Origin of the sequence: Halomonas sp. A29, from assembly GCF_046723295.1 — a bacterium.
GTDB lineage: Bacteria > Pseudomonadota > Gammaproteobacteria > Pseudomonadales > Halomonadaceae > Halomonas.
Genome location: NZ_JAXQPR010000003.1, coordinates 458,527 through 510,958, shown reverse-complemented (window position 1 = coordinate 510,958; position 52,432 = coordinate 458,527). Strand labels below are relative to the sequence as shown.

The 52,432-nt window shown below is 63.1% G+C and carries 48 protein-coding genes and 1 pseudogene (1 of these 49 cut by a window edge); 33 read left to right on the top strand and 16 right to left on the bottom strand.

Annotated elements, in window-relative coordinates; translation table 11 throughout:
- The 12 genes and pseudogenes from SPH52_RS08335 to SPH52_RS08280 form a co-directional block, all read left to right on the top strand.
- Nucleotides 1-384: pseudogene (locus SPH52_RS08335) on the top strand (chemotaxis protein); the annotation flags it as partial.
- Nucleotides 385-404: 20 nt separating this feature from the next.
- On the top strand, nt 405-1,268 hold the full coding sequence (locus SPH52_RS08330; protein WP_411794554.1) for a CheR family methyltransferase: 864 nt from the start codon (nt 405-407) through the stop codon (nt 1,266-1,268).
- Nucleotides 1,269-1,436: 168 nt separating this feature from the next.
- A complete protein-coding gene (locus tag SPH52_RS08325) occupies nt 1,437-2,498 on the top strand; it encodes a protein-glutamate methylesterase/protein-glutamine glutaminase (protein ID WP_411794538.1) in 1,062 nt (353 codons plus the stop codon).
- Between the two features lie 58 nt (nt 2,499-2,556).
- Complete coding sequence (locus tag SPH52_RS08320) at nt 2,557-4,329, top strand: methyl-accepting chemotaxis protein (protein ID WP_411794537.1); 1,773 nt, start codon at nt 2,557-2,559, stop codon at nt 4,327-4,329.
- A gap of 75 nt (nt 4,330-4,404) precedes the next feature.
- Nucleotides 4,405-4,794, top strand: a complete 390-nt coding sequence (gene cheY, locus SPH52_RS08315; protein ID WP_411794536.1) for a chemotaxis response regulator CheY — start codon at nt 4,405-4,407, stop codon at nt 4,792-4,794.
- 37 nt (nt 4,795-4,831) lie between these two features.
- Nucleotides 4,832-5,524: a protein phosphatase CheZ gene (gene cheZ, locus SPH52_RS08310; protein WP_411794535.1), complete on the top strand. Its 693-nt coding sequence runs from the start codon at nt 4,832-4,834 to the stop codon at nt 5,522-5,524.
- 168 nt (nt 5,525-5,692) lie between these two features.
- Nucleotides 5,693-6,889 (top strand): flagellar biosynthesis protein FlhB, encoded by a 1,197-nt coding sequence (flhB, locus tag SPH52_RS08305; RefSeq protein WP_411794534.1) that lies wholly within the window; start codon nt 5,693-5,695, stop codon nt 6,887-6,889.
- Nucleotides 6,886-8,967 (top strand): flagellar biosynthesis protein FlhA, encoded by a 2,082-nt coding sequence (gene flhA, locus SPH52_RS08300; protein WP_411794533.1) that lies wholly within the window; start codon nt 6,886-6,888, stop codon nt 8,965-8,967. The genes flhB and flhA overlap by 4 nt, the downstream gene beginning before the upstream one ends.
- Before the next feature lie 12 nt (nt 8,968-8,979).
- Entirely contained in the window at nt 8,980-11,175 is a 2,196-nt protein-coding gene (gene flhF, locus SPH52_RS08295) for a flagellar biosynthesis protein FlhF (RefSeq protein ID WP_411794553.1), read from the top strand.
- Nucleotides 11,176-11,766, top strand: a complete 591-nt coding sequence (locus SPH52_RS08290; RefSeq protein WP_411794532.1) for a hypothetical protein — start codon at nt 11,176-11,178, stop codon at nt 11,764-11,766.
- A 56-nt stretch (nt 11,767-11,822) separates the two neighbouring features.
- Nucleotides 11,823-12,185, top strand: coding sequence for a flagellar protein FlhE (locus tag SPH52_RS08285; protein ID WP_411794531.1), 363 nt, complete (start codon nt 11,823-11,825; stop codon nt 12,183-12,185).
- Nucleotides 12,186-12,241: 56 nt separating this feature from the next.
- The gene (locus SPH52_RS08280; RefSeq protein ID WP_411794530.1) at nt 12,242-12,946 is read left to right on the top strand and encodes an RNA polymerase sigma factor FliA; all 705 of its coding nucleotides are present in this window, start codon (nt 12,242-12,244) and stop codon (nt 12,944-12,946) included.
- Here the strand turns inward: SPH52_RS08280 and SPH52_RS08275 are convergent.
- The gene (locus SPH52_RS08275; protein WP_411794529.1) at nt 12,943-14,145 is read right to left on the bottom strand and encodes an EAL and HDOD domain-containing protein; all 1,203 of its coding nucleotides are present in this window, start codon (nt 14,143-14,145) and stop codon (nt 12,943-12,945) included. The genes SPH52_RS08280 and SPH52_RS08275 overlap by 4 nt on opposite strands.
- Nucleotides 14,146-14,515: 370 nt before the next feature.
- Here SPH52_RS08275 and SPH52_RS08270 point away from each other — a divergent pair, with 370 nt between their 5' ends.
- Together SPH52_RS08270 and SPH52_RS08265 are read left to right on the top strand one after the other, a co-directional pair.
- Nucleotides 14,516-15,334 (top strand): motility protein A, encoded by an 819-nt coding sequence (locus SPH52_RS08270; protein ID WP_411794528.1) that lies wholly within the window; start codon nt 14,516-14,518, stop codon nt 15,332-15,334.
- A complete protein-coding gene (locus tag SPH52_RS08265; protein ID WP_411794527.1) occupies nt 15,327-16,013 on the top strand; it encodes a flagellar motor protein MotB in 687 nt (228 codons plus the stop codon). The genes SPH52_RS08270 and SPH52_RS08265 overlap by 8 nt, the downstream gene beginning before the upstream one ends.
- A 112-nt stretch (nt 16,014-16,125) precedes the next feature.
- Here the strand turns inward: SPH52_RS08265 and argF are convergent, their stop codons facing one another.
- On the bottom strand, nt 16,126-17,046 hold the full coding sequence (gene argF / locus SPH52_RS08260; protein ID WP_411794526.1) for an ornithine carbamoyltransferase: 921 nt from the start codon (nt 17,044-17,046) through the stop codon (nt 16,126-16,128).
- Between the two features lie 170 nt (nt 17,047-17,216).
- On the opposite strand from argF, the gene SPH52_RS08255 reads away from it, so the two are divergent.
- Together SPH52_RS08255 and SPH52_RS08250 are read left to right on the top strand one after the other, a co-directional pair.
- Nucleotides 17,217-17,567 (top strand): Grx4 family monothiol glutaredoxin, encoded by a 351-nt coding sequence (locus SPH52_RS08255; protein ID WP_411794525.1) that lies wholly within the window; start codon nt 17,217-17,219, stop codon nt 17,565-17,567.
- Nucleotides 17,568-17,783: 216 nt separating this feature from the next.
- Nucleotides 17,784-18,428, top strand: coding sequence for an HPF/RaiA family ribosome-associated protein (locus SPH52_RS08250; protein ID WP_411794524.1), 645 nt, complete (start codon nt 17,784-17,786; stop codon nt 18,426-18,428).
- A 29-nt stretch (nt 18,429-18,457) separates the two neighbouring features.
- On the opposite strand, the gene rnt is transcribed toward SPH52_RS08250, so the two are convergent.
- Nucleotides 18,458-19,123: a ribonuclease T gene (gene rnt / locus SPH52_RS08245; RefSeq protein ID WP_411794523.1), complete on the bottom strand. Its 666-nt coding sequence runs from the start codon at nt 19,121-19,123 to the stop codon at nt 18,458-18,460.
- Nucleotides 19,124-19,323: 200 nt separating this feature from the next.
- Between rnt and SPH52_RS08240 the strand changes: the two genes are divergently transcribed.
- Entirely contained in the window at nt 19,324-20,544 is a 1,221-nt protein-coding gene (locus SPH52_RS08240) for an argininosuccinate synthase (protein WP_411794522.1), read from the top strand.
- Between the two features lie 104 nt (nt 20,545-20,648).
- Nucleotides 20,649-20,948, top strand: coding sequence for an HlyU family transcriptional regulator (locus tag SPH52_RS08235; RefSeq protein ID WP_411794521.1), 300 nt, complete (start codon nt 20,649-20,651; stop codon nt 20,946-20,948).
- Between the two features lie 29 nt (nt 20,949-20,977).
- Here SPH52_RS08235 and SPH52_RS08230 read toward each other — a convergent pair whose 3' ends face one another.
- Nucleotides 20,978-21,790, bottom strand: a complete 813-nt coding sequence (locus SPH52_RS08230; protein WP_411794520.1) for an IclR family transcriptional regulator — start codon at nt 21,788-21,790, stop codon at nt 20,978-20,980.
- Nucleotides 21,791-22,009: 219 nt separating this feature from the next.
- Here SPH52_RS08230 and SPH52_RS08225 point away from each other — a divergent pair, with 219 nt between their 5' ends.
- The 10 genes from SPH52_RS08225 to SPH52_RS08180 all read left to right on the top strand — a co-directional run bounded on the left by SPH52_RS08225 (nt 22,010) and on the right by SPH52_RS08180 (nt 33,860).
- A complete protein-coding gene (locus SPH52_RS08225) occupies nt 22,010-23,152 on the top strand; it encodes a M81 family metallopeptidase (protein WP_411794519.1) in 1,143 nt (380 codons plus the stop codon).
- Nucleotides 23,153-23,159: 7 nt separating this feature from the next.
- Nucleotides 23,160-23,594: an MlrC C-terminal domain-containing protein gene (locus SPH52_RS08220; protein WP_411794518.1), complete on the top strand. Its 435-nt coding sequence runs from the start codon at nt 23,160-23,162 to the stop codon at nt 23,592-23,594.
- A 68-nt stretch (nt 23,595-23,662) separates the two neighbouring features.
- Nucleotides 23,663-25,270: an ABC transporter substrate-binding protein gene (locus SPH52_RS08215; RefSeq protein ID WP_411794517.1), complete on the top strand. Its 1,608-nt coding sequence runs from the start codon at nt 23,663-23,665 to the stop codon at nt 25,268-25,270.
- A 75-nt stretch (nt 25,271-25,345) separates the two neighbouring features.
- Nucleotides 25,346-26,287 (top strand): ABC transporter permease, encoded by a 942-nt coding sequence (locus SPH52_RS08210; protein ID WP_411794516.1) that lies wholly within the window; start codon nt 25,346-25,348, stop codon nt 26,285-26,287.
- Nucleotides 26,287-27,171 (top strand): ABC transporter permease, encoded by an 885-nt coding sequence (locus SPH52_RS08205; protein WP_411794515.1) that lies wholly within the window; start codon nt 26,287-26,289, stop codon nt 27,169-27,171. Before SPH52_RS08210 ends, SPH52_RS08205 begins: the two co-directional genes overlap by 1 nt.
- Before the next feature lies 1 nt (nt 27,172).
- Nucleotides 27,173-28,828: an ABC transporter ATP-binding protein gene (locus SPH52_RS08200; RefSeq protein ID WP_411794514.1), complete on the top strand. Its 1,656-nt coding sequence runs from the start codon at nt 27,173-27,175 to the stop codon at nt 28,826-28,828.
- A gap of 23 nt (nt 28,829-28,851) precedes the next feature.
- Nucleotides 28,852-30,012, top strand: a complete 1,161-nt coding sequence (locus SPH52_RS08195; protein ID WP_411794513.1) for a M20 aminoacylase family protein — start codon at nt 28,852-28,854, stop codon at nt 30,010-30,012.
- Between the two features lie 70 nt (nt 30,013-30,082).
- Nucleotides 30,083-31,699 carry an amidohydrolase gene (locus SPH52_RS08190; protein ID WP_411794512.1) on the top strand — a complete coding sequence of 539 codons (1,617 nt, stop codon included), beginning with the start codon at nt 30,083-30,085 and terminating at the stop codon, nt 31,697-31,699.
- On the top strand, nt 31,696-32,658 hold the full coding sequence (locus SPH52_RS08185; RefSeq protein WP_411794511.1) for a CobW family GTP-binding protein: 963 nt from the start codon (nt 31,696-31,698) through the stop codon (nt 32,656-32,658). Before SPH52_RS08190 ends, SPH52_RS08185 begins: the two co-directional genes overlap by 4 nt.
- A 71-nt stretch (nt 32,659-32,729) precedes the next feature.
- A complete protein-coding gene (locus SPH52_RS08180; protein ID WP_411794510.1) occupies nt 32,730-33,860 on the top strand; it encodes a DUF294 nucleotidyltransferase-like domain-containing protein in 1,131 nt (376 codons plus the stop codon).
- A gap of 15 nt (nt 33,861-33,875) precedes the next feature.
- On the opposite strand, the gene SPH52_RS08175 is transcribed toward SPH52_RS08180, so the two are convergent.
- The 6 genes from SPH52_RS08175 to SPH52_RS08150 all read right to left on the bottom strand — a co-directional run bounded on the left by SPH52_RS08175 (nt 33,876) and on the right by SPH52_RS08150 (nt 41,006).
- Complete coding sequence (locus SPH52_RS08175) at nt 33,876-35,099, bottom strand: EAL and HDOD domain-containing protein (protein ID WP_411794509.1); 1,224 nt, start codon at nt 35,097-35,099, stop codon at nt 33,876-33,878.
- A gap of 106 nt (nt 35,100-35,205) precedes the next feature.
- Entirely contained in the window at nt 35,206-37,935 is a 2,730-nt protein-coding gene (locus SPH52_RS08170) for an ATP-binding protein (protein ID WP_411794508.1), read from the bottom strand.
- 4 nt (nt 37,936-37,939) lie between these two features.
- Nucleotides 37,940-38,140 carry a hypothetical protein gene (locus tag SPH52_RS08165; RefSeq protein WP_411794507.1) on the bottom strand — a complete coding sequence of 67 codons (201 nt, stop codon included), beginning with the start codon at nt 38,138-38,140 and terminating at the stop codon, nt 37,940-37,942.
- Entirely contained in the window at nt 38,137-40,200 is a 2,064-nt protein-coding gene (locus SPH52_RS08160; protein WP_411794506.1) for an exonuclease domain-containing protein, read from the bottom strand. Before SPH52_RS08160 ends, SPH52_RS08165 begins: the two co-directional genes overlap by 4 nt.
- Nucleotides 40,200-40,571, bottom strand: coding sequence for a response regulator transcription factor (locus tag SPH52_RS08155; protein ID WP_411794505.1), 372 nt, complete (start codon nt 40,569-40,571; stop codon nt 40,200-40,202). Before SPH52_RS08155 ends, SPH52_RS08160 begins: the two co-directional genes overlap by 1 nt.
- Nucleotides 40,572-40,718: 147 nt before the next feature.
- Entirely contained in the window at nt 40,719-41,006 is a 288-nt protein-coding gene (locus SPH52_RS08150) for a hypothetical protein (RefSeq protein WP_411794504.1), read from the bottom strand.
- A gap of 286 nt (nt 41,007-41,292) precedes the next feature.
- Between SPH52_RS08150 and SPH52_RS08145 the strand changes: the two genes are divergently transcribed.
- From SPH52_RS08145 to SPH52_RS08125, 5 genes are all read left to right on the top strand, one after another.
- Entirely contained in the window at nt 41,293-42,966 is a 1,674-nt protein-coding gene (locus SPH52_RS08145) for a carbon starvation protein A (RefSeq protein WP_411794503.1), read from the top strand.
- A gap of 15 nt (nt 42,967-42,981) precedes the next feature.
- Nucleotides 42,982-43,284, top strand: a complete 303-nt coding sequence (locus SPH52_RS08140; protein ID WP_263580173.1) for a cory-CC-star protein — start codon at nt 42,982-42,984, stop codon at nt 43,282-43,284.
- Nucleotides 43,285-43,348: 64 nt separating this feature from the next.
- Complete coding sequence (locus SPH52_RS08135; RefSeq protein ID WP_411794502.1) at nt 43,349-44,356, top strand: ArsA family ATPase; 1,008 nt, start codon at nt 43,349-43,351, stop codon at nt 44,354-44,356.
- A 112-nt stretch (nt 44,357-44,468) separates the two neighbouring features.
- The gene (locus SPH52_RS08130) at nt 44,469-44,876 is read left to right on the top strand and encodes a ketosteroid isomerase-related protein (protein WP_411794501.1); all 408 of its coding nucleotides are present in this window, start codon (nt 44,469-44,471) and stop codon (nt 44,874-44,876) included.
- 37 nt (nt 44,877-44,913) lie between these two features.
- Nucleotides 44,914-45,828, top strand: coding sequence for a carbon-nitrogen hydrolase family protein (locus SPH52_RS08125; RefSeq protein ID WP_411794500.1), 915 nt, complete (start codon nt 44,914-44,916; stop codon nt 45,826-45,828).
- Nucleotides 45,829-45,867: 39 nt separating this feature from the next.
- Here the strand turns inward: SPH52_RS08125 and SPH52_RS08120 are convergent, their stop codons facing one another.
- The 6 genes from SPH52_RS08120 to SPH52_RS08095 all read right to left on the bottom strand — a co-directional run.
- Nucleotides 45,868-46,611 (bottom strand): YdcF family protein, encoded by a 744-nt coding sequence (locus SPH52_RS08120; protein WP_411794499.1) that lies wholly within the window; start codon nt 46,609-46,611, stop codon nt 45,868-45,870.
- 13 nt (nt 46,612-46,624) lie between these two features.
- Nucleotides 46,625-47,686: a hypothetical protein gene (locus tag SPH52_RS08115; RefSeq protein ID WP_411794498.1), complete on the bottom strand. Its 1,062-nt coding sequence runs from the start codon at nt 47,684-47,686 to the stop codon at nt 46,625-46,627.
- A gap of 111 nt (nt 47,687-47,797) precedes the next feature.
- Complete coding sequence (gene nth / locus SPH52_RS08110; RefSeq protein ID WP_411794497.1) at nt 47,798-48,436, bottom strand: endonuclease III; 639 nt, start codon at nt 48,434-48,436, stop codon at nt 47,798-47,800.
- Between the two features lie 23 nt (nt 48,437-48,459).
- A complete protein-coding gene (locus tag SPH52_RS08105; RefSeq protein ID WP_411794496.1) occupies nt 48,460-49,233 on the bottom strand; it encodes an RnfABCDGE type electron transport complex subunit B in 774 nt (257 codons plus the stop codon).
- A gap of 110 nt (nt 49,234-49,343) precedes the next feature.
- Complete coding sequence (locus SPH52_RS08100) at nt 49,344-50,930, bottom strand: diguanylate cyclase domain-containing protein (RefSeq protein ID WP_411794495.1); 1,587 nt, start codon at nt 50,928-50,930, stop codon at nt 49,344-49,346.
- A gap of 352 nt (nt 50,931-51,282) precedes the next feature.
- Nucleotides 51,283-52,432: the 3' portion of a diguanylate cyclase domain-containing protein gene (locus tag SPH52_RS08095; protein WP_411794494.1), read on the bottom strand. Its footprint extends 437 nt past the window's final position; only the last 1,150 of its 1,587 coding nucleotides appear in the window; the start codon falls outside the window, past its right edge; the stop codon is at nt 51,283-51,285.

Here is a 52,432-nt window from a genome sequence, read left to right as displayed (position 1 = left end):
GCCTCGCAGCGGGTCAACGACATCATGGGCGAGATCACGGCGGCCTCCGAGGAGCAGAGCAGCGGTATCGGCCAGATCAACCAGGCCATCACCGAGATGGATCAGGTGACCCAGCAGAACGCCGAACGCGTGCAGCAGAGCGCGCGGGCGGCCAGTGACCTGCAGCACCAGGCAGAGCTGCTCGAGCGTGCGATTCGTGTCTTCCGGCTGCGTGGCGCCGGGCTCGAGCAGGTAACCATCCACGAGCAAGAGCGAACCTCGGAGGCTTCTGCCGGGCGTGCGCGGATTGCCACCCCCGCCTTGTCGCATGACCCGCGTCCGGTGAAGCGTACTCCTGGCAAGTCAAGCAAGGCGACGGCCGATGAAGAGTGGGAAACATTTTGACGAAGTTACAGGGCCCCGGGATGGAGCCGGGGCAATGGTCCGGGTTGGGTCACCTCGAGCGTGACCTCATCCTCACCGATGAAGACTTTTCCCGGATTCGCCAGTTGATCTATCAGCGAGCGGGTATCGTGCTGGCGGAGCACAAGCGCGAGATGGTCTACAGCCGTCTGGCCAAGCGCTTGCGCCATCATGGCCTGACTCGCTTCAGCGACTACTTGGAAAGGCTGGCCCGCCAGCCCGATGCGAAGGAGTGGGAGGCATTCACCAATGCCTTGACGACCAATCTCACGGCCTTTTTCCGTGAAATGCACCACTTTCCGCTGCTGGCCGAGCATGTGCGCAAGACCAGCGGACCCGTGCGCGTCTGGAGCGCAGCCGCCTCGACCGGAGAGGAGCCGTACTCGATTGCCATGACTCTGTTGGAGACCTTGGGCGCACGCGCGGCGGATGCTCGCGTCGTGGCCACCGATATCGACACCGAGGCGTTGACACGTGCACGGGCTGGCGTCTACCCCGTCGAACAGGTACGCAAGCTCGATGAAAGCCGAGTCAAACGCTTCTTTCACAAAGGGCGGGGGCAACATGAAGGGCTTGCCAGGGTGAGGCCCGAGGTTTCGTCTATGGTGGAGTTCTTGTCGATGAACCTGCTCGCACCGCAATGGCCGCTCAAGGGACCCTTCGATGCCATTTTCTGTCGCAACGTGATGATCTATTTCGACAAGCAGACCCAGGCTCGGATCCTCGAGCGCTTTGCCCCGTTGCTTAAGCCCGATGGTTTGCTGTTCGCTGGCCACTCGGAGAACTTCTCCTACATCAGCAAGGTGTTCCGCCTGCGTGGTCAGACGGTCTACACCTTGGCGGATCGTGTCACTACCAGAGTGTGAGGAAACTGCCAACAGCGCGGTTGTCGATGCTTGCCTTGGTCGTGGCAAAGAGGCACCGCGCTGGAGCCTTTTCAGGCAGTGAGCCTAAAGTTTTCATCTCCCAGGCCGATGATTGACGTATGAATTGCCTCGGGTCGCAATGACTCCCTCATGAACAGGAGACTTGTCTTGGGATCGAACAGGATCAAGGTGCTGTGTGTCGATGACTCCGCGCTGATTCGTGATCTTCTCAGCGAGATCATCAACTCGCAGCCGGACATGGAAGTGGTAGCCGTGGCACCTGATCCTCTGGTGGCGCGCGACCTCATCAAGCGGCACAACCCCGATGTGCTGACACTTGATGTCGAGATGCCGCGGATGGATGGCCTCGATTTTCTCGAGCGCCTGATGCGCCTGCGACCGATGCCGGTATTGATGGTGTCGTCACTGACTCAGGCCGGCTCGGAGATCACCCTGCGTGCCCTTGAGCTGGGGGCCGTCGACTTCGTCGCCAAGCCGTCGCTGGGCATCCGCAATGGCATGCTCGAGTATGCCAACGACATCGCCGAGAAGATTCGTGCCGCGGCCAAGTCACGCCCGCGCCAGGCGCGTCAGGCCCAGGCGGCACCACGGGCCACCTTGAAGGCACCGCTGGTATCGAGCGAAAAGTTGATCATCATCGGGGCCTCGACGGGAGGAACCGAGGCAATCCGCGCCGTACTAGAGCCATTGCCCGCCAATAGTCCGGCCATCTTGATCACCCAGCACATGCCTGGCGGTTTCACCCGTTCCTTTGCCGAGCGGCTCAACCGTCTCTGCAACATTACGGTGAAGGAGGCCAGCGATGGCGAGCGGGTGTTGCCGGGCCATGCCTATATCGCTCCTGGCGATGCACATCTCAAGCTGGCGCGCAGCGGGGCAAACTACGTGGCCAGGCTCGACGACGGCCCCCCGGTCAACCGTCACCGCCCCTCGGTGGACGTGCTGTTTCACTCTGCCGCTACCCAGGCAGGGCGCAACGCCATCGGTGTGATTCTCACCGGCATGGGCAAGGATGGCGCGGCTGGCCTGCTCGAGATGCGCCAGGCAGGGTCGTCCACTCTGGCCCAGGACGAGGCGAGCTGCGTGGTCTTCGGCATGCCGCGTGAGGCCATCGCCATGGGAGGGGCGGTAGAAGTGACCAGCCTCGACGACATTCCGGAGCGCCTGATGGCGCTGGTGGCGGCCTCGGGCCGTGCCCAGCGAGTCTGAAGACTCAAAAAAAACAAGACGAGAGACATCGTCACCTTACGCAAGGAGTCGCCTCGAGATGAGCCGCTTGATTCGCAATATCAGCATTCATGCCACCGTGATTGCCGCCCTGGTCAGCTTTGCCGTGCTGATTGGCGTGGTGTCGCTGCTTTCGTTTCTGTCGGAGCGACATGCCGGCCGGGTCATGACGGATCTCGATCGCATCAACACGCAACAGCTCAACGAGATCAACCGTGCCGACGCCTTGCTCAACCTGGCACGCGTAAGCCTTGAAATCGCTTCCAACCAGATCATGCTGGGGCGCATGGGCGATGCCAATGAACAGCTCGATACCGCGGCAAATCGCATGGATCGTGCCGAAGTCCGCTTGAGTAATTTCGTTGCCGCACCCAAATCCGCTGAGGCCCAGGAGATGGCGCAGCGGCTCGAGCAGCACTTTACGACGGTGCTTGGGCTCGTGCGTGAACAGCACGAGGCGCTCGATCAGCTCAACACACCGGGGTTCGGTAACCTGCGTGATCAGTTGACCGAGCCGAGTGCTGCCCTGGCCGACAGCATGACCGAGTTCGTTGCCTATGGCTTCAGTACTGCCCAGGCGATGACCTCAGACTTCCGCGCCCAGGCCGATCGCTCCGAGATCGTCATGGGGGTGGCGCTTCTGCTGGCCATACTCGTGTTGGGGTTGGTCTACTTCGGGCTACGCGCCACGGTGATTCATCCGCTCAACTCCGCGGTCAAGCATCTGCAGACCATCGCCAAGGCCGACCTGACCGGCAGGATCCCCGAGGGCAGCCGTAACGAGATCGGCAAGCTGTTCAACGCCATGCGCAACATGCAGCAGAGCCTGACGCGCATCGTCGGTCAGGTACGCGACAGCAGCGGCTCGATCCACATCGGTACCCGCGAGATCGCCAGCGGCAATGTTGATCTCTCCTCTCGCACCGAGCAACAGGCGGCTTCGCTGGAGGAGACCGCTTCGAGCATGGAGGAGCTTACCGCCACGGTTCGCCAGAATGCCGACAATGCACGCCAGGCCAGCGGGCTGGCCCTGGATGCCTCGACCACCGCGGAGCGTGGCGGTGAGGTCGTCGATCGCGTCGTCAAGACCATGAGCGGTATTTCGGTGAGCTCGCAGAAGATCAGCGATATCACCAGCGTGATCGACTCCATCGCCTTCCAGACCAACATCCTGGCGCTGAACGCCTCGGTGGAGGCGGCGCGTGCCGGCGAGCAAGGGCGCGGTTTCGCCGTGGTGGCTGGCGAGGTGCGCAACCTGGCCAGCCGCAGTGCGACTGCGGCCAAGGAGATAAAGGAGCTGATCGACGGCTCCGTGGCCCAGGTGAAGGAGGGCTCGACCCTGGCCGAACAGGCCGGCGAGACCATGGACGAGGTGGTCAAGGCGGTGCGCCGTGTCACCGACATCATGGATGAGATCTCGGCAGCCTCCCAGGAGCAGAGCGACGGTATCGAGCAGGTAAGCCAGGCGGTGGGCCAGATGGATCAGGTGACCCAGCAGAATGCCTCGCTGGTTCAGCAGGCGACGGTGGCCGCCGCTTCGCTGGAAGAGCAGGCCAGCCACCTCGAGCAGGCCGTCGCCGTGTTCCGCCTGGTGGGGGACGTGCAGCAGGCGCACCAAGACAGCGCTGAGCAGGCACGAGCCGGGACTTCTGCTGGCGAGGCGACGTTGGCACAGCGTACCGGTGTGCCTGCTTTGCCCAAGCAGGGGGAACGGGCGCGCCTGGATTCGCGCGCAGTCGCCGAAATCGATCCCAAGCCGAAGCGTAAACCCCAGCGTGAGCCTGTAGCCGAGGGCGACTGGGAAGAGTTCTGAAGGCTCATTGCACCCACGACGGCAACCAGCGCCGTCAGACGACGATCATTGTTAGATAGATAGAGAGGAATCCCGATGGCTGACAAGAACATGAGCTTTCTGGTGGTCGACGACTTTCCGACCATGCGCCGGATCGTTCGGAGCCTGCTCAAGGAGTTGGGTTACACCAACGTAGAGGAGGCCGAAGACGGGCAGGAAGCGTTGAGCAAGCTGCGTTCCGGTTCCTTCGAGTTCGTCGTTTCCGATTGGAACATGCCCAATCTCGACGGCCTGGAGATGCTCAAGCAGATCCGCGGCGATGCGGCACTCAAGGAGCTTCCCGTCCTGATGGTGACCGCCGAGGCGAAGAAGGAGAACATCATTGCAGCGGCTCAGGCAGGAGCCAGCGGCTACGTAGTGAAGCCGTTCACCGCAGCCACGCTGGAAGAGAAACTCAACAAGATTTTCGAAAAACTGGGCAAATGACGCCGACGGCTAGCCCCGCTGGCGGAGGAGAGACAAGATGAGCGCAAACGAGCAGCCTGGCCAGGCTCAATCGGCCGGAGCCGCCGGCGAAGATCTGGTCCAACGGATCGGACAGCTTACCCGCATGTTGCGGGAAAGCATGCGCGAGCTGGGCCTGGACAAGGAAATCGAGAAGGCGGCGGAGGCGATTCCCGACGCGCGGGACAGGCTGAGTTACGTGGCTACCATGACCGAGCAGGCCGCAGAGCGCGCTCTCAATGCCATCGATCGTGCCCAGCCGCTGCAGGACTCGATCAGCAGTGGCGCCGAGTCGCTGGACAAGCGCTGGGCGGAGTGGTTCGCCGAGCCCAAGGAGCTCGACGAGGCGCGTGACCTGGTCAAGCAGACGCGCTCCTACCTGGCCGATGTGCCCGACAAGACCCAGGCTACCCAGAAGGAGCTGCTCGAGATCATGATGGCCCAGGACTTCCAGGACCTGACAGGCCAGGTGATCAAGAAGATGATGGACGTCATCCGTGAAATCGAGCATCAACTGGTACAGGTCTTGATCGATAACGTTCCCGGAGAAATGGCCCGCGAAAACATGCAGCGCAAGGCCAACGACCAGTGGGAGAACGAGGCGCGCCGCCGGGAGGAGGGGCTGCTGAACGGCCCTCAGATCAAGCCCGGCGCCGATGTGGTCACTACGCAGGATCAGGTGGACGATCTACTCGATCAGCTTGGCTTCTGAGGAAAAGCGGTCTCAATTACCTGGTTTTTCTCGCCAAAGTTCAACATGACTATTCTTCTGCGCCGAGGGTCGCAGCCGATAAGGCTACGATCTTCGGCGCTTTTTGGCGTATCGCCAACCTGCCGTTGACGCCACAATGGCCACCGTGCGTAGAAGTGTGCAGGTGCCATGGCCGACCAGAGCAGCGATCAGGAAAAGACCGAAGAGGCCACGCCTCGACGCCTCGAGAAGGCGCGCGAGGATGGCCAGGTCGCCCGCTCCCGGGAGTTGACGACCTTCATGCTGCTGTTGGGTGGCGTGGTGGGCATGTGGTCGATGGGAGCGCTGCTCTATGACCAGTTGGGACTGGTCATGGAACAGGCCTTTCTGTTCGAGCGTCGCCAAGCCTTTGAAACCGGCCCCATGCTGAGCAACGTGCTCGATCTCGCGAACCGTACGCTGCTGACCATGCTGCCGCTGTTCCTGCTGCTGACCCTGGTGGCGCTGGTGGCGCCTGCGCTGCTCGGTGGCTGGCTGATCTCGGCCAAGTCGCTCAAGCCCCAGCTGTCCAAGCTCAACCTGTTCAAGGGCCTGAAGCGCATGTTCGGCACCCAGGCGCTGGTGGAGCTGTTCAAGGCAGTGGCCAAGTCGTTGCTCATTGGTGGGGTCGGCATGACCTACCTTTACTTCAAGCGCGGGGAATACCTGTCGCTGATGGATCAACCGACGACCCAGGCGTTGGCCCGGGCGTTGATGATGGCAGCCGAGGCCTGTGGGCTGATGGTACTGACGCTGCTGGTGGTGATCCTGATCGACGTGCCCTACCAGCTCTGGAGCCATGCCAAGAAGTTGCGCATGTCGAAGGATGAGGTCAAGCGCGAGCACAAGGAGTCCGAGGGCGACCCGCACGTCAAGGCGCGCATTCGCTCCCAGCAGCAGGCCATGGCGCGTGGACGCATGATGAGCAAGGTACCCGAGGCAGACGTGATCATCACCAACCCGACCCACTATGCAGTGGCTCTGCAGTATGACGAGAAAGGCATGGGGGCCCCCAGGGTGGTTGCCAAGGGTGCCGACCTGGTAGCCGGGCGTATTCGCGAAATTGGCCGGGAGGCCGGTGTCCCGCTGCTTGAGGCGCCGCCGCTGGCTCGCACGCTGTATCATCACGTCGATCTCGAGCACGAGATCCCGATGGATCTTTATACCGCCGTAGCGGAAGTCCTGGCCTGGGCCTTCCGTCTCAAGCACGTTTCCAAAGAGGGGGGAGAGGTGCCGCCTACACCCGAGAATTTGCCCATACCGGAAAACCTGGCAGTGCCAGCCGCCGATGCGGTAGCTGGCGCCGCTGACCAGGGCTCCGCAGGGCCCGGCGGAGAACGTCGATGAAATCACTCAGCCATATTATCGGGCGTCGTGATTGGATAAGCGACGTACGCATGAAGCTGCTGGCCGGCCCGATCCTGATCATCATGATCCTCGGCATGATGATCGTGCCGCTGCCGCCGTTCGCGCTCGACCTCCTCTTCACCTTCAACATCGCCTTGGCAGTGATGGTGCTGCTGGTCAGCATGTTCACCCAGAAGCCGCTGGATTTTGCCGCTTTCCCGGCGGTGCTGCTGTTCACCACGCTGCTGCGCCTGTCGCTAAACGTCGCTTCGACACGAGTCATCCTGATGGAGGGCCACCAGGGTGGCGATTCTGCGGGCAAGGTGATCGAGGCATTCGGCGAGTTCCTCATCGGTGGCAACTTCGCCGTGGGCCTGGTGGTATTCCTGATCCTGGTCATCATCAACTTCATGGTCATCACCAAAGGTGCGGGGCGCATCGCCGAAGTCGGCGCGCGCTTCATGCTCGACGCCATGCCCGGCAAGCAGATGGCCATCGACGCCGACCTCAACGCAGGCCTCATCGGCGAGGAGGATGCCCGCAAGCGTCGCGCCGAGGTCGCCCAGGAGGCAGATTTCTACGGCTCCATGGACGGTGCCAGCAAGTTCGTGCGCGGCGACGCCATGGCTGGCTTGATCATCATGGTGGTCAACGTCATCGGCGGTCTCATGATCGGTATGCTCCAGCACGGCATGGGCTTCGGCGATGCCGCCAGGACCTATACCCTGATGACTATCGGCGACGGTCTCGTCGCCCAGATCCCCGCCTTGATCATCTCTACCGCCGCCGGCGTGACGGTCTCCCGCGTCAACACCGAGCAGGACGTCGGCCAGCAAATGATCAGCCAGCTGTTCGTCAACCCCCAGGTAATGGTCCTGGCGGCGCTGGTCATGGGCCTGCTGGGCCTGGTGCCGGGCATGCCCAACCTGGTGTTCCTCATCTTCACTGGCCTGCTGGCCGGCTTGGCCTGGATGCTTACGCGGCAGAAGGAGCAGCGTCTGGTCGAACAGGAGCTTCACACCGAAGTGCCAGCGCCACCCGAAATGCCCGAGGCCAGTTGGGAGGACGTTCAATTGGTGGATACGCTGGGTCTCGAGGTCGGGCATCGCCTGATCCCGCTGGTCGATCAGCGTCAGGATGGCGAGCTGCTGGGGCGGATCAAGAGCGTGCGCAAGAAGTTCGCCCAGGAGGTCGGCTTCCTGCCCGCCGTGGTGCATATCCGCGACAATCTGGAGCTTGGCGCCAACACTTACGTGATCACCTTGAAGGGGGCCGAGATCGGCCGTGCCGAAGCCTTCCCGGGCCAGTGGCTCGCCATCGACCCCGGTCAGGTCACCGGCCAGCTTCAGGGGACGCCGACCTCCGATCCCGCCTTCGGCCTGCCGGCCATCTGGATCGACGGCGGTCAGCGCGAACACGCTCAGGTCTACGGTTACACCGTGGTCGACGCCGGCACCGTGATTGCCACGCATCTCAACCACCTGCTGCATCGTCATGCGTCGGAAATGCTGGGGCGACAGGAGGTCCAGAAGCTTCTCGACAAGCTGGGCGAGGAGCAGAAGTCGCTGGTCGATGACGTGGTACCCAAGGCGATCAGCCTGACCGTGCTGCAGCGCATCCTGCAGAACTTGCTCGATGAGGACGTCTCCATTCGCGACATGCGCACTATCTTGGATACCCTGGCAGAACATGCAACGCAGCAGCAGGATGCCAATGAACTGACGGCACTGGTGCGGATCATGTTGGGACGGGCGATTACTCAGCAATGGTTCCCCGGACGCGATACGCTGAACGTAATCGGTCTGGATGCCCAGCTCGAGCAGGTCCTGATGCAGGCAATGAATGGCAATGGGGCGCTCGAGCCAGGGCTCGCCGAGACCTTGATGCGCCAGACCGAGCAAGCCTTGGAGCGGCACGAGGCGAGCGGTGAGCCGCCGGTGTTGGTCGTACAGCATAGCCTGCGTCCGCTGCTGGCCCGTTTCCTGCGCCGGCGCATGCGCCACTTGGTGGTCATGTCGCAGGCCGAAATACCCGATGATCGAACGCTGCGTATCGTGACGTTGGTGGGAGGTCGATAAACGATGAGTGTCATGCGTTTCGTGGGCGTCAACAGTCGTGAAGCCATGCGCCAGGTGCGCGCTGCGCTGGGTGACGAGGCTTTGATCCTGGCCAACCGGCACACCGAGCAGGGTGTCGAGATCCTGGCGATGGCCGAGTCGGCTGCAGAGGATGGCAATGGCGGTATTGGTGAATCCACGCCACGGTCTGCCGAGCCTGGCCGCCCGGCCGCGCCAGCGCCGCCGGACCCGACCCAGGCCTTCGAGGCCATGAGTGCAAGGCTGCTCGAGGAGATGCGCGACATGCGTTCGCTGCTCACCGAGCGGAACCGGCCGGAATCGCCCGAAACGCTGGGTGAGAAGCTCATACAGACGATGCTGGAGGCCGGTTTCGGCCAGGCGCTTGCCGAAGAGGTCGTCTCGGCATTGCCTGAGGAGTTGGCGCGGACTGCTGCGCTGGATGAACGTGCCTTGGCTTGGCTGGCGCGTCAACTGGCCAAACGCTTGAGCGGCCTGGACGACGAGGCGGCCTTCATGGATCGTACCGGTATCGTGGCGCTGATCGGGCCCACCGGGGTGGGCAAGACGACTACCACGGCCAAGCTCGCGGCACGCTACGTCATGAGCCACGGTACCCGACCGGTAGCACTGGTAACCACAGACAGTTTCCGTATCGGTGCTCACGAACAGCTGCGCATCTATTCACGGCTGCTCGACGTGCCGATGTACGCGCTCAACGCCGACCAGCCGGTCTCTGACCTGCTGGAGCGCATGAAGGGCAAGTCCTGGGTCATCATCGATACGGTGGGCATGAGTCAGCGCGATCACCGTGTAATCGAACAGGTCGGCCACCTGCACGGCGGCGACTCGCCGGTGCGCCTGGTGCTGCTGCTCAATGCCGCCAGCCAGCCGGAGACCCTCGAAGAGGTAGTGGTGCGCTATCGCCAGGCGGCCCAGGCGGCCGGCGGCGAGCTGAACGACTGCATCATTACCAAGCAGGACGAGGCCGGCAGGCTGGCGCCCGTACTCGATATCGTCATGCGTCATGGGTTGCGCCTGCTGTTCGTCTCGCATGGCCAGCGTGTACCCGAGGATATGGTGCTCGCAGAGCCCGTCGCCTTGATCGAACAAGCCCTGGCCGACCGTGCGCCGCTGACAAGGCCGAACGTACGCCAGGTGGCGGAGCCAGCCGTGCGAAATTCCGGCAACCTGTTGGGGCAAGGGCGTCGCCTGGCCGGCGTGCTGCAAGCGCTGCGCCAGCGCCTACCTGGTTTCGAACGCCTCGAGGAGGCGTGGAACCTGCTGGGGCTGCCGTCAACCATCCAGCAGCAGCGTCTCGAAGAGCTGCTGAGTGAGTATCCCGGTCCCGGGCAGGTCCAGGGCATGATGTGGAGCGAACGCCGCCGTGTCCCGGGCGAGAGTTGGTCGATGCCGGACGTGGCGCTCAGCCCCGAAGGCACCTGGCTGGCGCTGCCGCTGCTACAGCATCGCCAGGTGGCGGGACAGAAGGCACGCCTGGAGGCGTCGCTGGAGCGACATCTTATCGATCTGCACCTAATGAGCGGACTGCCCGATGGCGAGACGGGAGAGTGGCTGGAACAGCGGAAATTGAGCTGGTGCAGCCAGGTGCGCGGCAGCCAGCGCGTCGAGCACGCCGGCGAGCGCCTGAGCCTGGCGTCGCTAGCCGGTGTTGGCGAAGGCGTCAGCGAAGAGCGCTGTCGTTTCCGCGGTGGACCAGCACGTCTCAGCCTTTCCACGTTGCCCGTCAACGTGGCCCTCAAGGGCAGTCGGCGCGGCCAGGAGCACCTCGCCGCGCAGGCCTGGCTGGGTGAGGTTCGTGACGAGGAGAGCAGCAGAATTCTCGGCACGCGTTACTGGATTGCTCCGGCGCGGTTGGGTGGCGAATCCAAGCCACTGTTGCTTACTTTGTTACAGGGTGACGTGTTGCCGCAGCTTGCTCGCCGTGCCTGGCAACGCCTGGATCCGGCCGAGCTGGGGGAGCTTCGTGCTGACCTGAAGTTGTCGATGGCCGGGGGGTTGGCAACGGTTGCGGCCCACCTTGACCTTGCCGAGGACGAGGCGGCAATGGACCTACGTGCGGAGCTGCTGGGGCTAGGGGGAGGTCGTCGACGCCGACGCGACGTCGCGCTGCTCGAGTCGTTGATACAACTCTTCATGGTGCGCGATACCATTCGCCACCTTGGTCTCGGTGAAAGGGAGACAGGCTAGATGGGATGGGACCAGGCCGCAGGGCTGCGCCAATGGGCGAACGGTGACTCGCAGGATTGCCCGACACATGTGGCCGAAATGCTGGTCGAGCTGGCGACTGGCGGGAGTGGCGATGTGGCAAGGCCGCAGGCGGCAGTCCGTGCATCCGCCAAGCCAGCGCCCACGAGGGTGGCCGTTGCAGCGCCGCGTGCGACAGGCACCGCCAGGGATGTGACATTGATGGTACTGGGTCTGCCGGGCACCGCCGAGCGGCATACCGGCAGGGTGACCGAACTGCTGGAGAGCTGGGCTCGCGAAGGGCGGAGCTGGGTAGGCGATCCACGCTCCTGGCGTATCGTGGCCCTGCCGGTCGGTAGCCCGCACCTGCCGGTGCTGGCCGCGCAGCAGGCACACTGGGCGCTGTGGGTGGATGACGATCTGGAGGCTTTTCGTCGCGGCTATCGCCTGCTCAAGCAGATCGCCGAGCAGGGTGGCCCGCAACGTTTGATCGCCGTGCATCCCCCAGGGGTGGGGCGCCAGGGTCTATTGGCCAATCTGCAGTATGTGGCGGAGGCTTATTTCGGCATCGAACTGTTGGTATTGGCGCGATGATTAGTCGAGTGAGTCCTTGGCTTCTGGGTATCGCCCTCTGTGGAGGGTGGGTGGGTATGGTTCAAGCTGCGGGCAGTTGGGTGGCTACGGCTCCTTCACTATTGGTGGCCATGGTCGAGCGGCCGATGTCATCCGCTGCCTTGCTGCCACCCTCGCCCGCGCTGGCCCAGGGCCAGGTGATGGGACGGGTCATTTGGCAGTACCAGCCGCCGGCCGGCAGTGGGGTGGATGCCTGGCTTTGCCACCCGGGAGACTGCGTGCGACTACCGGGCCCGCGTGGGCAGACCGACGCCATGACGGGTCTGCCGGCCGATACGCCACTCTATTTTCAGTTTTCACTGCAGGATCGACGCCAGCGTGCCGCGACCCTGCAAGGGCTGCAGGTCATCGTCAACCACGAGCATCTGCATCGTCCCTGACCCGTCGAGCGACCGAATCGACGCTCGAGGGAATTGTCAGCCGTGAGAGCAAGCGCATGTACACAGCACGAGGCAAGATCGAACAGGCAGACCTGCTGGATGAGTACCTGCCGCTGGTGAGGCGTCAGGCGCTGTCCATGCAGGTACGGCTACCGGCGAGCATCGAGCTCGACGACCTGATTCAGGCCGGCACGGTGGGGCTGCTGGAAGCCATGGGCCGCTTTGATGCGACCCAAGGGGCCAGCTTTGCTACCTTTGCCAGCCAGCGTATTCGCGGTGCCATGCTCGACGAACTGCGCAGCCGGGACTGGTTGCCGCGCAGCGTACGTCGCAATGCACGGGCGGTGGACGAGGCCGTGCGCCGCCTCGAGCAGATGCTGGGGCGGCCGGCCGAAGAGACCGAAATCGCTGCCGAGCTCGATATGGAGTTGGGAGAGTACCGGCAACTGCTGAACGACACGAACAGCGGACATCTGCTGCCCTTCGAGGCGCTGATGGCTGAGGGTGTCGAGCCCGGGATCGAGGATGCCTCGATCGACACCCCCTATCGCATGCTCATCGACGAAGAGAAGCGTCGGCAGCTGACCGAGGGCATCGAGGCGCTTCCCGAGCGCGAGAAGCTGTTGATGGCGTTGTACTATCAGGAAGAACTCAACCTCAAGGAGATCGGGGTCGTGCTCGGCGTTACCGAATCGCGGGTCTGCCAATTGCATAGCCAGGCGGTGAGCCGACTTCGGGCGCGCCTGGCCGATCACGATTAAAGGTTGTCCATCAGCGCCTTGGTGCTGCTCAGCGCATTCATGTAGCAGCTGTGGAGCTGGTCCGGGGGCAAATCGTCGATGGCTTCCTCGACCTGGCGCTCATGGTTTTCGCAGAGGGTCAACACGGCGCCGAGGGGGCCTGCCCTGTGTTTCAGGGCGTCGATGATCGGCTGGCCCAGCGGCAAGTGTTCGAGCAAGGTATTGCGGTCCTCTTCGAGCAGGGCATCCATCATCGAGAACAGGCCGGTGGTGAAGGCGTCCTCGGGGTCGAGAGCGGGAAAGGGAGCTGCCAGGTTGCGACACATGAAGGCGCGGATCAGCGCCATGCGCAACACGATGCGCGACGAAGGCTGCAGGCTGGCGAGAGTCAGGGTCAGGATCAATCGACGCAACTCGATCAGCCCCAGGATCTGTACCGCGCGATGCAGGTCGACTTCCTTGCCGCCGCGATGAAAATAGCTGGAGTTGGCCCGGCGCAGAATGGCCACGTGCAGGTGCGGCACCTGCACCGCCAGCTCATGGAGCCGGTTGAAGTCGCTGTTGTCTTCGTAGAGGGCGCGGATCAGTCGGATCTGCGCGGCCCGGTTGCCATGGCGCCCACGGGGTGCCGACGCGATGAAGTTGGGCTTGGCGAGATAGTTTCCGTGGTAGTAGTCACAGCCCATCGCCTGGTAGCGCGCCAGCTCTTCCCGGCTGTCGAGGTTCTCGACCAGCAGCTTGACGTTGCGAGCGGGCAGCCTCTCCAGCGTCTTGTCGTCGAGATCGTGTGGCGAGGAGAGCACGATGATGTCGCAGCGATCGAGCATTGTCTCCAGGTCCTGCTTCAGCAGGCGGGTGGGCAGGACGACCCGGTAGCCGCGCTCACGGATGTCATCGAGCGTTGCCAGCAACTCGGCATCGATCATGCCCTCCTCTGCGATACCGAGCGCCAGGCGTGGCGCCGGAGTAGGCAGCAGTTCGGGGCGTTCGAGCCAGCCCAGCGGGAGGTCGACAAGCAACGTACGGTCGCCCAGCAGGCCACTATCGCCAAGTTCGTAGACGGTGCTGGCCAACGCCTTGGCCGTCGAGGACATGATGTCCTCGGCTTCGTCCTCGGTATGCCGGCCATAGACCAGTCGATCCGCCACGTGGTGATGGCTGGCATCATGTATCGGCTGAAGAGCGACGGTGAAAGGAACGTGATCCCTTTGCTCGGGCATGCTGCTTGGCTCCCTGCTGCGTATGATGAATTCGGATGTTTCAAGTGTTCAGGCTGTCTTGACCATGGTCGAACCGCTTTTTCTAGCTGGCCCGCTGCAACGTTACCAAGGATGGTTCCAGGCCAGGGGCAGGCCCCCGAGGCTGGGGCGGGTATAAAAGAAGCCTTGTTGCCGGTAAGGCTTCATCGAAGGGCCTGCTGCCGACGGGGACCTCGTGAACTCCGTATCGGCTGAGAGCAAGGAAACTTTAACGTGGTGCGAAAAACTTGACCTGTATCAATCAAATGCCTGCATTTTACAGGCATGACTAAAGCGTTTCCGGCCCTAGCCGATATTTTCTAGACTCGATGCCTCGCATCCAGGAGCTTGAATGAACCCATCCACCATTATCGGCATGTTCGCCAGCGTCGTTCTGCTGGTCAGCGTGCTGTTCTTCACCGCCGAGTCGCCGCAGAGCTTCATCAATCTGCCGGGCCTTGCCATCGTGCTGGCCGGGACCATGGCGGCGACCTTCATCAGCTATCCGCTCAAGGAAGTCCTTCGGGTGGTGCGCCTGGTGGGCCTGGTATTCCGCCGGGAAAACACCTATATGCGCGACGATATCAAGGAGCTGGTGGATATCTCTCGGCTGTGGTTCAAGGGCGACGTGCGGGCCGTCGAGGCGGCGCTGGAAAAGGCGCGCAACCCCTTCCTGCGCACCGGTATTCAACTGGTCATCGCCAACACCAAGGAAGAGGAGATCTTCGACCTGCTGCGCTGGCGCATCGCCCGGCTCAAGGCACGCGAGCACGCCGAGGCGCAGATCTTCCGCACCATGGCCACCTATGCCCCGGCCTTTGGCATGATCGGTACCCTGGTCGGACTGGTCAACATGCTCGAAGTGATGGAATCGGGTGACCTGCACGTCATCGGTCCACGCATGGCGGTGGCGTTGTTGACCACCTTCTACGGCATTCTCCTGGCCAACCTGGTATTCAAGCCGATTGCCGTGAAGCTCGAGCGGCGTACCGAAGAGCGATTGATCGCCATGAACATGGTGTTCGAGGGGATATCGCTGATTACTAAGCGTCGCTTGCCCTCCTTCATCGAGGAGACCCTCAACTCCTTTGTCGCCAGCTACCATGACGAGATCCGCGACCCCTTGGTGACCAAGCCGGACACCACTGACGAACAGGCGCAAAATGCTTGATCGCAGCACGCGCGACATGCTGCAACCTCCCGCGATAGATGCCGCCGAAGGGGAGGGCTGGCTGGTGAGCTACCTCGACGTGCTGACGCTGCTCATCACGCTGTTCGTCCTGTTGCTTTCTCTGGCTGGCAATGGCCTGGCCGTCAAGGGCAGTCGTCACGCTGGCGAAGCCAATATGCTGGTCAGCCCGCAGGCCGAAGCAGCGGCGCTCATGGTGGCGGGGGCGGGGCTCAAGCCGCGCCATGATGGCCTGCAGCCTCGCTTCCCCGGGCTCAACATCGAAGGTGTGAGCGTAAGCGAGGGACAGCAGGGCATTACCCTACGTATCGATGACAATCTGCTGTTCGACAGCGGCCAGGACGTTCTCACGGGGCAGGGGCGCGAGGTATTGGGCCGGCTGCGTGAAGCCCTCGCGACATTCGATGGCGATATCTCCGTGGAAGGGCACACCGACAGTATTCCCATTGCCACTGCCCGCTTCCCCTCCAATTGGGAACTCTCCTCCGGGCGTGCCATCGCCGTATTGCGCTATCTGTCCGAACTGGGCTTGCCGGCCGAGCGGCTGCGTGCGGTGGGCTACGCCGAGACGCGCCCGCTGGAAAGCAATCAGACACCTGAGGGGCGCGCCGCCAACCGGCGCGTCGAGCTTCTTTTGCATCAGGAAGTGGGTGACAGCTAAGCAGCGGCCTGCCTAGCCTTGTCGCTCTGACTCATAGACCTAGCGGTGAGCAGGCCGGGATGCGGAGTCATGCCGCCGAGATGAATCCCGGCGGTACGGTAGGATATGGTTTTCAGTGGTCGACCCGACCCAGCAGCAGGAACTCGATCAACGCCTTCTGGGCGTGCAGTCGGTTGCCGGCCTCCTGCCACACCACCGCGCGAGGATCGTCGAGCAGGGTCGCGCTGATCTCCTCGCCGCGATGTGCGGGCAGGCAGTGCAGAAACAGTACGTCTGCCTTGGCGCGGTCCAGCATGTCCTCGGTGACCTGGAAACCGGCGAAATCCGCTTCGCGCTTGGCCTGCTCCTCCTCCTGGCCCATCGAGGCCCACACGTCGGTGGTCACCAGGTCCGCGCCGATCACGGCCTCGGCGGGATCGTGCAGCAGGGTGACTCGGTCGCCTGCGGCCTCGAGAATGTCCTGGCGCGGTTCGTAGCCTTCAGGGCAGCACACGCGCAGTTGGAAGTCGAACTGGCGCGCGGCATTGATCCACGAGTGGCACATGTTGTTGCCATCGCCAATCCACACCGCGGTGCGTCCACGTACGCTGCCACGCAGCTCGGTCCAGGTCATGACGTCAGCCAGCAGTTGGCAGGGGTGGTAGTCGTCGGATAGGGCATTGATCACCGGCACCGAGCTGGCGCCGGCATACGTCTCCAGCCCGGCGTGGGAGAAGGTGCGAATCATGACGATGTCGACCATTTCCGACAGCACCCTCGCGGTATCCTCGATTGGCTCGCCACGGCCGAGCTGGGTGTCCCGCGGTGACAGAAACAGCGCATGACCACCGAAGTGGGCCATGGCCGTTTCGAACGAGACCCGGGTGCGCGTCGAGGATTTCTCGAAGATCATGGCCAGCGTGCGATTGGTGAACGGCGCGTAGACAGGCCCCTGGGCCCGCAGGCGGTTCTTGATCGTGATGGCGCGCTGGATCAGGTAGTGCAGCTCTTCGGGACTGAGGTCCAGCAGGGTCAGGAAATGGCGTGTCGCCATGGCGATCTCTCCGCGCGAAAAAACCACCATCCTAGCCAGCCTGCGGGGGATGCGCAATTCGCTCGTCATCAGTAGAATGGGGCCATGAGCTAAAGGCCGAGTATCGCACTCGGGTATTGTCCGTCCCGAGAACTATCCTTGGCACCCACATCTTTCACCAGGGAGCGCACATGAGCACGACCATCGAGAACATTCAGCGCCAGATCAGCGAGAATCCCATTCTGATCTACATGAAGGGCACGCCTCAGCTGCCGCAGTGCGGCTTCTCCGCCCAGACCGTGCAGGCCCTGATGGCCTGTGGCGAACGCTTTGCCTTCGTCAATATCCTGGACAACCCGGATATCCGGGCAGAGCTGCCCAAGTATGCCAACTGGCCCACCTTCCCCCAGCTGTGGGTGGAAGGTGAGCTGGTGGGTGGCTGCGACATCGTCGGTGAGATGCACCAGAGCGGAGAGCTGGAGAAGTTGATCAAGGAGGCGGCAGCGCGCGCCAAGGCCAAGGAGGAGAGCGGCGACGCCTGATCCACTGTATGGAAGGCATCGATTGACAAGGCCCGTGAGCGTCGGCTCGCGGGCCTTGCGCGTCTCGGCCCTCCAGGCTGGAGAACGCAATCGTCGACTTACGTTGGGAAACGAAAACCCCGTGCAGAGTCGATTGATTTCTCTTCGCAGCGCTACCACGCTGACGGATGCAGTAGCCGAAAATGGATTCAGGCACGCACCGGCAGGGAGGTAGCTATGCAGACACCCTTGGAAATCACCTATCAGCACGTGTCACGCTCTGAATGGATCGACGAGTACGTCAGGTCTCGCGTGAGCAAGCTCGAAAACTTCAGCAAGGACATCGTCTCCTGCCGCGTGGTGATCGAGCAGACCCAGAACCCCCACAAGACGGGTAACCCGTATCGCGCTCTCGTCGAAGTGACCCTGCCGGCCAAGGGGGAGCTCGTTGCCGAGAAGAGCGACAAGGTCACCGACCCACAGGTGCAACTGCGCCCCATCATTCGTAGTGCCTTCGAGGCGATGGAGAAGCAGCTCAAGAAGCAGACCGCCAAGCGTGACGGCAAGGTCAAGCAGCACAACGATGAGCCGCTACCGCCCGTGGCGACGGTGGTGCGCATTTTCGAGAAGGACGGCTATGGCTTTCTCAAGAGCCTGAGCGGTCAGGAATATTACTTCCACCGTAACGCGGTGCTGCACAGCGACTTCGATCGTCTGACCGTCGGTACCCGGGTACGCTTCGAGCCCAATGAAGGCGACGAGGGGCTACACGCCAGCTCCGTACAGATCATCGACAAGCCTGGGGTAGGCGGAACGGCCGACGGCGAGGACGAGATGGACATGCCCGCCGGGTGGGAACAGGACACCGGTACCCGCCACTGAGTGAGGGTGCCGGCGTCGAGGCAGGGCGCTCACAAGTCTTCCAGTCCCTGTTCGCGTTGCGCCAGCGCCCAGCCTCCCAAGTCCTTGTAGCGGTTGACGATGGCGCAGAACAGCTCCGCAGTGCGTTCGGTATCGTAGCGCGCCGAGTGCGCTTCCTGATTGTCGAATGGAATGCCCGCCGCGCGGCAGGCGCGGGCAAGTACCGTCTGTCCGTAGACGAGGCCCGACAGGCTGGCCGTATCGAAGCTGGAAAAGGGGTGGAAAGGGTTGCGCTTGATACCGCAGCGATTGACCGCGGCATTGAGAAAGCCATGATCGAAGGCGGCATTGTGGCCTACCAGTATGGCACGGGTGCAGCCGTGGGACTTGATCGCCTTGCGCACCGGGCGAAAGATTTCGCCCAGCGCTTCCGCTTCGCTGAGTGCCACGCGTTGGCGCAGCGGATCGTCCAGCTTGATTCCGGTGAAGTCCAGGGCCGATTGCTCGACGTTGGCTCCCGAGAAGGGCTGTACGTGGTAGGCATAGGTCGCGTCCGGCATAAGGTTGCCTTCCGAGTCCATGGTGAGCGTCACGGCGGCGATTTCGAGAATGGCGTCGCGCTCCGCGTTGAATCCTCCGGTCTCCAGATCCACCACGACCGGCAGGAAACTGCGAAACCGCTGCGCCATCATTTCGCGAGTGATCGCCTCGCTCATGCACCTCTCCTCATACGTGCCTCACTGCCAGTCGTTTCGGGGACGGCTCCTTGCCAGCGAACAGCTGCCGTCGTAGGGCCGGCTCTCATGGGCGAAAAGTCTAACAGCTTGGCCGCGATACGTCCCGCAGCCGGTATTCGCCGGGCGGCAGCCACGCTATACTGCACGTCTTGTGACGTTTACCTGAGAGGAGCCCCCGAATGTCCGATGTCAAGAAGGTCGTGCTTGCCTACTCCGGCGGCCTGGACACGTCCGTCATCGTCAAGTGGTTGCAGGAAACCTACAACTGCGAAGTCGTGACCTTTACCGCTGACATCGGTCAGGGCGAAGAAGTGGAGCCGGCACGCACCAAGGCCCAGGCCCTGGGCGTGAAGGAAATCTACATCGAGGATCTGCGCGAAGAGTTCGTGCGCGACTACGTTTATCCGATGTTTCGCGCCAATACCATTTACGAGGGCGAGTACCTGCTGGGCACCTCCATCGCCCGCCCGCTGATTGCCAAGCGCCTGATCGAGATCGCCAACGAGACCGGCGCCGACGCCATTTCCCACGGTGCCACTGGCAAGGGCAACGACCAGGTGCGCTTCGAGATGGGTGCCTACGCGCTCAAGCCCGGGGTCAAGGTGATTGCGCCGTGGCGCGAGTGGGATCTCACCTCCCGCGAGAAGCTGATGGCCTACTGCGAGCAGCACGATATTCCCGTCGACTTCTCCAAGAGCAAGAAGAAGTCACCGTACTCCATGGACGCCAACCTGCTGCACATCTCCTACGAAGGCGGCATCCTCGAGGATCCGTGGGCCGAGGCCGAGGAGGACATGTGGCGCTGGAGTGTGGCGCCCGAGGCCGCACCGGATGCACCGACCTACGTCGAGCTGACCTTCGACCGCGGCGACATCGTCGCCATCGACGGCAAGGCGTTGAAGCCTCACGAGGTGCTCGAGACGCTCAACAAGCTGGGCGGCGACAACGGCATCGGCCGTCTCGACATCGTCGAGAACCGCTACGTCGGCATGAAGTCCCGTGGCTGCTACGAAACGCCGGGGGGCACCATCATGCTGCGCGCTCACCGCGCCATCGAGTCGATCACCCTCGACCGTGAGGAAGCACACCTCAAGGACGAGCTGATGCCCAAGTACGCCAAGGTGATCTACAACGGTTACTGGTGGAGCCCGGAGCGACGCATGCTGCAGGCCGCCATCGACGAGACTCAGAAAAACGTCACCGGCGTGGTGCGCATGAAGCTCTACAAGGGCAATGCCACCGTGGTCGGTCGCAAGTCCGAGCAGTCGCTGTTCGACGAATCCATCGCCACCTTCGAGGATGATGCCGGCGCCTACAATCAGAAGGATGCCGAGGGTTTCATCAAGCTCAACGCCCTGCGCCTGCGTATTGCGGCTGGGAAGGGCCGCCAGCAGAGCTGATTGTCTGTCAGATTCGCTCCGAGACACGCCGGCCCCTGGCCGGCGTTCTTGTCTGGGCGCATCCTTGAGACGAATTCCAGTGAATAGCTACGAGGGGAGATGAAATGCTGAAGAAACTGTTGGGTGGGCTGTTCGGTAGCGGCGAAGCCAAGCCGGGCAATGCCAAGGCCGCCGAGCCGGTGGAATACAACGGCTACCAGATCGTTTCGGAGCCGGCCGAGCAGGGTGGCCAGTACCGTGTCAGCGGCTGGATTCGCAAACCGGGCAATGACGGTGAACTCCAGGAGCACCGCTTCGAGCGCTCCGACCTGGTACCGGGCCGTGACGCCTGCGACCAACTGATGGTGAGCAAGGCGCAGCGCTACATCGATCAGGTCGGCGACGACATGTTCAAGCCGCGCTGAACCGACCGGCCGCTGGCCAGGCCGACCGTTCAGAAGCGCGAAATGGCCAGGGCGGCTTCGGCGGCCAACGGAAAGAACCTGTCGCGAAAGGCCTCTTCGTGCCAGTCGCTCAACGACCCTGCAATATGAATCGCGCCGCAGGGTCTGCCGTCATGTCCCATGATCGGCACCCCAAGCGCAATCTCACCGATGAGTATCTCCTCACGGGCCAGGGCGAAGCCCTGTTCTCTCGCCTCATGGACCTTGCTCATCACCCGCTCGGGGTCGGTGATGGTGCGAGGTGTCAGCGGGGTTCGGTCGGAGCGGGCAATGATGTCCTGTACCTCGTCGTCGTCCAGCTTGGAGAGGATGGCGCGGCCGCCCGAACTGCAATAGGTCGGCACACTGTGTCCCACTAGGGTGGCGAAGAAGTTCTCCCGCTTGCTCTGCATGCGTGCCGCATAGACGACGCGAACGTCGTCGAAAAGGCTGAGATCGACACGCTCTTGGGTATTGCGCCGCAGTTCGAGCAGCACCGGTGTGGCGTTACGGACGACCGGGTTCAGGCTCAGGTAGTCATGCGTATGGTCGAGAATGCGGATATCCGGCAGGAAGCCGCGTCCGTCCTTGTCCAGACGCAGGTAACCCAACTGACGCAAGGTATGCACGATGCGCTGGGCGGCGCTACGGTCGATGCCGGCCGATTTGGCGATCTCGGCCAGGCTGAGGGCGCCATCGACACCGTGGAATGCCGAGAGTACCTGCATGGCACGTGCCACGGACTGGATGAACAGCGGATCGCTGCGCTGTGCCTCGGTAATGACCCTGTCGCCAGGCACCGATTTCAACACGTGTCGCGTCATGCTTCAGGGAATCCTTCTGGATTTGCGCCAAACGGTATGTCCGACTAGCTTGCTACTAGCAGCAAAAAACAATACAGATGCATCGTCATGCGATGCAACTAGCTTCTGTAGCGATCCAGCACGCCACCGTTTCAATTGCAGCTCTCCACGGTTTCATCGATCGATTTTCGTGATGCCAGGCGGCCTGCTGCTCAGCGTGTGGAAGGGAGCACGAGAATAATGGCGTATCGTGTTGCGATCGGTGGGTTTCTTCACGAAACCAACACCTTTGCACCCAGCAAGGCGACCTACGAGGACTTCGTCCAGGGCGGTGGCTATATGCCACTGGCACGTGGCGAGGAATTGCTGAGCGCGTGCCGGGGCATCAACCTCGGTGTCTCCGGTGCGGTGGAGCAGGCGCGTGAGGCAGGCTGGGAGCCGGTGCCGCTACTGTGGGCTGGGGCCATCCCTTCCGCCCATGTCACGCGTGAAGCCTTTGACCGCATCGTCGAGGAACTGCTCGAGCGGCTGAGTCGGGCGGGTCGGCTCGATGGCGTGTTGCTGGACCTGCACGGTGCCATGGTGTGTGAGCATCTCGACGATGGCGAGGGTGAGCTGCTTGCCCGCGTGCGCCAGGCGGTTGGCCCCGAGGTACCCATCGCCGCCTGCCTGGACCTGCATGGCAACGTTACCGCTCGCATGGTCGAGCAGGCCGACATGCTGGTGGGGTTCCGCACCTACCCCCATATCGACATGGCCGAGTCGGGACGGCGCACGGCATACGCTCTCGAAGAGCTGATGCGGAGCCGAGCACCGCTGGCCAAGGCATTCATTCGCCTCCCTTATCTGGTTCCCATACCCTGGCAAACGACCGATCTCGAGCCGGCCGCGGGCCTGTATCGCCTGGTGGCCCAGCAGGAGCGCGAGGAGGTGCTGAGCACCTCGCTGTTCATGGGCTTTCCCGCTGCCGATTTCCCCGAATGTGGCCCTGCCGTGGTGGCTTATGCACGCTCTCAGGCCTTGGCCGAGGCAGCCGCCGAACGCATTGGACAGGCCTACGCCGAGGCGGAAACCGGTTTTGCCGGGCGTGTCTACGAGGCAGCGGAGGGCGTCGCTGAAGCGCAGCGCCTGCTGCGTGAGGGCGGGCGGGGGCCCATCGTACTGGCCGATACCCAGGACAACCCCGGCGCGGGAGGCGACTCCAATACCACCGGCATGCTGCGCGCTCTGGTCGAGGCTCGTGCGCAGGGGGCGGCACTGGGATTGATGGTGGATCCGGCTGCCGCGGCGAGCGCGCACCGCGCGGGTGAGGGCGCCATGATCGAAGTGGCCCTGGGTGGCACGTCCGANGGCTGCCGCGGCGAGCGCGCACCGCGCGGGTGAGGGCGCCATGATCGAAGTGGCCCTGGGTGGCACGTCCGACATTGACGGGGATAGCCCCTATGCGGTCAGTGCGAGAGTGGAGCGGCTTGCCGACGGCAAGCTGCTGGCCAACGGCGATTTCTATGGCGGTGCGCGGCTGGACCTGGGGCCATCCGCCTGCCTGCGCATCGAAGGGGTGCGTGTCGTGGTCACCAGTCACAAGGCCCAGATGGCCGATCGCGAGATGTTTCGCTTCGTGGGGGTGATTCCCGAGGAGGAGGACATTCTGGTGGTCAAGAGCTCGACACACTTTCGCGCCGACTTTGCCTCGATTGCCGTGAAGATCCTGATCTGCAAGGCACCGGGGCCGATGCCCTTCAGCCCCGCGGATCTCGCCTGGCGTCGCCTGACGCCAGGCATTCGCCTCGGTCCGCTGGGGGAGGCTTTCCAGCCGGCTGGGTAGGTGCCGCGGTCTCGTCGAGACCGACCGATCGGGCACTCCGATAACAATGCACAACAGGAGGACGAGCAATGACAAGACCTGGACCGAAGTTCTCGGGACCGACGTTGAAGTGGCAGGGAGCGCTGGCCATGGCGATGGTCGGTGCCATATCGCTTCCGATAACGGCGAAGGCCGATGCCGATACCATCACTGCCGTGATGCATTCGGGCCTGCGCGTGCTGGATCCCATCATCACTACGGCGCATATCAGCCGCAATCACGGCTACATGATCTACGACGTACTCCTGGCCTCGGACGAGGAGTTCAACCCTCAGCCGCAGATGGCCGATTGGGAAGTATCCGAGGACGGGCTCGTCTATACCTTTCAGCTGCGAGAGGGGCTGATGTTCCACGACGGCGAGCCGGTAACGGCAGCGGATGCGGTGGCCTCGCTGCAGCGCTGGGGAGAGCGCGACTCGGGAGGCCAATTGATCTTCGACGTGACCGAGAGCCTCGAGGCGAGCGACGACCGGACCGTCACCTGGACCCTCTCGGAGCCTTTTGCACCTCTCGTCGAAGTGTTGGCCAAGCAGTCGGCCGTGCCGCCCTTCATCATGCCGGCGCGCATCGCCGAGACCTCGTCGGACAGCTCGATCAGCGAGCACATCGGCTCAGGCCCCTTCCGCTTTGTCGAGGAAAAGTACGAGCCCGGCGTTTCCGTGACCTACGAGCGCTTCGAGGACTATGTGCCTCGCGAGGAGGAGCCGAGCTGGATGGCGGGCGGCAAGGTGGTGAACGTGGAGCGCGTGATATGGACGACGATGCCCGATGCCCAGACCGCCGTGAACGCGCTCTCGGCCGGAGAGATCGACTATATCGAACAGGTGCAGGTCGACCTGTTGCCGATCCTCGAATCCAACCCCGACTTGGTCGTGGAGACTCGCGATCCGTTCGGTTACCAGACCATGGGGCGGCTCAATTTCAAGCATCCTCCCTTCGATGACAAGAAGATTCGCCAGGCGGCGCTGAAAGCGCTCAATCAGGAAGATGTATTGGCCGCCATGATGGGCAACCCCGAGTACTACGAGGTGTGCGGTGCCATTTTCGGCTGCGGCACCCCATTGGCCGACGACACGGGGTCCGAAACCTTGACCAGTGGAGGCGATCCAGAGGGTGCGCGTCAGCTGCTGGAGGAGGCTGGCTACGACGGCACTCCCATAGTGTTGATGCAGCCGACCGACGTCAGCAGCCTGACCGCGCAGCCGGTGGTCGCTGCCCAGGCGCTGCGCAATGCCGGCTTCACGGTCGACATGCAGCCCATGGACTGGCAAACCTTGGTCAACCGCCGCGCCAGCATGTCGGCACCGACGGAAGGGGGCTGGAACATCTTCTTCACCAACTGGATGGTTCCCGAGATCACCTCGCCGCTGATCAATGTGATGCTCAATGGGCGTGGGGAGGACGGCTGGTTCGGATGGCCCGAGGACGAACGCCTGGAGGAGCTGCGTGCGGAGTTCTTTGCCGCCGAGAGCCTCGAACAGCAGCAGGAGGTGGCGCGTAAGCTACAGGCGCATACCCTGGACGAGGTGATCTACATCCCGCTCGGCCAGTACCAGATGCCCCAGGCCCGGCGCGACAACATCACCGACATGATTCCTTCGCCGGTGCCGGTGTTCTGGAACGTCAAGAAAGAGTGAGCGGTGGGTGACGGCGGGCGTGCGCCCGCCGTCTTGCGCTTCGCCGCTTGCATAAACGACGCGAAGGAGTGACCCATGCTGGGTTATATCGTCAGGCGGGTACTAGCTGTCGTGCCGGTCATGGTCATCGTGGCCTTGTTCGTGTTCCTGATGCTGAGGCTGACGCCCGGCGACCCTGCGGCCATTCTGGCGGGCGACTCGGCCACTCCCGCACAGTTGGAGAGGATTCGCGAGAACCTGGGTCTCAACGACCCCCTGCATATTCAGTTCATCAGTTGGGTTACCCAGATGTTCCGGGGCGACCTTGGCGTCTCGCTGATCTCCAATACGCCGGTCAGTACCATGATCGCCCAGCGTATCTGGCCGACCCTCAACATTGCCGTGCTGACCATCACCCTGTCCGTGCTGATCGCCATACCCATGGGCGTGCTCGCGGCGTGGCGACACCGCAGTTGGATCGACTATGCCGTGATGACCTTCTCGGTGCTGGGCTTCTCCGTCCCGGTGTTCGTGATCGGCTACATCTTCATCCAGGTCTTCGCCATCGAGCTGCGCTGGTTTCCGGTGCAGGGGTATACCCCACCGACACGCGATTTCCTGGGCTTCCTGCAGCGAGCGGTGCTGCCGGCATTCACCCTGGCCACCATCTACGTCGCGCTGATCGCGAGGATGACCCGGGCCAGCATGCTTGATGTGCTGGGCGAGGACTACGTGCGCACCGCCAGGGCAAAGGGATTGCGCGAAAACGTAGTGCTGTTCCGGCATGCCCTGCGCAATGCCGCGGTGCCGATCATGACCATCATCGGCACCGGCTTTGCCCTGCTGATCGCCGGCGTGGTGGTCACGGAGAGCGTCTTCAACATCCCCGGTGTGGGTCGACTGACCGTGGATGCCATCCTCGCTCGGGATTACCCGGTGATCCAGGCAATGATCCTGCTCACGGCAGGGCTCTACGTGCTGGTGAATCTCGTGATCGACATCTCCTACACGCTCATCGACCCGAGGATCCGTTACTGATGGCTCATGCAACGCAACCCACCTCGGCGATGCAGGCGGTTCTCGGGGCGCTCTCCTTGCCCAGGCGCTGGCGGGTCGGCGTCGGGCCCATGATCGCTGGGATAGTGCTACTGGTGATCGTGGCGTCGGCGTTGCTGGCGCCGCTCTACGTGCCCTACGACCCGATGCAGATGAACTCGCTCAACCGCTTGCAACCCGCCTCAGCCGAACACCTGCTGGGCACCGACCAGTACGGCCGCGACCTGTTCAGCCGCATCATGATTGGCGGCAGGGTGTCGCTGTTGATCGGTGTCGGGGCGGCTCTCTTCAGTGTGCTGACCGGAATGCTCATCGGCCTGGTATCGGGCTTCTTTCGCATGGCCGATGCCATCATCATGCGCATCATGGACAGCCTGATGGCCATCCCGGCCATACTGTTGGCCATTGCGCTGGTGGCGCTCAATGGACCGAGCGTGTGGTCGGTCATCGTCGCCATCACCATTCCTGAAGTGCCTCGAGTGGTGCGGCTGGTACGCTCGGTGGTATTGAGTGCACGCGAAGAGCCATACGTCGAGGCGGCGGTCGCGCTGGGCAGCGGCATGTTCAAGATCCTCGGCAAGCACCTGATGCCGAATACTCTGCCGGCGCTGATCGTCCAGGGTACCTACATCTGCGCTTCGGCAATCCTGACCGAGGCCCTGCTGTCGTTCCTGGGGGCTGGGGTCAGCACCGAAATCCCCACCTGGGGCAACATCATGGCGGAAGGTCGCACCTACTTCCAGATCAACCCCGGGCTGATCTTCTGGACCGGAGCGGTGCTGTCGCTGTGCATCCTCTCCATCAATCTGCTGGGCGATACGGCACGCGACATGCTCGACCCCCGGCTCAAGAGACGGGAGACCTGAGATGCAGTTCAAGACCGCCGACTTGAGTACTGCGCCAGTGGTATTGAGCATAAGTCAGCTGTCCGTGGGGCTGGCTGGGGAAACAACCAAGGTGTTGGATGCGATCGGCCTGGAGGTGCGCGCGGGTGAAACCGCTTGCCTGGTCGGCGAGAGCGGTTCGGGCAAGTCGGTCACTTCGCTGGCCGTGATGGGGCTGCTACCGAAGGATTCGCTTGAAGTGACCGCTGGCGAGATCGTGCTGGATGGAACGGATCTGCTGATGTTGACGCCTTCGCAAATGCGGCAGGTTCGGGCACGGCGCATCGCGATGATCTTCCAGGAGCCTATGACGGCCCTCAACCCGGTGATGCAGGTGGGCGAACAGATCGCCGAAGTGCTGAGGACGCATACCGACCTGTCTGCCAGTGCCTGTGAGGCCAGGGTGCTCGAGATCATGGAGCAGGTTTACCTGCCCGATGTGCAGCGCATCTACCACTCCTACCCGCATCAGCTGTCGGGTGGACAGCGCCAGCGCATCATGATCGCCATGGCGCTGGTGCTCGAACCCAAGCTGTTGATCGCCGATGAACCGACCACGGCGCTGGATGTGACCACCCAGGCCCAGATCCTGGCGCTGATCGCCGAGCTGCAGCAGCGGCAGGGTACGGCAGTGCTGTTCATTACCCATGACATGGGAGTGGTAGCCGAAGTGGCCCATACCGTGCACGTGATGCAGCACGGCAGGATCGTCGAGCAGGCCCCCGTCGAAACGCTGCTGCGCCATCCCCGTGAGGAGTACACGCGCACGCTGTTGAGTTCCGTGCCGAGCCTGGTGCCGCGCAGCGTGCGCACGACGAGTCATCAGGAGGGCGTGCTGGAAGTGCGTGGCATGAACAAGGAGTACGCTGACGGCAGCTGGTTCATGCGTCGCCCCGGTACGTTGGCGGCCAGAGACATCAGTTTTACCGTGATACGTGGCCGGACGCTGGGCATCGTCGGCGAGAGCGGTTCGGGCAAGTCGACCGTCGCCCGTTGCATCATGCGCCTGGTCGATCCCACCTCGGGAGAGATTCGCGTTGCAGGCACCGAGATCGCCCGATTGTCGCGCCGTGCGCTGCGCCCGCATCGCAAGCATTTCCAGGTCGTTTTCCAGGACCCGTTCCGCTCGTTGAACCCACGCTGGAACATCGCCATGAGCCTGACGGAAGGGCCGCTCAACTATGGCGTGAGCTACCCCGAGGCATTGGCTCGTGCCGCAGAAATGCTCGAGCTGGTTGGGCTGCCGCGTGACTCATTGCACCGCTACCCTCATCAGTTTTCCGGTGGACAGCGACAGCGTATCGCCATTGCCCGGGCGATCATGATGCGCCCGGACGTGCTGGTGGCGGATGAGGCGGTATCGGCGCTGGACGTCTCGGTCCAGGCCCAGGTGCTGAAACTGCTCGGCGAGATCCAGCAGAAGCTGGGCATTGCCATCCTGTTCATTACCCATGACCTGCGGGTGGCCGCGCAGATCTGCGATGACGTCATCGTCATGCAGCGCGGTGTCATCGTCGAGCAGGGACCGGCCGGGGAAGTGCTCGCCTCGCCCCGCCACGACTATACGCGGCAGTTGATCGAAGCCGCGCCGGGGCGACACTGGGATTTCGCCAATTTTCGCGAACTCGACATCGCCTGATCACAACGCTAACGAGGTGGAACATGTCTGTCCTGTCACGTATCGCCGAATACCAAGAGGAACTCGTTGCCATTCGCCACGACATCCACGCGCATCCCGAGCTTGGCTTCGAGGAGACACGGACGTCGGCGATCGTGGCGGAAAAGTTGCACGGCTGGGGGATCGACGAGGTGCACACCGGGATAGCCGGCACCGGAGTCGTTGGTGTGCTGAAAGGGCAGGGCGAGGGGGGCTGTATCGGCTTGCGTGCGGATATGGATGCGCTGCCCATCGAGGAGGCTTCCGGTTTGCCCTATGCATCGCTAAATCCCGGCAGGATGCATGCCTGTGGCCATGACGGCCATACCACGATCCTGCTCGGGGCGGCGCGCTACCTGGCCGAGACGCGCAACTTCGCGGGTACCGTGATCCTGATCTTCCAGCCCGCCGAGGAAGGCCTGGGAGGGGCAAGGCGAATGCTGGCCGAAGGGCTTTTCGAGCGCTTCCCCTGCGATGAAGTCTACGGGCTGCACAACGACCCGCTGAGTGAGCCGGGCCATGTCTCCATTACACCGGGGCCGGCGATGGCAGGCGCCACCTTCTTCGACATCAAGGTAGAGGGCACCGGCAGCCATGCGGCCATGCCTCACCAGTCCGAGGACCCCATCGTCATCGCTACTCAGCTGGTGCAGCAACTCCAGGCGGTGGTGAGCCGCAATTCGCCGCCGACCAGCCCGCTGGTGCTTTCGGTCACCCAGTTCCATGCCGGTTCCGCTTACAACGTCATTCCCGACACGGCCACGCTCGCGGGCACGATTCGCTATTTCGACGATGAACTCTGCGAGCAGGTGCACGAGCGCATTCACCGGCTCTGCCGTGGACTGGAACTCGCCCATGGCGTGCGCATCAGCGTTGAATTGCGCAACATCTTCAATGTGCTGGTCAATGACCCGGAGTGCTCGCAGACCTATCTCGAGGCGGCCAGGGAGGTCGTTGGCGATGACCAGGCCGAGCTGGTCGACAGGCTCGTCACCGGCAGCGAGGACTTTGCCGACATGCTCCAGGTCGTACCCGGTGCCTACTGCTGGGTGGGACACGCGGGATCGATACCGCTGCACAACCCTGGCTATGTACTCGATGACGGCATCCTGCCGATCGGCGCCAGCATCATGGCAAGGCTGGTCGAACGCCGACTGCACCGCTGAGCTGCACCGAATCGCTAGGTTGGCGCCGCCGGGTGGCGCCATAACGGCTGTCGTTAGCACAGGATTCGCCATGACCATCACCGTCTACCGCGCACGGCACATCCATACCATGAACCCATCGCAGCCGACGGGCTGTTGCCTGGCCGTGAAGGATGGCCGCGTTCTGAGCCTGGCGAGCCTGGACCGGATCAAGGCCTTCGGTGAAGTCGTCGTTGACGAGCGTTTTGCCGACAAGGTGCTGATGCCCGGATTCGTCGAAGGGCATAGCCATGCGCTCGAAGGAGCCATCTGGGACTACCTCTACCTGGGGTGGTTCGACAAGGTGGCCCCCGATGGGCAGCGCTGGTCCGGGCTGCGCAGCGTCGAGTCGATCCGGCAGCGCCTGGCCGAAAGGCTGCGGCGACATCCGCCCGGCCAGCCGTTGATTGCCTGGGGGTTCGACCCGATCTACTTCGCCGGGAGCCGACTCGACAAGCGGCTGCTCGATGCGATCAGCAGCGAGGTGCCCATTGTCGTCATGCACGCGAGCCTGCATGTCATGACGGTCAATTCGGCCGTGCTGCGTGAGGCGGACATCGACTCGAAGAGCATCGATGGCATCGTACGCAGTGGAGCCGGCGAGTGTATCGGCGAACTGCAGGAGATGCCGGCCATGCATCTGGTCTTCGACCGCTACGGCATCGATTTCTTCGAGGAGGCGAGCAAGCCACATGCCATGAAGCAGTACGCCCGTGCAGCGCGACGCGAGGGTATCACCACCATCACCGACCTGCTCAACCCGCTGAGCGATAGCGCCATCGAAGCCATGTGCCAGACGACGGGGGCCGACGATTTCCCCGTGCGCCTGGTGCCAGCCCTCAATGCACTCGCCTGGGAGCCAGAGGCGGGCAGTGAGCGGGTCAGGCTGGCCATGCAACGCAATCACGACAAGCTGCGCTTCGGCCTCGTCAAGCTTGTGACCGATGGGGCCATCCAGAACTTTACCGCGCGGTTGATGTGGCCAGGCTATCTGGAAGTGGATGGCAACGGCGTATGGAATGCGCCGCCGGCGACCTTCCATCATCTGATTCAACACTACCATCAGGCGGGCCTGCAGCTGCATATCCACACCAACGGCGATGAAGCGGTGGAGATCGTCCTCGATGCCTTGGAAGAGGCTCTGAGCCTGTGGCCTCGGCCGGATCATCGTCACACCTTGCAGCACGTCCAGTTGATTCGCCAGAGCCAACTCCATCGCGTCAAGGCGCTAGGGGCTTGCCTCAACATCTTTGCCAACCACATCTACTTCTGGGGCGATATTCACCTGACCCGTACGCTCGGCTTCGATCGCTGTCAACGCTTGGAGCCCACGGCCAGTGCCGACCGGCTGGGGATCACCTTCGGCATCCACTGCGATGCACCGGTCACGCCGCTGTCGCCGCTGTTCACCGCGCACTGCGCGCACACTCGCCAGACCGCATCCGGCGAGATACTGGGCACCGCCGAGGCCATCAGCCGTGCTCGGGCCATGGAAGCGATCACCTTGGGAGCAGCCCGCACGCTGCACATGGACCACTGCATCGGTAGCCTCGAACCGGGTAAGTGGGCCGATGTGGCGGTGCTCGATGACGATCCGCTGGATCCGCAGGTGCCGCTCTCCGAAGTGAAGGTTCATGCCACCCTGCTGGCTGGAGTTCCCACGCAATGAGCGGCCAGGTTACGCCTGACATTGCGGTACATCTGCTTTGCGGCTTTCTCGGCAGCGGCAAGACGACACGCATCAATATGCTGATCCGTCGCGGCGAGCTTCCCGACACTCTCTTTCTGATCAACGACTTCGGTAGCCTGAATATCGACGCCGAGTTGATCGAGTCGAGCACTGGCTCCAATTTGGGCTCGGGCGAAGTGCTGCGGCTGAGCAATGGCTGCGCCTGCTGTGGGATCTCGGGCAACCTCTCGGCCCAACTCAGTGCCATCAGGCGCTGGCAGCATCCACCGCAGCGTCTGGTATTCGAAGCTAGCGGTGTCGCTCGCCCGCGCTCGCTGATGCAACTGTTCGATGCCGCCGGCGGCTACCGTCTGGACAGAACTGAGCTGTTGGTTGATCTCTCGACCCTCGATGAGCTGCTGCACGATGCAAGCGTGGGCGATATGGTCGCGGCGCAGCTTGGCGATGTCGACGATGTGCTGCTCAATCGTTGGGGTGGCATGACGCTGGTGGACAGACAGGAAACGGCACGGAAAATCGTGACGTTGAACCCTGGGGTGTGCTTGCAGTGGCTTGCCTCTCTGGCCGACAACGCCTCTGTGCGAGCTAATGTTGCGGCTGAAGCTCTGCCCACCGAAGCTTTGCCCACCTTCCCGTGCGATACCGGCATGGAGCTGGCGTCCCTCTCGGTGGGGCTGACCGGGCCACTGGATTCCAGCCGGCTACTGGCGCTGCTCGACGTAGCCCGCCCTGTGCTGCTGAGAGCAAAGGGCTTTCTCAGGAGCCGTGATGCACCTGAACGGATACAACTATTGCAATGGACGCCGGGGCAGGCCAGGTTGACCGCCCAGCCAGGGGACAGGTCTGCGGTACTGGTGTTGATCGGCAAGGGCAAACTCAACCTGGAGCGCCTGGCGGCGATGATCGAGGAAGAGGCAGTCACATCCAGGCTGGTGTAATCCCTTGGCCCAAGTGTCTCGTAACTTTTCTCTCGTTACACTCGACTGACGTAATGTGCGACGGAGACGATATGCGAGTGCTGCATCGGGCCTCACCTTGGCGTGAACTGTTCGCTGGCGACAGCCAGCCCGAGCTGGCAAAGCTGCTGGCCCCGCTGCGTGAAGCATTGGACGAGCTGGGGCCGAACGCCGATCTGCCCTCTGCCCACGCCTGGCAGCTGAGGCTAGTCAAGGCACTGCAGCGGCTCGATCTGCCTGCCTGGCGCATCAGTCAATTGATCAGCGATCACAACGACCAGCTCTATCGCAGTGCCATCCAGCTCTCGCTCAATGAGATGCAAGGGCAGGGCTGGGGCAAGCCGCCGGTGGCATTCTGTGTGCTGACACTGGGCTCCGCGGGCCGGCACGAAAGCCTGCTGAGCCCCGACCAGGACAATGCCATGATCGTGGCCGACTACCCGGACTCCCGGCATACCGAGATCGACGGCTTCTTCCAGGCACTGGGTGAGCGCTTCACTGCACGGCTCGATGAGGCAGGCATACCGCTATGCAACGGCCATGTGATGGCGCGCTGGCCGATGTGGCGCAAGCGACTCCCCGAGTGGTGCGAGCAATTGAGCCTATGGACCCGGGATCGGCGGGTGAAGCGGGTGCAGCAGAGCAACATCCTGCTCGACTTTTATCCGGTATTCGGTGACGCCGATCTGGCTGACGCGCTCGCCGATCACGTAGCACGTGTGATGCCCAGGGCCAGCCTGTTCCTCGACGAGATGTCGCAACTTCTCGATGAGCTGCCGGTGGCTTTGGACCGCTTCGGTCGGCTTGCCGGTAACGACGAGGAGGCGCCCCATGAAAATGCCCTTAACCTCAAGCGCCAGGGGGTGTTGCCGCTGATCAACGCGGTGCGCCTGCTGTCGTTGCGCCATGGCGTGAGCGTGCCCGATACGCGCCTGCGGCTGTCGGCGCTGGTGCTGAAAGAAGCGCTCACGGCGCGCCAGGCCAGGGCGGGAATTGCGGCGCTGGAACGCCTGCAGGAGCGGTTGCTCGCGACTCAACTGGCGAGCCTGAAGGCCGGAGGGACAGCCGATGGCTGGATAGACATGTCCCGACTCGAGGACGACCAGCGCCTATTGTTGCGCCACGACATGCAGGTCATCCGAAACCTTGTCAGGCTGGCGCAGGGAAGTACCAGCGGCAGGTAGCAAGGCAGGGGCTGCTCACTCAAAGGTGTTCGGCAGCGATAAGAGCTCAAAGGCGGCGTGGTGGGCCTGATGGTAAAGCTGCAAGAGCTGGTGGTCGGTAGCATGTGATGCCACCTGATGCATGGCATAGAACCGCTCCGTACCCTCGATGCGCCGCAGGATACTGCCGTAGGCGCCCTCGCGGAAAAGCAGGGCATTGGTCGTGGTCGAGTCAAGTTCCAGGCTGCCGAGGAACTCCTCTCCAGGGATGCCCAGCAGCATTTCGGCGGTGGATAACAACCCGATGAAATAGGCGTCCTGGGCGCACAAGTGGTTTCGCTGGGCAAGCAGTTCGCAGGCCTTGGCACGCGTCAGTGCCAGTTCCGCATGTTCGGATGAGGCATTGCCCAGCAGTCCCAGGAGGGCAACCCAGCTCGATAGCCGTTGGAAGCCAAGACGAGCCACGACGTCCTGTATCGAGCTGATGGCGGCATGCGGGCGATAATAGGCGCTGTTGGCAATACGCGTCAGCTTGATGGCAAGTTCCGGGTCGGACTGTATGAGGTCAATGACTTCACCGCTATCCGGCTCGGCCTGGCAGAGTGCCTTGAGGAGTTGAGTCGCCTGCAGGGTGGAGGGTGGAATCTTCTTGCCATAGACAGGCACCGGCTTGGCATAGAAATAACCCTGGAAGAGATCGAACCCAAGGGCGAGATAGGCATCACGCTCTTCTCGGTCCTCGATTCGCTCGGCAATCCATTTCACATTGAGATGTGCGTAACGTTCGCGGCACTCTTTCGCTTGCGCGAGTGTCATAGACTGGATGTCGACCTTGATGTACGACGCGAAGGGGAGCAGAGAGTTCCACTCCGGGGTAAAGGCAAAGTCGTCCAGTGCAAAGCGGAAACCCTGTCGATGAAGCCGCTGAACGACCTGGACCAAGGATGGCGAGGGCACTATTCGCTCGACAAGCTCAATGACCACGTGTGCGGGAGGAATCGGCAGGAAGTGGGGAGACAGCAGCAGCTCGGTTGAGACATTGATGAATGCAGGTGCCTTGTAGAATCCGGCCCTCTGTGAAATGGCCGTACACAGCTGGTAAACCACTTCCGCCGTTGCGATATCCTCGCCTATATCGAGTGCGCTGAGGCCCTGGTCATTGCGGTAAAGCAGCTCGACGCCGTGTACGTCATCGGCATGATCGAAAATTGGCTGTGAAGCCAACAAGAGGTTATCGGTACCATACGATCCCTGTGACATGGCATGACTCTCGGTGTGTTCATTCCTCCTGTTATTATCGGCCGGCGTCAAGAGTTCTTTAGCTTATGTTAATGAGGCATCGAGCCCGCTGTGGTAACGGATAGGCTCAAGGGGCGCTCGGCAACTCCATGATCAGGCAGGCCCCCTCGAGCGTCGGAGCATCGTCGACCCATAGCCGCCCACCCAGATGAGCGACGATACCGCGGCTGATCGGTAGGCCCAGGCCGCTGCCGCGCGGGCGGCCGCGGGCCTTGCCGCTGGTAGCGCCGTAGCGCTTGATCTGATGGAACTTCTCGAATACTCGTTCACGCTCGTCAGGCGCTATGCCCGGGCCGTTGTCCTCGACACTGAGCCTGAAGTTCTGTTTGTAACGGCTCAGGTGGAGGCGCACGCGGGGCGCTTCGTCGGCAGCGAACTTGCCGGCATTGTCGAGCAGGTTGATGATCACCTGCTCCAGGCGGTCGGGGTCGCCGATCACCGGCGCTTCGTCGAGTTCCAGGTCGACCTCGAGTGCCACGCCGCGGTCTTCCTGCAGCCGATGTACGGCATCCACGCTGTGGCGCACCAGGGCGACCAAGTCGAGCCGCTGAGGGGACAGCGTCAGGCGACCGCTCTCCAGCCGTGCGAGGTCGAGGATCTCCTCGATCAGCCGCGAAAGACGCTGGCTCTCGAGCACTACCACTTCGAGGAAATGGATGCGCTTCTCCTCCGGCAGGTCCTTGCCGTCGCGCAGGATCTCGGCAAAGGCGCGGATCGAGGTGAGCGGCGTTCTCAGCTCATGACTGACCATGGCGACGAACTCGTCCTTGAGTCGGTCGAGCTCACGCAGGCGCTCGTTGGCGGCACGCAGTTCTTCGCCGATGCGAGCCAGCTCATTGGATTTCTGTTCCAGGCGGCGGTTGTACTCCAGTGTCTGCGAGGTGGTATCGAGAATGCTCAGGATCGATTCCAGGTCCAATGCCTCGCCACGTACCACCGAGTTGATCAGCACCCGCGCCGAGGCGCTGCCCAGCGCCCCTGACAAGGCCTGCTCCGCCCGTGCGATCAGGGCCGGCGGAGCCGGAGCGTCGTCGTCCGGGCTGCCCTGCTGGTCGGCCAGGATTCTTGCCGTGGGGCCGGCTCCCAGGTAGCGGCTGAGCAGGCTCTGCAGCTCGCCGCGGGTAGTCTGGCCGCGCCATAGCGAAGTGTCCTGCAGCCCTGGGTTCATGGCTTCGGTGAAGAGAGCTGCTTGGGTCTGCTCCACCGGGCTCTGGCGGGTGAACAGCGATATGCCGACCAACAGCCCGACGTTGCCCAGCAGGCTCCACAGCAAGGAATGGCTGTAGATGTCGAACCCCTCCAGGCCGAACAGCGCATAGGGGCGCAGCCATTCGAGGCCGAATGGCCCCTGTGCGAGAAACGCTGCATCGAGCCAGCCCGACTGGGCGAAACCTGGCAGCAGCAGGGTGTAGATCCAGGTAATGAAGCCGGCCAGCAGCCCCAGGGTGGCGCCGGCCCGGGTAGCGCCTCGCCAGTACATGCCGATCAGCATGGCCGGGGCGAACTGGGCGGCACCGACGAACGACACCAGGCCGATGGTTACCAGGCTGTAGGAGTCACCGATCAAGGCGTGATAGAGGTAGCCCAGCAGCAGGATCAGCACGATCGCCACGCGGCGGATGCCCAGCAGCCAGCCGGCCAGTTCGCCCTGGGAACTCAGATGCAAGCGCTTGGAGCGCAGCAACAGCGGCATGATCAGCTGGTTGCTGACCATGGTGGAAAGCGCGATGGTCTCGACGATCACCATGCCGGTGGCTGCCGAGAGTCCGCCGATGAATACCAGCAAGGGTATGCCTTCGATGCCGGCCGAGAGTGGCAGCGTCAATACGAAGCTGTCGGGATCGCTGTTGCCAGCCGGTAACAGCAGCCCGGCCATGGCGATGGGAATGACGAACAGGTTGATCGCCACCAGGTAGAGCGGAAACAGCCAACTGGCACGCTGCAGGTGGCGTTCGTCGACGTTTTCAACGACCAGTACCTGGAACTGGCGCGGCAGGGTAAGGAAGGCGAGGAAGGCGAGTACCAGGGTGCCGACCCAGCCGATGGTGCCGCCGGGTACCGTCTCGAGTCCCAGTGCACCGACCAGCTCCGGAGCCTCGGCAACCTGGCGGAACAGATCGCCTGGTCCGTTGAACAGCACGAAGACGACGAACACTCCGACGGTAAGGAAAGCCACCAGCTTGACCAGTGATTCAAAGGCGATGGCTGCCACCATGCCTTCGTGGCGTTCACTGGCGTCCAGGTGGCGAGTGCCGAACAGGATGATGAACACCGCCAGCACCAGTGCGACCCAGAACGACTTGTCGACCCAGAAGCTCTCTTCGGCCAGGCGGAATTCGGCGGCCTCCGGATAGTTGACCAGCACCGCATGGCTCAGGGTGATCGCTTTGAGCTGCAGGGCGATATAGGGCGTGATACCGATCAGGGCAATGATGGCCACCAGCGCGCCGAGGCTGGAACTCTTGCCGTAGCGGGCACTGATGAAGTCGGCAATGGAGGTGATGCGCTGGGTGCTGGCGATGCGCACCATCTTGCGGATCAGCAGCGGCGCCATCAGCATCGCCAGCGTCGGCCCGAGGTAGATCAGCAGGAAACTCGGGCCGAATTCTGCCGCCCGCCCCACGCTGCCATAGAAGGTCCAGGCAGTGCAGTAGACGGCAATGGAAAGGGCGTAGACGGTAGGCGAGCCGATCACCGAGCGGCCCTGTTCGGCGCGCCGATCGCCCCAGGCGGCAATCACGAACAGCAGCGCCAGATAGCCGAAGGCGACCGTCAGCACTACCGGGTCGGTTCTCATCGCGTCAGCCGTCCTCCCGACGATACTCCATCAACCAGGCGGTCAGGCCGATGACCAGGATCCAGGCCACGAACAGGTAGAGCGGTAGCCACGAAGGTCCGTTGGCGGAGGGACGGTCGAAGATCAACACCAGCGGCGGCGAGAAGAGCAGAACGGCGAGGCCGATCAGTGCGGCCAGCCGTGACCGGTGGCTGGAGGCATTCATGTGCAGGCGTCCTCTCGGTTGAAGGCGGTCGCCTGCAGGGCCAGTGCCTGCTCCAGGGTTTCGATGCCACGCGCTTCAAGCCTGGGCAGCAGTGCCAGCCACAGCTCCGCCGTCACTCGCGCATCGCCCAGCGCCGTATGGCGCGTGCCCGGCGGAAAGCTCAGGTCGTAGCGCTCGACGAGGGTATCCAGGTCGTGACCGTCAAGGCTCTCGTCCAGGGCACGGGAGATCAGCAGCGTATCGAGTACCGGCATCTCGAGAGCGACGCCGCTGCCGGGAGGCTGTAGAGCCAGCAGGTCGAACGCTGCGTTGTGGGCCAGCACCACGGCATCGCCGATGTAGTCGCGAAAGCGCGGCAGGATTACCGGCAGCGGTGGGGCCCCGGCGACGTCGTCATCGGTGATGCCGTGTATCGCGGTACTGGCGGGAGGGATCGGCTTGCCGGGGTCGACACGCACGTCGAAGATGTCGCTGGCCAGTAGTCGTGAATTGACGATCCGGCAGGCGCCGATGCTGATGACGGTATCGCCGCGGCGCAGCTCGAGTCCGGTGGTCTCGGTATCGAACGCCACGACCTCCAGCGCCCGCAGCGAGCAACGCGCCAGTTCGGCATCCGGCGGTGGCAGGTCGGCGATGCCGAAGTCATGGAACTCGGGGCGCGGCGGCAACTGGCTGCGCGGAGCGCCGACACGGTCGACGGCGGGCAGCGGCAGGCGCAGGCGGGAATAGTGGCCATCGGTGTCCGCCAGGCTCCAGGCATCGCTGGCATGCTGTCGCAGCAGGTCGCCGACACGTGGCGAGAGCGGCAGCGCCGCGAGCCGCTGTTCGCACCATTCTGCCAGTTCCCGCTGTGGCAAAGGTTTGCCGGGCCAGATCAAGTCGAGGTAGACGCGACGGTTGCCGAGCAGGATCTCGCCTTCGAAATTGGTGGTACCGGCGTGTTTGCTCAGTCTCTCCAGCAGTGCCGTGAGCATAACCAGCAGAGCCGGGGCATCGCCCTTGAACCAGGCGGGCATGCCAATGGGCAGGACTTCAAGGGGGTTGTCGGCGAGTCTTTCGTTCAGTGACTGCCAGAGGTCATTGGACCACAGGGGAACCAGGCGCTCGCCTTGTTGCTGCATGTCCTCGATCAGACGACCGAGTTGCTCGATTTCGTTGCCCAGGGCGCGACTCTCTTCGTCGATCACCGCTTCCAGGCGTAAACGCAGCGTGTCGTCGATATGCCTGGCATGGCGCACGCTGACCAGTGCCTCGGCGGCGCTGGCCAGGCTGGCACCGTGCCGACGCAATGGCGCCATATGTTCCGCCAGGCCGGCACGGGCGCCCATCTCGCTGGTCCAGGCGGCGGTGGCATCGGACAGCGTCAGCAAGGTCTCGCCGTTGCTCTGGGGCACCCGGCGCATTACCACGTGCAGCCAGCGCTCATCGCAAGGAATCAGCAGTTCACGGGGCGAGCCGTCAGCCGGGAGCTGTCCCAACGCGTCCTGCAAGCTCGAGATAGGCAGCAGGGCATCCAGGCGCTTTCCCAGCCCAAGCCCCGTATGTTCCTCGAACAGGGTCTCGGCTGCCTGGTTGAACAGTAATAGACGACGGTGGTGGTCGCAGAGCAGCAGCGGGGTGTCGAGCACCTGCAGCAGTGTCTCGAGCTCCTGGCGAATTCGCGCGGCACTGCGTGCGCCTTCCGCATGAGCCGTAGCCAGGCGTTGGCGGTCGCTGCGCCAGGCCTCACGCACGCGTACCAGATCGGGGCCGAGGCCACGCAGCCAGCCTTCGGGAGGATAGTCCTCACGGGCGTCCGGGTTGGCCACCAGGCGTGCAAGCTGGACCTGGAGATGGCGCAGCGGAGTGAACAGCATGCGCTCGAGCAGCAGGCCCACCAGGAAGATGGTGCCACCGCCCGAGAAACAACCCAGCCACAGCACCAGGCGAGCCAAGCCCTGGGGCTGGAACAGGCTGTCCAGCCAGGCGGCAAAGATGGCGCCACCCAGCAGGCTGACGCCGCTGAGCAAGAGCCACAGGCCGATCAGGCGTTGACGCTTGGGCAGCTTGCGCCCGAGCATCAGGCGTCCTCGGCCAGCAGGTTTTTCACCTTTTCGACCAGGGCCTGGGTAGAGAAAGGCTTGGTCACGTAGTCGTCGGCTCCCAGGGCCAGCCCTTTTTCACGCTCTACCTCGCGCCCGTGGGCAGTGAGCATGATGATGGGAAGCCTGGCGTGGCGTGCATCCTGGCGCAGCTGTTCCAGTACGTCGAAGCCGCTGATGCCGGGCAGGCTGATATCGAGCAGGATCAGGTCGGGCGGGGATTGCTCGACCTTGGCCAAGGCGCCTTCACCATCCTCGGCCGTTTCCACGTCGAAACCGGCCTGCTGCATCAGGAACTCCAGCGACAGGACGATATTGGGTTCATCGTCCACCACCAGCACCTTGGCCATTCGTGACTCCTTGAAGGCTATTTATCTCTTGTTACTCATCAGTCTAGTGCCCACGGCGTAGCCAGCAAAGACGACCTTGGCAGAACGGGCCGCCTGGCTTTTCACCCCGCGCTGTCGCCGGGGCCAGGCACAAGCCGATCTTGGCCTTCAGCGTGGTTCGTCGTTGTCCTTTTCGAGGCGCCAGAATTTCGGCCCGAGTGGGCCGAGCCATAGCCACACCTGGAGCAGTACCAGCAGCGGCAACAGCCAGGGCGGGGCTCCGGTGGTCCGGGTCAGAACGTAGAAGATGAGATAGGCGGTGATGCCGGCGGCAAGGCCCACCAGCGTGAACCTGAAGGCACGCGCCTGGCCGGGTCGGCGGGTAACACGAAACAGCATGCCGATGAAGGCGCCGAAGGCACCGGCCATGGCGAGTTGAAGGAGGATCTCTTGCATGAGTGTCTCGTCGTTGCAGAGGCGGACTTCTCACGGCAGCGTACCGTGCAGGATCCGCTGGGGCTGTACGACCTTTGTTCGAGCCCATGATGCCGGCTCTCTGATCGAACCTGCGTTACGACTTTAGATGTAAAACCGTGTGGATTCAGGTCGAAAATTGGACTTGTCCTCATGCTCTGCTCATCCTTTTCCGTGCAGAGCCAAGCGCGCTCTGGACCTGACGCTTCGCGTAACATGCGAGTCGATAAAGAAAAAGGAACTCATCCTCAAAAAGGAGCTGACCAGAATGAGTGCCATCATCCTGCTGGTTCTAGGTCTTGCCGGGATGGCTGCGGGTTACGTCTTCTACTCCCGTTTCATAGCCACGAAGATCTATCGCCTCGACCCTGACTTCAGGACCCCAGCCCATGAATTCGAGGATGGGGTCGATTTCGTGCCGACCAACCGCTTCATTCTCTGGGGGCATCACTTCACTTCGGTTGCCGGTGCCGCTCCCATCGTGGGGCCAGCTATCGCGGTCATCTGGGGCTGGTTGCCGGCCTTCCTGTGGGTCGTGCTCGGTACCGTGTTCTTCGCTGGCGTACACGACGCCGGCGCCATCTGGGCCAGCGTGCGTAACAAGGCCAAGTCGGTCGGTGCCTTGACCGGAGACGTAGTCGGCGCCCGGGCGCGCAGCATCTTCATGATCGTCATCTTCCTCGTGCTGCTGATGGTGAACGCAGTATTTGCCGTGGTGATCGCGGGGCTGATGATGAATTTCTCGAGCGCCGTAGTACCGGTATGGGGCGCCATCCTGGTGGCGCTGGTCATCGGTCAGTTGATCTATCGCCGCATCCTGAGCCTGCCGGTGGTGTCGGTTCTCGGGGTGATCGCACTCTACGTCCTGATATTTATCGGCCCTTCGGTGCCAATCCAGATGCCGGCCGAAGTCGGTGGCTTCTCCGGCAATGCCGTGTGGATCCTGATCCTGTTCGGCTATGCCGCCATTGCCTCGATGCTGCCGGTATGGGTACTGCTGCAGCCGCGCGACTACATCAACGGCCTGCAGCTGTTCATCGGTCTGATCGTGCTCTATGGCGCCATCGTGCTGCTGAATCCCAGCGTGGTGGCACCAATGATCAACGACGACTTGCCGGCCGGCACGCCATCGATGCTGCCGCTGCTGTTCGTCACCATTGCCTGCGGGGCCATTTCGGGTTTTCACGGCCTGGTTTCCTCCGGCACTACTTCCAAGCAGTTGAACAAGGAAACCGACGCTCGCTTCGTCGGCTACTTCGGTGCCGTGGGTGAGGGCATGCTGGCGCTTGCCGCCATCCTGGCCGCCACCGCCGGCTTTGCCACCTTTGCCGATTGGCAAGCGGTCTATACGGCCTTCGGTGCCGGCGGTGTCAACGCCTTCGTCGAGGGCGGCGCCTACATGATCCATAACGGCCTGGGCCTGCCCGAAGCCACCGCGGCAACGCTGCTCACGGTAATGGCGGCGCTGTTCGCCGGTACCACCATGGACACCGGCCTGCGCCTGCAGCGCTACATCTTCCAGGAGTGGGGCGCGATCTATCATCAGAAGTGGATGACCAAGAACGTGCCCGCTACGCTGCTCGCCGTGGGTAGCTGCCTGCTGCTGGCTTTCGGCGCCGGCGGTGCCGACGGCACCGGTGGCATGATTATCTGGCCGCTGTTCGGCACCACCAACCAGCTGCTGGCGGGCCTTACCCTGCTGGTGGTCACAGTGATGCTGGTGCGCCTGCGCCGGCCGATGTGGTACACCCTGGCACCGCTGTGCTTCCTGCTGGTGATGACCATCGCCGCGCTGCTCATCCAACTGCGCACTTTCTTCAATGAAGGCAACTACTTCCTGCTGTTCGTGGACATCGTGGTGCTGATCGCCGCCATCCTGGTGGCGATGGAGTGCGCCTCGGCGCTGAAGCGTTCGCGTGCTGAAATGGCCAGGCAGGAATGAGCCTCGGAGGCTGAAATGAACGACGATCATGACAAGTCGCATGATCCTCGTCTCGAACGGATTCGGGCCTGGCTGAGCCAGGCTCGTTTCTTCACCGAGGAGATGTACAGCGCGCGCTATCGCGGCGCCATCGCCCGCGCGCGGCGAGACGAGGATGACCTGTTCATGCTGCTGGTGTTCTCCGAGATGATGGGCGTGCCCAATCCAGCCGCCTACTACACGCTGGAGCTGCAGCCGCTGCTGCTCGAACGCTTCCACGACTGGCACCGGCGCATGGGGATGGAGCGTTCGCCGCTCGATCATTTCAGATGTTGTTAGCGGCCGGACCTTGAGCGCGGCGCCGAATGAGCCGCGCAGCAAGCCATGCTTCGTGGAATGTGACATGAGAGAGTTACTCGATAAACGCCTGCTCTGGGTGGGCGGCAAGGGCGGGGTGGGCAAGACCACGGTGGCGGCAGCGCTTGCCGTGCTGGCCGCACGACGCGAACGCCGCGTGCTGGTGGTGTCCACCGACCCGGCCCATAGCCTGGGCGACGTGTTCGACCGCGAGCTGGGCGATGCGCCGCGGCGCTTGTTGCCCAACCTGGACGCCATGGAGATCGACCCGGACGCCGAGGTCGAGGCCCACTTGGCCCGCGTCACCGAACAGATGCGCCGCTACGCCGCGCCGGAAATGATGCAGGAGCTGGAACGCCAGATGCGCCTGACCCGCCAGTCGCCGGGTACTCAGGAAGCTGCGCTACTGGAACGACTGTCGCGCATCGTCACCGATGACGGTGCACCCTACGACCTGGTGATCTTCGATACCGCACCGACGGGGCACACATTGCGCCTGTTGACGTTGCCCGAGGCCATGGCGGCCTGGACCGACGGCCTGCTGGCGCACAATCGCAAGTCCGAGGAGCTGGGCAAGGTGCTCTCCCACCTGACGCCCAAGCGTGGTCGTGACGTCGCCACGCCCTTCGATGACCCCCAGGAGGACCCCCTCAGCGACCTCGATGAACGCACTCGCGACGTGGCACGAACCCTGATCGAGCGGCGGCGCCTGTTCCACCGTGCCCGTCGCCGCATCGAGAACGCCGAGGAGAGCGGTTTCCTGTTCGTGATGACACCGGAGCGGCTGCCAATCCTCGAGACGGTGCGTGCCGTCCAGGCGCTCGAGGCGGTCAAGGTCCCGGTAGCCGGAGCCGTGGTCAACCGGGTGATCCCTGACGATGCCGATGGTGATTTCATGCGTGCTCGGCGTGAGCAGGAGTCCAACTACCTGGCGCGCATAGACGAGCAGCTCGTGCACCTGCCGCGTCCTCGGCTGCCACTGCTGCCAAGCGATGTACAGGGCATTCCGGCCCTGGAGGAGCTGGCCAGCCGGCTCGAGAGCCTGGGCTTCTGAGGCGTACACGCCATTGCTGTATGGCAATGGTCAAATGCACGCCAGCAGGCTAACGTCGCCTGGCCTGGACGTTTACACTTGCGCCCGTGAATCCAGCCAGGAGAGCCTGTCCATGTCCGAGAGTGTGCAACTGATCCAGCGCTACTACGATGCCTTCAACCGTGGCGACTGGGACGCCATGCTCGATTGCCTTGATGCGGAAGTGGCGCACGACCTGAACCAGGGGCCTCGTGAGACGGGGCGCGACGCCTTTCGTCAGTTCCTGGCTCGCATGGAGCGCAGCTACGTGGAGCGGCTGGAAAATATCGTGGTCATGCCCAGTGACGATGGCCGCCGAATCGCCGCGGAGTATGTGGTGCACGGCGAGTACCGCGCCACCGACGAGGGGCTGCCGCCGGCCAAGGGGCAGCGCTACGTGCTGCCCGGCGGGGCTTTCTTCGAGGTGACTGGGGGCCGCATCACCCGGGTGACCAACTACTACAACCTCGAAGAGTGGTTGCGCCAGGTGGCTGAAGCGTGATGCCGGTTGTCTTTTCGAATGCGAGGGAGGGGTAGCGATGCGCGTGGCCGTGGCCAAGTACCCGATCGGCATGCCGGCGAGTTTCGACGAATTCGCCCAGCGCCAGGCAGCCTGTCTGCGACAGGCCCGTGAGCTGGGAGCCCGGGTTGCGGTGCTGCCCGAGTACCTCAGTCTCGAGCTCGCGGCCAGCTTTTCCCCCGAAGTGCGCGGCGACCTCAATGCCTCGCTGGCTGAGCTGCAGGCTTGGCGTGGGGCCTGGTGCGAGCTCTATGGATGGTTGGCCCGGGAGCTCGACATGTACCTGGTGCCCGGTACCTTCCTGCTCGACGTGGGCGGCGGGCGTTACCGCAACCGGGCCGACTGGTTCGCCCCGGACGGTGTTCATGGCTGGCAGGACAAGCTGCAGCTCACCGGGTACGAGAAGCAAAGCGGTGTCATCGAGCCCGGCGATGCCTTGTACGGCTTCGACTGCGACGGCCACCGGGTCGGTATCACGGTCTGCTATGACGTGGAGTTCCCGCTACCGGTGCGGGCCCAGTACGAGGCGGGAGTGCGCCTGCTGCTGGTGCCCAGCTGCACCGATACCGCAGCCGGCGCGACCCGCGTCAAGGTCGGTTGCCTGGCCCGCGCGCTCGAGAACCGCTTCTTCGTGGCCCAGGCGGTCACCGCCGGCGAGGCACCATGGAGCCCGGCGCTCGACGTCAATACCGGCGAGGCGACTCTCTACGCACCCATGGACCACGGTTTCCCCGCCGATGGTATTCTCGCCGTCACCCGTGACGATGCGCTCTGGGCCTGTCACGACCTCGACGTAGGTGCATTGGAACTGAACCGCATTCACTCCCAGGTGGATAACGACCGCGACTGGTCTCATCAACTCGTTGCAGCGTTACGGCCCTGGCCCGATGACTCGAAGGCTATGCCGATGCAGTGCGAAACGGCATCGGCTTGAGGCGACATGCGAGCCCTTGGCTGGGGCTGGTGAGCAAGACTATGGCAGCAAGTGGCGTAGCGACTGGCTGGCAAGGCCCAGCCACTCGTTGAGGGCACGTGTGCTCTGGTTGAGGTGATAGGCACGTGGCAGCCAGGCGGCGAGCCCCTCGGGAGGTGGGCTGGTGAATTCGGTGGGGGCAGGCACGACGGCTAGGCCCTGGGCCTCGAACTCGGCTACGGCTCGTGGCAGATGCCACGCCTGCGATACCAGGGCGACCCGCTCGATGCCCTCTGCACGCAGTATTTCGGCGCTGATGCGGGCATTCTCCGCGGTGCTGCGGCTTTCCTCCTCCAGCCAGCGTACCGGTACGTCGAAAATGTCACGCAGGGCGGTAGCCATCAGACTTGCCTCGGCGGTTTCCTCGTCATGCACTCGGCCACCGCTGACCAGGATCGGCAATTCGGTCTGGCGGTACAGGTGGGCACCATAGGCCAGCCTGCGCCAGGTTGGGTTCGCCGGGGCGTCACCCCAGCCGAACTCCGGGGCGGTGTAATCGCGACCGCCGCCGAGGATGACGATCGCCTCGGCACTCTCCAGTTGACTGCGGGCCGGTATGGGGTAGGGCTCCAGCCCCTGGCGCAGGGTATGGCTGGCTATAGGCGTGGCGAGCAACAGCAGGCCGAACAGCCCAAGCATGATCAACAGGGCGCCGAGGAAACGCTTGGGGCTGAGCAGTAGCCCCAGCACTACCAGCAGCACGTTCAGCATGGGTGGCAGCAGCAGGATCTTGAGCAGCGTCATCGTTGCGTTCCGGTCAAGCGTGATCGAGAAGTTCCAGCCTGCGGCTGGGCCAATGCACGATGGCAGTGCGCGACGTCATGCGAGTCGCCAGCCTGGGATGCTCACGGGCGATGACCTGGGCGGCGAACTCGGCGAGGAAGCACGACTTCAGCTCGGCGCGGGCGCGGTCCACGCCGATCGTTTGATAGGGGGTCGAGGCCAGCAGCAGGAAGCCGTCGTCAGGAATGCGCCCCGCCTTCATGTTGGCATCGATGATCGCGGCGGCGGTGCCAATCGGCTCGGAAAGGTCGGGGCTGTAGGGGCCGACGATCAGAGCGGTGTTGGGCAGATGCAGGAAATCGAAACCCCGGCCGATGCAGATTACCCATTCGCGATGTTCGATGTCGAGTTCACGGGCAGTGCCGCGCAGCGAATCGACATGCTGCAGGTTGCCCTTCAGCAGTGGCAGCAGGTCACGACGAATGTCGGCTGGCATGTCGGGGCACAGGCTGGCGACTCGGCGTTCGAGGTCGCCTTCGGCATCGAGCGGGAGCTCACTGATGTCAAGAGTGGCGTCGCTGGAACCGTGAACGATGAGTGCATCGGTGTCGGTCTCGAAGCCGCATACCAACGGGTAGACGTGACGGTGGTCGCGGCCGAAGATGCGTTCGGCCTGTCGCCGTATCTCATGGGCGTGGGCCAGGGCGGCATCCGCATCGCAGGCGAATCCGGCACAGCCGCGGGCTCGCTCGCCGCGGGAGAAGTGATAACTGATGAGCAACAACACGCCGCTGCCGTCATGGATGGCGTCATCGACGGCATCGGTGAGCATTTCGCCGAGGTAAGGCCACCCCAGGTGAAAGATGCCGCCGAGGTTGCGGAACGGGGTAATGATGCCCAGAGGCGTGCGTGTGGCATGGGGAATGTGTATGCGTCCATCCATGCACTTCATGACCAGGATCCGTGTCGGATGATTGGCCAGGTAGCGCTCTCGGGCGAGCCAGGCAGAGGGGCTGCAATAGATGTCGGCGTGCTCACGTGAGAGAGCGAGCAGCGCTTCGATACGCTCACCGATGGGGCGGTCGTGTAAATGCATGGCACGGCTCTGGTTATTGTTGTCTACCGCTTATCGTCCATGACTGTGCAGTACTATGCAAAACCTTCATTAGTCGAAGAAAACGCTGCACAAATGTCTGTGCAGCGCTTCCTAGCTAAGCTCCACCTTTTCCTTGTACTCGCACAGATCCTCGATTACGCAGCTGCCGCAGCGCGGCCGGCGTGCCACGCAGGTATAGCGACCGTGCAGGATCAGCCAGTGGTGTGCATCGCGGCGAAACTCCCTGGGCACGTGACGCAGCAGTTTTTGCTCGACCTCGTCCACGTTCTTGCCGGGGGCGATGCGGGTACGGTTGGAGACGCGAAAGATATGCGTGTCCACGGCGATGGTGGGTTCACCAAAGGCGGTATTGAGAATCACGTTGGCTGTCTTTCGTCCCACGCCCGGTAGCGCTTCCAGCTCGGCGCGGGTGCGTGGCACCTCGCCATCGTGCTTCTCGACCAGAAGGTGGCAGGTCTTCATCAGGTTCTCCGCCTTGGTGTTGTAGAGTCCGATGGTCCTGATGTGTCCCTTGAGCGCGTCGAGGCCGAGATCGATGATGCCTTGGGGCGTGTTGGCCACCGGAAACAGTCGCGCTGTGGCCTTGTTGACTCCCACGTCGGTGGCCTGGGCAGAGAGCAGCACGGCGGAGAGCAGCTCGAACGGCGTGCTCCAGTCGAGTTCGGTGGTCGGCTCGGGGTTGTGTTCGCGCAGGCGGGCGAAGATCTCGTAGCGTTTCTGGGCGTTCATGCGGGTTCTCGTTGCGATGGCGCTCATTGCAAATCGGGCGTCAGGGATGCACGGGCTTCCTCGAGCAAGGCGGTGGCGCGCTCGATCTGCGCCTCGGCCTGGCGGCAGGCTTCGCGGTCATGGCAGCGCTGAGCGTGCTCGAACTGCTGGCGAGCTCTGCGTACCGCCTGTTCGGCTGCCTTCACGGCCATCTGGCGCTGGCGCTGATGGTTTGCCGGGCCGCTACGCGTACTGCGCGACTCCTGTCGGATCATGCGACGCTGTCGTTCCAGGCGCTTCTCCCGCTCAAGACGTGCCAGGCGCTGCTGACGTGCCTGATGCCTCCGTCGGCCCAGTTGCGCCCGCCGTGCCAGGTACGCCTGTTGCTCGGCCTCGCCGCTGGTGGCCTGCCATGCCGGATGTGGCACCAGGTCGATGCAGTCGACGGGGCAGGGGGCTACACAGAGTTCGCAGCCGGTGCATTCGGCAGTGATCACGCTGTGCATGCGTTTGCTGGCACCCAGGATGGCATCCACCGGGCACGCCTGGATGCACTTGGTACAGCCGATGCATTCCGCTTCGCGTATGACCGCCGTCAGTGGTCGTTGAGCCGGCTGTTCGAGAGGCTGGGGCGGGCGGCCGGTCAGCTCGGCGAGGCGGTCGACGGTTTCCTCGCCGCCGGGCGGGCAGCGGTTGATCGGCTCGCCCGAGTCGATAGCCTCGGCATATGGGCGGCAGCCAGGGTGGCCGCACTTACCACACTGGGTCTGAGGCAGCAGGGCGTCGATGGCGTCGATCAAGGTGCTGTGGCCCGTCACGTCGTCTCCTGATTGGGCGCAGGGAAGGTGCCGGCATGAGGCTGGCGGCCGGCCATTATACGCTGCGTGACCGGTTCGGGCATACCGCCCGGGCCGGCACCTCTGGAAGCCTAGCGATCGATGGGGCTGAGCTGACCGCTGGTGCGATAGGCTTCCACCCGGTTGCGTCCGCCCGATTTGGCCTGGTACATGGCCTGGTCGGCGGCACGCATGATATCGCCCGGCGTCATCAGGTCCGCTTGCTGTGCAGCGACACCGATACTGACCGTCACGATGGAGCCGGTCGGTGAGTACTCGTGCGGTAGCTCCAGGTCGTTGACCGCCTGGAGCAACTGCCGGGCATGAGTGAGGGCGGTATCGAGCGAGGAGTCCGGCAGCAGGACGCTGAATTCTTCACCACCGGTCCGTGCCACCAGAAACCCCTGGTTGCTGAGCTGCTGCTCCATGCACTGCGCCAAGGCCATCAGGCAGGCATCTCCCGCCTGATGGCCGTAGTGGTCGTTGTAGAGCTTGAAGTGATCGATATCGATCATCATCGCCGCCGTGCGTTGATGCTGGCCGGGGCGCTTCAGCACCTCGCCGAAGCGTTCGTCGAACAGACGCCGGTTGGCTACGCCAGTGAGGGGATCGTGAAGCGTCAATTCCAGCAGCTGTGCAGACTGCTGCTGCTGATGCTTAAGCAGCCTGCGAAATTCCCGCGCCAGCGTACCGATTTCGTCGCGGCGCGCTGCCAGGCTCTCGGGCATGACGGGGGTGGCCATCTCCTGATGGAGGCGTTGGGTGTAGCGTGCAAACTGACGCAGCGGTGCCAGCACCATGCGCTCGAGTAGCCACAGCACGATGAGCAGGGTGGCGATCAGCACCCCAGAGGTCCAGTAGAGCGCAAAGCGAAAGGTTTCCAGGCTTGCCTGGTAGAGTTGGCGGGGCAACAGGGCGTCGATGCGCACGGCATGGCCCGGTGGTAGGGCCGGTATGAGGCGGCTAGCCGTCATGTGCGTGGGAGAAGTGCGTTCCAGAGCCTGCACGGAGCCTTCTTGAGCCTGCACGCTGTTCAGTTCCAGTTCGATGCCGGTAGTGTCGCGCAATTGCGCAATCCAAGGCTCGCTGAGTGGACGCACCATGGCCAGCCAGCCGCCGGCGGGCGACGCTTGCCGGCGTTCGTGGATAGGTGACAGGCCGGCCATGGCAAGTACGGGTGCGCCCAGCAGCCAAGTATGGGTGGCCTCGCCCAACTCGTGGGCGATATGGCGCCTGAGAAAGGCAATGGAAGCGTTGGCCCAGTCGCATGGTGGCATGATGCCTGGGCAGGATGCGAACTCACCCTGCGCATCGTATCCCATGACCCAATAGGGTTCGTTATTGGCGTCGAGCAAGATCATCATCTTGAGCTCGAGGGTCTCGAGTATGCCTTCGTGAAGATTGGAATCCACGTACTGCGGCAGCAGGCCCTGAACGAAGTCGTAGGTGTCGTCCCAGTACGCCCAGTCCTCCACCACACGCCGCATATGATTGAGCTCGGCGCCCAGAGCGCGCTCGACGCGGTCGATTTCGGTGTTGGCGAAGGTTTCTTCGTCCTTCAGCAAGATGGGCATGATCTGGTAGCGCGCAATAAGCACTTGGGAGAGCAGGGCCAGGCACAGCACTGTGCACAATGACAGCAGGAAACGATTATGCAGTGAGTTGAGCAATGATGTCATTGAGACATGCCTATTTCGTGTGCCGCCGCCGATATCGGCACCGGTATAGGTAATGGCTTACAAAATATATCGGCTTAGGACTACAGATCTTTAGTAGAGCCAAGATTCTGATCAAGGAGTATCGGCACTCATCCATACCGCGTTGAAGGCTGGCTCAATGTATCCATGAGCAAAGAAAAGCGCGACCGAAGCCGCGCTGTTTCTCGTGCCGGGCCCTGTTACCTGATGCGCTGGCTGGGCTCGGCGCCGGAGTCCGGCGACAGCAGATAGATACCATCGCCGTTCCCGGCTGCTAGTACCATACGCTGCGTGACCGGTTCGGGCATACGCCTGGGCCAGCTCCAAGAGAAGCCTAGCGGTCGATGGGGCTGAGCCGATCGCTGGTGCGATAGGCTTCCACCCGGTTGCGTCCGCCCGATTTGGCCTGGTACATGGCCTGGTCGGCGGCACGCATGATATCACCCGGGGTCAACAGGTCCGCTTGTTGCGCGGCAACGCCGATACTGACCGTCACGATGGAGCCGGTCGGTGAGTATTCGTGCGGCAGCGCCAGGTCGTTGACCGCCTGAAGCAATTGCTGGGCATGGGTGAGGGCAGTGTCGAGCGAGGTATCCGGCAACAGGACGCTGAATTCTTCGCCGCCGGTCCGTGCCACCAGAAACCCTTGGTTGCTGAGCTGCTGTTCCATGCACTGCGCCAAGGTTATCAGGCAGGCATCGCCCGCCTGATGTCCGTAGTGGTCGTTGTAGAGCTTGAAGTGATCGATATCGATCATCATCGCCGCCGTGCGGTGATGCTGGCCGGGGCGCTTCAGCACCTCGGCAAAGCGCTCGTCGAACAGGCGCCGGTTGGCGACGCCGGTGAGAGGATCGTGCAGGGTCAGTTCCAGTAGCCGTGCGGACTGCTGCTGCTGATGCTTTAGCAGCCTGCGAAACTCTCGCGCCAGTGTGCCGATCTCGTCGTGGCGCGCTGCCAGGCTCTCGGGCATGACGGGGGTGACCATCTCCTGGTGGAGGCGCTGGGTATAGCGTGCAAACTGACGCATCGGCGCTAGCACCATGCGCTCGAGTAGCCACAGCACGATGAGCAGGGTGACGATCAGTACGCCAGAGGTCCAGTAGAGTGCGAAGCGAAACGTCTCCAGGCTTGCCTGGTAGCGTTGGCGGGGCAACAGGGCATCGATGCGCACGGCGTGGCTCGGCGGAAGGGCCGGAATGAGGTGGCTGGCCGCCATGTGCGTTGGCGAGATGCGCTCCAACTGCAGGGTGGAGCCCTCCTGAGCGGGGGTAGGACTCAGTTCCAGCTCGATGCCGGTGGTGTCGCGCAACTGTTCGACCCAAGCGTCGGAGAGCGGGCGCACTATGGCCAGCCAGCCAGCCGCGGGGGACTCATCACGGCTCTGATGGATTGGCGACAGGGCCGCCATGGCGAGTTCGGGTTGGGCCAGTAGCCAGGTATGGGAGGCCTCCTCGAGCCCGCTGGAGATGCGTCGGTCCAGAAAG

What these genes read in the sequence shown, in the direction of transcription:
- SPH52_RS08135 (WP_411794502.1), top strand. Translation starts at nt 43,349, where the DNA reads ATGAGAGAGTTACTCGATAAACGCCTGCTCTGGGTGGGCGGCAAGGGC.
- flhB (WP_411794534.1), top strand. Translation starts at nt 5,693, where the DNA reads ATGGCCGACCAGAGCAGCGATCAGGAAAAGACCGAAGAGGCCACGCCT.
- SPH52_RS08210 (WP_411794516.1), top strand. Translation starts at nt 25,346, where the DNA reads ATGCTGGGTTATATCGTCAGGCGGGTACTAGCTGTCGTGCCGGTCATG.
- SPH52_RS08280 (WP_411794530.1), top strand. Translation starts at nt 12,242, where the DNA reads ATGTACACAGCACGAGGCAAGATCGAACAGGCAGACCTGCTGGATGAG.
- SPH52_RS08140 (WP_263580173.1), top strand. Translation starts at nt 42,982, where the DNA reads ATGAACGACGATCATGACAAGTCGCATGATCCTCGTCTCGAACGGATT.
- SPH52_RS08175 (WP_411794509.1), bottom strand. Translation starts at nt 35,099, where the DNA reads ATGTCACAGGGATCGTATGGTACCGATAACCTCTTGTTGGCTTCACAG.
- SPH52_RS08130 (WP_411794501.1), top strand. Translation starts at nt 44,469, where the DNA reads ATGTCCGAGAGTGTGCAACTGATCCAGCGCTACTACGATGCCTTCAAC.
- SPH52_RS08275 (WP_411794529.1), bottom strand. Translation starts at nt 14,145, where the DNA reads ATGCCCGAGCAAAGGGATCACGTTCCTTTCACCGTCGCTCTTCAGCCG.
- SPH52_RS08160 (WP_411794506.1), bottom strand. Translation starts at nt 40,200, where the DNA reads ATGCTCGGGCGCAAGCTGCCCAAGCGTCAACGCCTGATCGGCCTGTGG.
- SPH52_RS08320 (WP_411794537.1), top strand. Translation starts at nt 2,557, where the DNA reads ATGAGCCGCTTGATTCGCAATATCAGCATTCATGCCACCGTGATTGCC.
- SPH52_RS08145 (WP_411794503.1), top strand. Translation starts at nt 41,293, where the DNA reads ATGAGTGCCATCATCCTGCTGGTTCTAGGTCTTGCCGGGATGGCTGCG.
- SPH52_RS08180 (WP_411794510.1), top strand. Translation starts at nt 32,730, where the DNA reads ATGCGAGTGCTGCATCGGGCCTCACCTTGGCGTGAACTGTTCGCTGGC.
- SPH52_RS08170 (WP_411794508.1), bottom strand. Translation starts at nt 37,935, where the DNA reads ATGAGAACCGACCCGGTAGTGCTGACGGTCGCCTTCGGCTATCTGGCG.
- SPH52_RS08230 (WP_411794520.1), bottom strand. Translation starts at nt 21,790, where the DNA reads ATGACGCGACACGTGTTGAAATCGGTGCCTGGCGACAGGGTCATTACC.
- nth (WP_411794497.1), bottom strand. Translation starts at nt 48,436, where the DNA reads ATGAACGCCCAGAAACGCTACGAGATCTTCGCCCGCCTGCGCGAACAC.
- SPH52_RS08120 (WP_411794499.1), bottom strand. Translation starts at nt 46,611, where the DNA reads ATGACGCTGCTCAAGATCCTGCTGCTGCCACCCATGCTGAACGTGCTG.
- SPH52_RS08285 (WP_411794531.1), top strand. Translation starts at nt 11,823, where the DNA reads ATGGTTCAAGCTGCGGGCAGTTGGGTGGCTACGGCTCCTTCACTATTG.
- SPH52_RS08100 (WP_411794495.1), bottom strand. Translation starts at nt 50,930, where the DNA reads ATGACATCATTGCTCAACTCACTGCATAATCGTTTCCTGCTGTCATTG.
- SPH52_RS08190 (WP_411794512.1), top strand. Translation starts at nt 30,083, where the DNA reads ATGACCATCACCGTCTACCGCGCACGGCACATCCATACCATGAACCCA.
- SPH52_RS08235 (WP_411794521.1), top strand. Translation starts at nt 20,649, where the DNA reads ATGCTGAAGAAACTGTTGGGTGGGCTGTTCGGTAGCGGCGAAGCCAAG.
- SPH52_RS08185 (WP_411794511.1), top strand. Translation starts at nt 31,696, where the DNA reads ATGAGCGGCCAGGTTACGCCTGACATTGCGGTACATCTGCTTTGCGGC.
- argF (WP_411794526.1), bottom strand. Translation starts at nt 17,046, where the DNA reads ATGGCGACACGCCATTTCCTGACCCTGCTGGACCTCAGTCCCGAAGAG.
- SPH52_RS08265 (WP_411794527.1), top strand. Translation starts at nt 15,327, where the DNA reads ATGCTTGATCGCAGCACGCGCGACATGCTGCAACCTCCCGCGATAGAT.
- SPH52_RS08200 (WP_411794514.1), top strand. Translation starts at nt 27,173, where the DNA reads ATGCAGTTCAAGACCGCCGACTTGAGTACTGCGCCAGTGGTATTGAGC.
- SPH52_RS08255 (WP_411794525.1), top strand. Translation starts at nt 17,217, where the DNA reads ATGAGCACGACCATCGAGAACATTCAGCGCCAGATCAGCGAGAATCCC.
- SPH52_RS08270 (WP_411794528.1), top strand. Translation starts at nt 14,516, where the DNA reads ATGAACCCATCCACCATTATCGGCATGTTCGCCAGCGTCGTTCTGCTG.
- SPH52_RS08125 (WP_411794500.1), top strand. Translation starts at nt 44,914, where the DNA reads ATGCGCGTGGCCGTGGCCAAGTACCCGATCGGCATGCCGGCGAGTTTC.
- SPH52_RS08290 (WP_411794532.1), top strand. Translation starts at nt 11,176, where the DNA reads ATGGGATGGGACCAGGCCGCAGGGCTGCGCCAATGGGCGAACGGTGAC.
- flhA (WP_411794533.1), top strand. Translation starts at nt 6,886, where the DNA reads ATGAAATCACTCAGCCATATTATCGGGCGTCGTGATTGGATAAGCGAC.
- flhF (WP_411794553.1), top strand. Translation starts at nt 8,980, where the DNA reads ATGCGTTTCGTGGGCGTCAACAGTCGTGAAGCCATGCGCCAGGTGCGC.
- SPH52_RS08250 (WP_411794524.1), top strand. Translation starts at nt 17,784, where the DNA reads ATGCAGACACCCTTGGAAATCACCTATCAGCACGTGTCACGCTCTGAA.
- SPH52_RS08240 (WP_411794522.1), top strand. Translation starts at nt 19,324, where the DNA reads ATGTCCGATGTCAAGAAGGTCGTGCTTGCCTACTCCGGCGGCCTGGAC.
- SPH52_RS08195 (WP_411794513.1), top strand. Translation starts at nt 28,852, where the DNA reads ATGTCTGTCCTGTCACGTATCGCCGAATACCAAGAGGAACTCGTTGCC.
- SPH52_RS08215 (WP_411794517.1), top strand. Translation starts at nt 23,663, where the DNA reads ATGACAAGACCTGGACCGAAGTTCTCGGGACCGACGTTGAAGTGGCAG.
- SPH52_RS08155 (WP_411794505.1), bottom strand. Translation starts at nt 40,571, where the DNA reads ATGGCCAAGGTGCTGGTGGTGGACGATGAACCCAATATCGTCCTGTCG.
- SPH52_RS08330 (WP_411794554.1), top strand. Translation starts at nt 405, where the DNA reads ATGGAGCCGGGGCAATGGTCCGGGTTGGGTCACCTCGAGCGTGACCTC.
- SPH52_RS08165 (WP_411794507.1), bottom strand. Translation starts at nt 38,140, where the DNA reads ATGAATGCCTCCAGCCACCGGTCACGGCTGGCCGCACTGATCGGCCTC.
- SPH52_RS08220 (WP_411794518.1), top strand. Translation starts at nt 23,160, where the DNA reads ATGATCGAAGTGGCCCTGGGTGGCACGTCCGACATTGACGGGGATAGC.
- SPH52_RS08150 (WP_411794504.1), bottom strand. Translation starts at nt 41,006, where the DNA reads ATGCAAGAGATCCTCCTTCAACTCGCCATGGCCGGTGCCTTCGGCGCC.
- cheZ (WP_411794535.1), top strand. Translation starts at nt 4,832, where the DNA reads ATGAGCGCAAACGAGCAGCCTGGCCAGGCTCAATCGGCCGGAGCCGCC.
- rnt (WP_411794523.1), bottom strand. Translation starts at nt 19,123, where the DNA reads ATGAGCGAGGCGATCACTCGCGAAATGATGGCGCAGCGGTTTCGCAGT.
- cheY (WP_411794536.1), top strand. Translation starts at nt 4,405, where the DNA reads ATGGCTGACAAGAACATGAGCTTTCTGGTGGTCGACGACTTTCCGACC.
- SPH52_RS08115 (WP_411794498.1), bottom strand. Translation starts at nt 47,686, where the DNA reads ATGCATTTACACGACCGCCCCATCGGTGAGCGTATCGAAGCGCTGCTC.
- SPH52_RS08205 (WP_411794515.1), top strand. Translation starts at nt 26,287, where the DNA reads ATGGCTCATGCAACGCAACCCACCTCGGCGATGCAGGCGGTTCTCGGG.